Annotated in this window: 50 protein-coding genes and 9 pseudogenes (1 of these 59 only partly in view); 24 read left to right on the top strand and 35 right to left on the bottom strand. The window is 69.3% G+C overall.

Annotation, left to right across the window (positions count from 1 at the left end; all coding sequences use genetic code 11):
- Both ACFXAE_RS10750 and ACFXAE_RS10745 read right to left on the bottom strand, forming a co-directional pair.
- On the bottom strand, positions 1-658 hold the 5' portion of the coding sequence (locus tag ACFXAE_RS10750) for an MBL fold metallo-hydrolase (RefSeq protein WP_384711221.1). The gene continues 278 nt to the left of window position 1, outside the view; the window shows 658 of its 936 coding nt (coding positions 1-658); the start codon lies at positions 656-658; the stop codon falls past the left edge of the window.
- Positions 659-669: 11 nt separating this feature from the next.
- Positions 670-1,995, bottom strand: a complete 1,326-nt coding sequence (locus ACFXAE_RS10745) for an MFS transporter (RefSeq protein ID WP_384711218.1) — start codon at positions 1,993-1,995, stop codon at positions 670-672.
- A gap of 148 nt (positions 1,996-2,143) precedes the next feature.
- Here ACFXAE_RS10745 and ACFXAE_RS10740 point away from each other — a divergent pair, with 148 nt between their 5' ends.
- The 4 genes from ACFXAE_RS10740 to ACFXAE_RS10725 all read left to right on the top strand — a co-directional run bounded on the left by ACFXAE_RS10740 (position 2,144) and on the right by ACFXAE_RS10725 (position 5,320).
- Positions 2,144-2,350 carry a hypothetical protein gene (locus ACFXAE_RS10740; protein ID WP_149546842.1) on the top strand — a complete coding sequence of 69 codons (207 nt, stop codon included), beginning with the start codon at positions 2,144-2,146 and terminating at the stop codon, positions 2,348-2,350.
- Positions 2,337-3,728: an amidase gene (locus ACFXAE_RS10735; protein WP_384711215.1), complete on the top strand. Its 1,392-nt coding sequence runs from the start codon at positions 2,337-2,339 to the stop codon at positions 3,726-3,728. The genes ACFXAE_RS10740 and ACFXAE_RS10735 overlap by 14 nt, the downstream gene beginning before the upstream one ends.
- A gap of 157 nt (positions 3,729-3,885) precedes the next feature.
- Positions 3,886-4,500: a TetR/AcrR family transcriptional regulator gene (locus tag ACFXAE_RS10730; RefSeq protein WP_384711212.1), complete on the top strand. Its 615-nt coding sequence runs from the start codon at positions 3,886-3,888 to the stop codon at positions 4,498-4,500.
- A 49-nt stretch (positions 4,501-4,549) separates the two neighbouring features.
- A complete protein-coding gene (locus tag ACFXAE_RS10725) occupies positions 4,550-5,320 on the top strand; it encodes an NAD(P)/FAD-dependent oxidoreductase (protein ID WP_384711208.1) in 771 nt (256 codons plus the stop codon).
- A gap of 30 nt (positions 5,321-5,350) precedes the next feature.
- Here ACFXAE_RS10725 and ACFXAE_RS10720 read toward each other — a convergent pair whose 3' ends face one another.
- Complete coding sequence (locus ACFXAE_RS10720) at positions 5,351-5,923, bottom strand: helix-turn-helix domain-containing protein (protein WP_384711205.1); 573 nt, start codon at positions 5,921-5,923, stop codon at positions 5,351-5,353.
- Positions 5,924-6,057: 134 nt separating this feature from the next.
- Between ACFXAE_RS10720 and ACFXAE_RS10715 the strand changes: the two are divergent.
- The 3 genes and pseudogenes from ACFXAE_RS10715 to ACFXAE_RS10705 form a co-directional block, all read left to right on the top strand.
- Positions 6,058-6,369 (top strand): annotated as a pseudogene (locus ACFXAE_RS10715) (MFS transporter); the annotation flags it as partial.
- A gap of 71 nt (positions 6,370-6,440) precedes the next feature.
- Positions 6,441-7,091, top strand: a complete 651-nt coding sequence (locus ACFXAE_RS10710) for a class I SAM-dependent methyltransferase (RefSeq protein WP_384711202.1) — start codon at positions 6,441-6,443, stop codon at positions 7,089-7,091.
- A gap of 72 nt (positions 7,092-7,163) precedes the next feature.
- A complete protein-coding gene (locus tag ACFXAE_RS10705; RefSeq protein WP_384711199.1) occupies positions 7,164-8,231 on the top strand; it encodes an alkene reductase in 1,068 nt (355 codons plus the stop codon).
- Positions 8,232-8,392: 161 nt separating this feature from the next.
- Here the strand turns inward: ACFXAE_RS10705 and ACFXAE_RS10700 are convergent, their stop codons facing one another.
- The 3 genes and pseudogenes from ACFXAE_RS10700 to ACFXAE_RS10690 all read right to left on the bottom strand — a co-directional run.
- On the bottom strand, positions 8,393-9,283 hold the full coding sequence (locus tag ACFXAE_RS10700) for an NmrA/HSCARG family protein (RefSeq protein WP_384711196.1): 891 nt from the start codon (positions 9,281-9,283) through the stop codon (positions 8,393-8,395).
- A gap of 121 nt (positions 9,284-9,404) precedes the next feature.
- Entirely contained in the window at positions 9,405-9,857 is a 453-nt protein-coding gene (locus ACFXAE_RS10695) for a MarR family winged helix-turn-helix transcriptional regulator (RefSeq protein ID WP_384711192.1), read from the bottom strand.
- Between the two features lie 387 nt (positions 9,858-10,244).
- Positions 10,245-10,655, bottom strand: a pseudogene (locus ACFXAE_RS10690) (transposase); the annotation flags it as partial.
- 625 nt (positions 10,656-11,280) lie between these two features.
- Between ACFXAE_RS10690 and ACFXAE_RS10685 the strand changes: the two are divergent.
- Positions 11,281-11,991 carry a glycoside hydrolase family 11 protein gene (locus ACFXAE_RS10685; protein WP_384711189.1) on the top strand — a complete coding sequence of 237 codons (711 nt, stop codon included), beginning with the start codon at positions 11,281-11,283 and terminating at the stop codon, positions 11,989-11,991.
- A 1,481-nt stretch (positions 11,992-13,472) separates the two neighbouring features.
- Here the strand turns inward: ACFXAE_RS10685 and ACFXAE_RS10680 are convergent.
- The 15 genes from ACFXAE_RS10680 to ACFXAE_RS10610 all read right to left on the bottom strand — a co-directional run bounded on the left by ACFXAE_RS10680 (position 13,473) and on the right by ACFXAE_RS10610 (position 29,271).
- Positions 13,473-14,390, bottom strand: a complete 918-nt coding sequence (locus ACFXAE_RS10680; RefSeq protein WP_384711186.1) for an IS3 family transposase — start codon at positions 14,388-14,390, stop codon at positions 13,473-13,475.
- The gene (locus tag ACFXAE_RS10675; RefSeq protein WP_310771210.1) at positions 14,387-14,695 is read right to left on the bottom strand and encodes a transposase; all 309 of its coding nucleotides are present in this window, start codon (positions 14,693-14,695) and stop codon (positions 14,387-14,389) included. The genes ACFXAE_RS10680 and ACFXAE_RS10675 overlap by 4 nt, the downstream gene beginning before the upstream one ends.
- The gene (locus ACFXAE_RS10670; protein WP_384711465.1) at positions 14,658-15,332 is read right to left on the bottom strand and encodes a hypothetical protein; all 675 of its coding nucleotides are present in this window, start codon (positions 15,330-15,332) and stop codon (positions 14,658-14,660) included. The genes ACFXAE_RS10675 and ACFXAE_RS10670 overlap by 38 nt, the downstream gene beginning before the upstream one ends.
- A 69-nt stretch (positions 15,333-15,401) precedes the next feature.
- Positions 15,402-16,052, bottom strand: a complete 651-nt coding sequence (locus tag ACFXAE_RS10665) for a D-glycero-alpha-D-manno-heptose-1,7-bisphosphate 7-phosphatase (protein WP_384711183.1) — start codon at positions 16,050-16,052, stop codon at positions 15,402-15,404.
- A 194-nt stretch (positions 16,053-16,246) separates the two neighbouring features.
- Entirely contained in the window at positions 16,247-17,518 is a 1,272-nt protein-coding gene (locus ACFXAE_RS10660) for an MFS transporter (protein ID WP_384711180.1), read from the bottom strand.
- A 408-nt stretch (positions 17,519-17,926) separates the two neighbouring features.
- Positions 17,927-18,793 carry a sugar phosphate isomerase/epimerase family protein gene (locus ACFXAE_RS10655; protein WP_384711177.1) on the bottom strand — a complete coding sequence of 289 codons (867 nt, stop codon included), beginning with the start codon at positions 18,791-18,793 and terminating at the stop codon, positions 17,927-17,929.
- 44 nt (positions 18,794-18,837) lie between these two features.
- Positions 18,838-20,247: an FAD-binding protein gene (locus tag ACFXAE_RS10650; protein ID WP_384711174.1), complete on the bottom strand. Its 1,410-nt coding sequence runs from the start codon at positions 20,245-20,247 to the stop codon at positions 18,838-18,840.
- A gap of 119 nt (positions 20,248-20,366) precedes the next feature.
- Positions 20,367-21,362 carry a GNAT family N-acetyltransferase gene (locus ACFXAE_RS10645; RefSeq protein WP_384711171.1) on the bottom strand — a complete coding sequence of 332 codons (996 nt, stop codon included), beginning with the start codon at positions 21,360-21,362 and terminating at the stop codon, positions 20,367-20,369.
- A gap of 70 nt (positions 21,363-21,432) precedes the next feature.
- Positions 21,433-22,680 carry a DegT/DnrJ/EryC1/StrS family aminotransferase gene (locus tag ACFXAE_RS10640; protein WP_384711168.1) on the bottom strand — a complete coding sequence of 416 codons (1,248 nt, stop codon included), beginning with the start codon at positions 22,678-22,680 and terminating at the stop codon, positions 21,433-21,435.
- Positions 22,681-22,712: 32 nt separating this feature from the next.
- Positions 22,713-23,795: a GNAT family N-acetyltransferase gene (locus ACFXAE_RS10635; RefSeq protein ID WP_384711165.1), complete on the bottom strand. Its 1,083-nt coding sequence runs from the start codon at positions 23,793-23,795 to the stop codon at positions 22,713-22,715.
- Positions 23,792-24,805, bottom strand: coding sequence for a glycosyltransferase family 9 protein (locus tag ACFXAE_RS10630; protein ID WP_384711162.1), 1,014 nt, complete (start codon positions 24,803-24,805; stop codon positions 23,792-23,794). The genes ACFXAE_RS10635 and ACFXAE_RS10630 overlap by 4 nt, the downstream gene beginning before the upstream one ends.
- 147 nt (positions 24,806-24,952) lie before the next feature.
- Positions 24,953-25,519: a GNAT family N-acetyltransferase gene (locus ACFXAE_RS10625; protein WP_384711159.1), complete on the bottom strand. Its 567-nt coding sequence runs from the start codon at positions 25,517-25,519 to the stop codon at positions 24,953-24,955.
- A gap of 62 nt (positions 25,520-25,581) precedes the next feature.
- Entirely contained in the window at positions 25,582-26,547 is a 966-nt protein-coding gene (locus ACFXAE_RS10620; RefSeq protein ID WP_384711156.1) for an NAD-dependent epimerase/dehydratase family protein, read from the bottom strand.
- Positions 26,548-26,626: 79 nt separating this feature from the next.
- Positions 26,627-28,750 carry a D-glycero-beta-D-manno-heptose 1-phosphate adenylyltransferase gene (gene rfaE2 / locus ACFXAE_RS10615; RefSeq protein ID WP_384711153.1) on the bottom strand — a complete coding sequence of 708 codons (2,124 nt, stop codon included), beginning with the start codon at positions 28,748-28,750 and terminating at the stop codon, positions 26,627-26,629.
- The gene (locus ACFXAE_RS10610) at positions 28,747-29,271 is read right to left on the bottom strand and encodes a VOC family protein (protein ID WP_384711151.1); all 525 of its coding nucleotides are present in this window, start codon (positions 29,269-29,271) and stop codon (positions 28,747-28,749) included. Before ACFXAE_RS10610 ends, rfaE2 begins: the two co-directional genes overlap by 4 nt.
- A 716-nt stretch (positions 29,272-29,987) precedes the next feature.
- Between ACFXAE_RS10610 and ACFXAE_RS10605 the strand changes: the two are divergent.
- From ACFXAE_RS10605 to ACFXAE_RS10580, 6 genes and pseudogenes are all read left to right on the top strand, one after another.
- Positions 29,988-30,161: pseudogene (locus ACFXAE_RS10605) on the top strand (transposase family protein); the annotation flags it as partial.
- Between the two features lie 49 nt (positions 30,162-30,210).
- The gene (locus ACFXAE_RS10600; protein WP_384711148.1) at positions 30,211-30,951 is read left to right on the top strand and encodes an ISAs1 family transposase; all 741 of its coding nucleotides are present in this window, start codon (positions 30,211-30,213) and stop codon (positions 30,949-30,951) included.
- A gap of 401 nt (positions 30,952-31,352) precedes the next feature.
- Positions 31,353-31,886, top strand: coding sequence for a hypothetical protein (locus tag ACFXAE_RS10595; protein WP_384711145.1), 534 nt, complete (start codon positions 31,353-31,355; stop codon positions 31,884-31,886).
- Positions 31,864-32,235, top strand: a complete 372-nt coding sequence (locus ACFXAE_RS10590) for a transposase family protein (RefSeq protein ID WP_384711143.1) — start codon at positions 31,864-31,866, stop codon at positions 32,233-32,235. Before ACFXAE_RS10595 ends, ACFXAE_RS10590 begins: the two co-directional genes overlap by 23 nt.
- Positions 32,236-32,454: 219 nt before the next feature.
- Positions 32,455-33,202, top strand: a pseudogene (locus ACFXAE_RS10585) (transposase family protein).
- Positions 33,203-33,339: 137 nt separating this feature from the next.
- The gene (locus ACFXAE_RS10580; RefSeq protein ID WP_384711140.1) at positions 33,340-34,170 is read left to right on the top strand and encodes a helix-turn-helix domain-containing protein; all 831 of its coding nucleotides are present in this window, start codon (positions 33,340-33,342) and stop codon (positions 34,168-34,170) included.
- Between the two features lie 6 nt (positions 34,171-34,176).
- Here the strand turns inward: ACFXAE_RS10580 and ACFXAE_RS10575 are convergent.
- Positions 34,177-34,551 (bottom strand): annotated as a pseudogene (locus ACFXAE_RS10575) (chloramphenicol phosphotransferase); the annotation flags it as partial.
- Positions 34,547-34,732, bottom strand: a pseudogene (locus tag ACFXAE_RS10570) (transposase); the annotation flags it as partial. The pseudogenes ACFXAE_RS10570 and ACFXAE_RS10575, both read right to left, overlap by 5 nt.
- Before the next feature lie 718 nt (positions 34,733-35,450).
- Here ACFXAE_RS10570 and ACFXAE_RS10565 point away from each other — a divergent pair.
- Both ACFXAE_RS10565 and ACFXAE_RS10560 read left to right on the top strand, forming a co-directional pair.
- Entirely contained in the window at positions 35,451-35,603 is a 153-nt protein-coding gene (locus tag ACFXAE_RS10565) for a hypothetical protein (protein WP_384711137.1), read from the top strand.
- A 57-nt stretch (positions 35,604-35,660) separates the two neighbouring features.
- Positions 35,661-36,056 (top strand): transposase, encoded by a 396-nt coding sequence (locus tag ACFXAE_RS10560; RefSeq protein WP_384711135.1) that lies wholly within the window; start codon positions 35,661-35,663, stop codon positions 36,054-36,056.
- 378 nt (positions 36,057-36,434) lie between these two features.
- On the opposite strand, the gene ACFXAE_RS10555 is transcribed toward ACFXAE_RS10560, so the two are convergent.
- The 5 genes and pseudogenes from ACFXAE_RS10555 to ACFXAE_RS10535 all read right to left on the bottom strand — a co-directional run.
- Complete coding sequence (locus ACFXAE_RS10555; RefSeq protein ID WP_384711132.1) at positions 36,435-37,025, bottom strand: ATP/GTP-binding protein; 591 nt, start codon at positions 37,023-37,025, stop codon at positions 36,435-36,437.
- Positions 37,012-37,383 carry a DUF742 domain-containing protein gene (locus ACFXAE_RS10550; protein WP_384711129.1) on the bottom strand — a complete coding sequence of 124 codons (372 nt, stop codon included), beginning with the start codon at positions 37,381-37,383 and terminating at the stop codon, positions 37,012-37,014. Before ACFXAE_RS10550 ends, ACFXAE_RS10555 begins: the two co-directional genes overlap by 14 nt.
- Positions 37,383-37,784: a roadblock/LC7 domain-containing protein gene (locus ACFXAE_RS10545; RefSeq protein ID WP_030826382.1), complete on the bottom strand. Its 402-nt coding sequence runs from the start codon at positions 37,782-37,784 to the stop codon at positions 37,383-37,385. The genes ACFXAE_RS10550 and ACFXAE_RS10545 overlap by 1 nt, the downstream gene beginning before the upstream one ends.
- The gene (locus ACFXAE_RS10540; protein WP_384711126.1) at positions 37,781-39,892 is read right to left on the bottom strand and encodes a nitrate- and nitrite sensing domain-containing protein; all 2,112 of its coding nucleotides are present in this window, start codon (positions 39,890-39,892) and stop codon (positions 37,781-37,783) included. Before ACFXAE_RS10540 ends, ACFXAE_RS10545 begins: the two co-directional genes overlap by 4 nt.
- Positions 39,893-40,406: 514 nt before the next feature.
- A pseudogene (locus tag ACFXAE_RS10535) lies at positions 40,407-40,703 on the bottom strand (transposase); the annotation flags it as partial.
- A gap of 168 nt (positions 40,704-40,871) precedes the next feature.
- On the opposite strand from ACFXAE_RS10535, the pseudogene ACFXAE_RS10530 reads away from it, so the two are divergent.
- Both ACFXAE_RS10530 and ACFXAE_RS10525 read left to right on the top strand, forming a co-directional pair.
- A pseudogene (locus tag ACFXAE_RS10530) lies at positions 40,872-41,414 on the top strand (ATP-binding protein); the annotation flags it as partial.
- A gap of 1,082 nt (positions 41,415-42,496) precedes the next feature.
- Entirely contained in the window at positions 42,497-44,578 is a 2,082-nt protein-coding gene (locus ACFXAE_RS10525) for an MMPL family transporter (protein ID WP_384711123.1), read from the top strand.
- Positions 44,579-44,810: 232 nt separating this feature from the next.
- Here the strand turns inward: ACFXAE_RS10525 and ACFXAE_RS10520 are convergent, their stop codons facing one another.
- The 4 genes from ACFXAE_RS10520 to ACFXAE_RS10505 all read right to left on the bottom strand — a co-directional run bounded on the left by ACFXAE_RS10520 (position 44,811) and on the right by ACFXAE_RS10505 (position 48,601).
- Complete coding sequence (locus ACFXAE_RS10520; RefSeq protein WP_384711120.1) at positions 44,811-45,734, bottom strand: NADP-dependent oxidoreductase; 924 nt, start codon at positions 45,732-45,734, stop codon at positions 44,811-44,813.
- Between the two features lie 106 nt (positions 45,735-45,840).
- Positions 45,841-46,236 carry a MerR family transcriptional regulator gene (locus ACFXAE_RS10515; protein WP_384711118.1) on the bottom strand — a complete coding sequence of 132 codons (396 nt, stop codon included), beginning with the start codon at positions 46,234-46,236 and terminating at the stop codon, positions 45,841-45,843.
- Between the two features lie 227 nt (positions 46,237-46,463).
- Positions 46,464-47,912, bottom strand: a complete 1,449-nt coding sequence (locus tag ACFXAE_RS10510; protein WP_384711115.1) for an ATP-binding protein — start codon at positions 47,910-47,912, stop codon at positions 46,464-46,466.
- Positions 47,909-48,601 (bottom strand): response regulator transcription factor, encoded by a 693-nt coding sequence (locus ACFXAE_RS10505; protein WP_384711112.1) that lies wholly within the window; start codon positions 48,599-48,601, stop codon positions 47,909-47,911. The genes ACFXAE_RS10510 and ACFXAE_RS10505 overlap by 4 nt, the downstream gene beginning before the upstream one ends.
- Positions 48,602-49,204: 603 nt before the next feature.
- On the opposite strand from ACFXAE_RS10505, the gene ACFXAE_RS10500 reads away from it, so the two are divergent.
- Complete coding sequence (locus tag ACFXAE_RS10500) at positions 49,205-50,890, top strand: ribonuclease J (protein ID WP_384711109.1); 1,686 nt, start codon at positions 49,205-49,207, stop codon at positions 50,888-50,890.
- Between the two features lie 85 nt (positions 50,891-50,975).
- Here the strand turns inward: ACFXAE_RS10500 and ACFXAE_RS10495 are convergent, their stop codons facing one another.
- On the bottom strand, positions 50,976-51,203 hold the full coding sequence (locus ACFXAE_RS10495) for a hypothetical protein (protein ID WP_384711106.1): 228 nt from the start codon (positions 51,201-51,203) through the stop codon (positions 50,976-50,978).
- Between the two features lie 122 nt (positions 51,204-51,325).
- Between ACFXAE_RS10495 and ACFXAE_RS10490 the strand changes: the two are divergent.
- Both ACFXAE_RS10490 and ACFXAE_RS10485 read left to right on the top strand, forming a co-directional pair.
- Positions 51,326-51,574 (top strand): annotated as a pseudogene (locus ACFXAE_RS10490) (transposase); the annotation flags it as partial.
- A 374-nt stretch (positions 51,575-51,948) separates the two neighbouring features.
- Positions 51,949-52,710: a BTAD domain-containing putative transcriptional regulator gene (locus tag ACFXAE_RS10485; protein WP_384711103.1), complete on the top strand. Its 762-nt coding sequence runs from the start codon at positions 51,949-51,951 to the stop codon at positions 52,708-52,710.
- Here ACFXAE_RS10485 and ACFXAE_RS10480 read toward each other — a convergent pair.
- Both ACFXAE_RS10480 and ACFXAE_RS10475 read right to left on the bottom strand, forming a co-directional pair.
- Positions 52,665-53,033, bottom strand: a complete 369-nt coding sequence (locus ACFXAE_RS10480) for a hypothetical protein (protein WP_384711100.1) — start codon at positions 53,031-53,033, stop codon at positions 52,665-52,667. The two genes, ACFXAE_RS10485 and ACFXAE_RS10480, sit on opposite strands and share 46 nt — an antisense overlap.
- Positions 53,034-53,069: 36 nt before the next feature.
- Complete coding sequence (locus ACFXAE_RS10475) at positions 53,070-54,137, bottom strand: glucose-1-phosphate thymidylyltransferase (RefSeq protein ID WP_384711098.1); 1,068 nt, start codon at positions 54,135-54,137, stop codon at positions 53,070-53,072.
- 219 nt (positions 54,138-54,356) lie between these two features.
- Between ACFXAE_RS10475 and ACFXAE_RS10470 the strand changes: the two genes are divergently transcribed.
- From ACFXAE_RS10470 to ACFXAE_RS10460, 3 genes are all read left to right on the top strand, one after another.
- Positions 54,357-55,493: a nucleotide disphospho-sugar-binding domain-containing protein gene (locus ACFXAE_RS10470; RefSeq protein ID WP_384711095.1), complete on the top strand. Its 1,137-nt coding sequence runs from the start codon at positions 54,357-54,359 to the stop codon at positions 55,491-55,493.
- Between the two features lie 179 nt (positions 55,494-55,672).
- Complete coding sequence (gene rfbB / locus ACFXAE_RS10465; RefSeq protein WP_384711093.1) at positions 55,673-56,653, top strand: dTDP-glucose 4,6-dehydratase; 981 nt, start codon at positions 55,673-55,675, stop codon at positions 56,651-56,653.
- On the top strand, positions 56,650-56,838 hold a 189-nt coding region (locus ACFXAE_RS10460), incomplete at its 3' end, for a hypothetical protein (RefSeq protein ID WP_384711090.1). The genes rfbB and ACFXAE_RS10460, both read left to right, overlap by 4 nt.

Below are 56,838 nucleotides of genomic sequence, written 5' to 3'. Positions count from 1 at the left end.
CCACCTGCCCCGGTGTGTGGCCGGGGGTGGGCAGCAGACGGATGCCCGGCGCGACGTCCGTGCCCTCGTCCGCGACCTCGATGAGGTCGAACAGACCTGCTTCCCGGACGGGATGGACCGAGTCCCGGAACATCTGCCGACGCGCCTCCTCCATGTCGACACCCGCCCAGTAGTCCCACTCGGTGCGTGAGGTGAGATAGCGCGCGTTCGGGAAGGTGGGCACCCAGGCGTCGCCCTCGGCACGCGTGTTCCACCCCACGTGGTCGGCGTGGAGGTGGGTCAGGACCACGAGGTCGACGCTCTCCGGCGCGAAGCCCGCCGCCCGCAGCCGTGCTTCGTAGTCGCTGTTCAGGTTGTGCCAGGCGGGGTTGGCGCGCCGCTTCCCGTTTCCGATGCCGGTGTCCACCAGCACCCGCATGCCGTCCACCTCGACGGCGAAGCTGTGACTCGTCAGGCGCAGGACGCCTTGTTCGTCGGCGAATTCGGGGCTCAGCCAGGGAGTCCGGCTCACGAGGTCGGTGGTTGCCCCGGGCAGCAGCCACGGACCGGTTTGGGCGGGCAGGACCACTTCGTCGATGCGTCGTACGGTGTGGTTGCCCACCGTCCAGGAAGAGGCGGGGGGAGTGATGGACTTGGTCGTTTGCGATGAGGTGAACACGGCGACTTTCCTTACCTGTCATGGGCCGCGAGGACGGAGATGTCTGGAGCGGGTGTGCCGGGCGAGGCGGATGTGTAGTTGCTCGTTGCCGGGCGGGAGCGGGTGTCCGGGGACGGTGCCCGGCGCCGACTGCGCAGCGACGCGGTCAGCGTCGTGACTGCGACGGTCGCCAGTACGGCCACGCAGCCGGCATGGGCCAGTGCCGCCGCACGCAGCCCGAAGCCGGCGGTGAGGGCGCCGGCGCCGATGGCGGGCAGACTCATCGCCAGGTAGCTGAGTACGTGATAGGAGGCGAGCGTGCCGCCCTTCTCCCGGGCCGGGACCGAGTCGACGACCGCGCGCAGCGCACCCTGGGAGACGGCTCCGAAGCCGAACCCGGCCAGCGCCGCCCCGGCGAAGAGAAGTACGGGGTCGGCGAGGTGGAGGGCAGCCAGGGTCAGGACGGCCGCCGGAATCACCGCGCAGCTCCCGAGAAGAGCGGAGACGTCGGCACGCATCCTGCGCGTGAAGTACACCGTCGGGGCGGCGACGGCCGTCAGCGTGAAGAAGACCATGCCGCCGGCGTATTCGGGTCCGCCGGGGGAGACGAGCCGTGTGAGGCCCGGTTCCAGGGACGAGTAGAAGCCGCCGAGTGCCCAGACGGCGACGACGCCGGCGCCGTTGAGCAGGAGAGCGTGGGCGGCCGCCGGCGGCAGCGCCAGGCGGGGCCGCGTCGAGCGCAGTGCTCCGGGACGGCGGCGGACGGTCTCGGGCGTCGAGACGAGGGCGATGGCCTGCGCGGCGAACACGGCGATCAGGGCCGCGTACACCGTGATCGTCGGAACGGGGGCGAAGCGCACCATGAGGGTGGCCGCCAGGACGCCGGCCGCCATGCCCGCCACCGGCGCGATGCTGTTGGCCAGAGCGGGGCGACCCGGCCGGGCGGGATCCTCCAGGTCGAGGAGAGCCGCACCTGCTGCGCTGGTCGCCGCGCCGGTCGCGATGCCCTGCAGCACGCGGGCGCCGATCAGGGTGGTCAGGCCGCCGGCCGTCGCGAACAGTGCCATGGAGGCGACCTGGACCGCGAGCGCGCCCAGGAGCACGGGGCGACGTCCGACATGGTCGGAAAGGGTTCCGGTCGTCAGCAGCGCGATCAGGAGCGCCAGGGCGTAGGCGCTGAAGACCACGGTGATGTCGAGGGACGACAACTGCCACTGAGCCTGGTAGTGGGGGTACAGCGGGGTCGGCGCGCTGGATGCGGCGAGCAGCGCGATCAGGATCGAGGCGTGCAGTGCGAACGGCAGGCGTCCGGATGGGGAGGTGCGGGGAGGCGCGAGGCCTGCGGGGGCGCTCTGCATGAGGATCCTTCCCGTGTTAAAAGCGATTGGTTTGCTTTAAGCCACCGTAGGCCCTACGATCGACTAAAGCAAACGATTCGCTTTTACGGTGGTCGGAGGTCCTGCACCAGACCCGGCCCGTCGCGCCGCACAGATCCGGAAGGAAGCCATGACCAGCGAACTCACCCCCCAAGAGGCAGCCCGAGGGGCGTTGCGGGCGGGGCTCCCCCTCGGGGACGGCCGACACGAAGGAGTGGCCATGACGGCCAACCACATCCACTCCGTGATCAGCACGTTGCGCGAGCTCGATTTCGGCGAGACCCCTCCCGCGTCCTCCTACCGAGCCGGACAGGGGAACGCCGATGCAACCGTTTGAGCTGTCGCTGACCGAAGCCTCCCGTGCGGTGCGCGCACGGGAGCTGTCCCCCGTCGAACTCACCGAATCGGTGCTCGCCCGTATCGCCGCCGTCGAAGGACGGCTGGGCGCCTACGTCACCGTCGCCGCCGACGCGGCCCTGGCCGCAGCGGTCCGCGCCGAACGGGAGATCTCCGGAAGCGGACCGCGCGGGCCGCTGCACGGGATCCCCATGGCGCTCAAGGATCTGATCGACGCAGAGGGGATACCCACCACGGCGAGCTCGCACGTCCGGGCAGGGCACGTGGCGGAACGCGACAGCCGGGTGGCCGAACGGCTCGGCGCCGCCGGGGCCGTCCTCCTGGGCAAGACGCACACACACGAGTTCGCCTACGGCCTGACCACTCCGCAGACGAACAACGCCTGGGACCACAGCCGGGTCGCGGGCGGGTCGAGCGGCGGCTCGGCGGTAGCTGTCGCCGCCGGCGGGGCGACGTTCGCCATGGGCACGGACACGGGCGGTTCCATCCGGGTCCCCGCGGCCCTGAACGGCGTGGTGGGCCTCAAGCCGACCTACGGCCTGGTCCCCCGCACCGGCGTGACCTCGCTGTCCTGGTCCCTGGACCACGTGGGCCCTCTCACCCGCACCGTCCAGGACGTCGCGCTGGTGCTGTCGGCGATCGCCGGCCACGACCCGCGCGACCCGGCGAGCGTGTCCGGCCCGATGCCGGACCGCTTCCCGGGAGGCGACCTGCGAGGACTGAAGGTCGGCGTACCGCGGAACCACTACTTCGACCGGGTCGCGCCCGAGGTCGAGGAGTCCGTACGCGGCGCGATCGAGCGGCTGGCGGAGCTGGGGGCGGAGCTCGTCGACGTCGAGATCCCGATGGCGCGTTACGTCCAGGCCGTTCAGTGGGGGCTGATGGTTCCCGAGGCCACCGCCTACCACGAGCGGTCGCTGCGGGCCACCCCCGACCTGTACGCGGCGGACGTTCGCATCCTGCTGGAGGCCGGCGAACTCACCTCTGCGGGCGACTACCTCCGCGCCCAGCGGGCCCGCACCATGATGCGAGACGCCTGGGCTCGCATGTTCGACGGAATCGACGTCCTCGCCGCGCCGACGGTGCCGATGACCGCCGCCGAGGCGGGGCAGGAAGCCGTCGAGTGGGCCGATGGCACGACCGAGGCCGTGTCGGACAGCTACGTCCGCCTCTGTGCCCCGGCCAACATCACCGGCGTCCCGGCCCTCACCCTGCCGGTCGGTCACGACCGCGCCGGACTGCCGATCGGAATGCAGCTGATGGCGCGCCCCTTCCACGACGCGACGGTGCTCCGTGTGGGCCGGGTCTACGAGGAGTCGGTGGCCGGCGCGGGGCGGCTTGCTCCCCTCGCTGCCTGAGGGAAGGCGGACGTTCCAGCCGGCATGCGGTCGCGTCGCTGCAGGGGCGTCCGCCGTGCTCGGCCGCCCGGACACGTGGCCCCGCGGGTCGCCGACGCCGGCCACCGCCTAGAAGCAACAAAATCGCATTAAGGTGGATCGCATGAGTCCCAAGCCCATGGTCCGCCCCGGCGGGCGCAGCGCACGCGTACAGGAGTCCGTCCATGCGGCGGTACGTGAACTCGTGGGGGAGGTGGGCCGCGACGCGCTCACGGTCCCGATGGTGGCCACTCGGGCGGGCGTGACCCCCTCCACGATCTACCGTCGTTGGGGCGACCTGCAGGAACTCCTGTCAGACGTGGCCGTCGAACGACTGCGCCCGGAAACGGACCCGGCCGATCTCGGAAGCCTGCGGGCCGATCTCGACGCGTGGGCGGAACAGTTCGTCGACGAGATGGCCTCGCCGCCCGGGCGTGCCTACATCCGGGACGCCCTGCTCGGCGACCCCGACGGAACCAATGCCGGTCGGTGTTCGGCGTATGCCGCAGAGCAGATCGACGTCGTATTGGCCCGTGCGGTGCAGCGGGGGGAGCCGGTGCCCGAGACGGAACTGCTGATCGACCGTGTCGTGGCGCCGATCATGTACCGCATCCTCTTCCGCCCTGGCCGACTGGACGCCGCATACGCGCGCGAGCTCGTGACGAACGCCGTGTACGCCCAGCAGATCGAGGCCGGCGCTCGCCCCACCCAGGCCGCCGCCCCTCGGCACTCGAAGAAGAAACCCGACAACTGACCACTTCGCTCACGCGGCGTCGGCACGCCGGACGGACGGGGGGTTCGTCGTGGGCACGCAGAGCGGCCGTACCTTTCGTGCCCGCCGTCTATTGGTGACGACGGGCCTGGTGGACGAGCTGCCGGAGGTGCCGGGTCTCTGGGCGCGGTGGGGGCGCGACGTGCTGCACTGCCCGTACTGCCACGGCTGGGAAGTGCGCGACAGGACGATCGGGGTGCTGGGCACCAGCGCCGCATCGGTGCACCAGGCGCTGTTGTTCCGCCAGTGGTCATCGCGTGTCACGCTGTTTCTTCACTCTGGTCCCGAGCCGAGCGAGGAGCAGTGGGAGCGCCTCGCGGCACGCGGCATCGGGGTCGTGCAGGGTGAGGTGTCCGGCCTGGATGTCACGGACGACGCCCTGAGCGGTGTCCGGTTGGCCTCGGGCCGGCGTGTCCCTGTGGACGCGCTGGTGGTGGCGCCACGGGTCGTGGCGCGCGGCGAGATCCTGTCCGGCCTGGGGGTCGACCCGGTGGAGCACCCCATGGGTGTGGGCACCTATGTGCCCTCCGAGCCGGGCGGTGCGACCGAGGCTCCCGGGGTGTATGTGGCGGGCAACGTCACCGATTTGATGGGCGGTCTGCCTGCGGCGCAGGCGTCCGGTGTGGCGGCGGCTGCGGCGATCAACGCCGATCTGGTGAACGCCGACGCCGACGAGGCAGTGGCCCGCCGCCGATCCGCCCAGGTTTTCGGCGCGGCCCATGAGGCGCTGGTGTGCGAGCGGGTTCTGGGCGATCGCCGGCATGGCCTGGATTCGATGACGCCCCCGGAATCCGGCCGGTAACGGGAGGGCATGCGCCCGGGCTCGAGGGCGTCAGGAGGTGGGGCGGGCGCGCAGGTGGGCGCGTTCGCCCTGTTTGCCGAAGATGACCAGCAGTTCCACCGGCTGGTCGTTGTCGGGGCCCAGCCAGTGCGGGACGTGGGTGTCGAATTCCGCGACTTCTCCCGGTGCCATGACCAGGATGCGGTCGCCGAGGTGAAGGCGGAACCTGCCGTTGAGGACGTAGATCCATTCATAGCCCTCGTGCGTCCGGAGCTCGGGCTCGCCGGTGGTGGGGCTGATGACGAGTTTGTGCGCGTGCAGGCCGCCCGGCCTGCGGGTCAGCGGCACGTACGTCATGCCGTCGCGCGTGACGGGGCGCAGATGAAGGCGGGGATCGCCCGTCTCCGGAGCGCCGACGAGCTCGTCGAGCGGGACGTTGTAGGCCCGGGCCAGGGGCAGCAGGAGTTCCAGGTTGGGTTTGCGGCCTCCGCCCTCCAGGCGGGAGAGCGTGCTTTCCGAGATCCCGGTGAGTTCGGCCAGCGCGGCCAGTGTGAGGGCGTGCCGGCGGCGCAGGTCCCGCAGCCGGGGTCCGACGCCGGCCAGCACGTTCTCGAATTCCTCCATGCGCCGCATCTTGCTGAACCGGCATGAAGGATTGCAACTTTTCGGGGCCTGGGCGCACTCTCCTGGCGACGTGAGCCACGCACCTCGTGGCTCACCGAGGTAATCCCGCCCCTTATCGCTCAGGAGAGCTGCCGATGTCCACTCCCGCTCGCACCGCCGGGAAGGTCCCGGATGCGGAGGCGCCGGATCCGCGCCGGTGGATGGCGCTGATCGTCGCGTCGGTCGCCACCCTCATGGTCGTGCTGGATGTGTCCATCGTGAACATCGCGCTGCCGCAGGCGCAGAGCGACCTCGCGATGGGCGACGCGAACCGTCAGTGGATGATCACCGCCCACGCACTCGCCTTCGGAGGGCTGCTGCTCCTCGGCGGGCGCATCGCCGACTTCGCCGGACGCAAGCGCATCCTCGTCATCGGCCTGCTGGGCTTCACGGCGGCCTCCATGATCGTCCAGGACCCCCGCAAACACACAGCCCACCGCCCCCGTCCCCACCCACTGACCGGAAAGGCGCCACACCGATGAACGACTCCACCCGAGGAGCTCAGGCCCCTGCCGAGGCGGCACGGTTCTGGGAGAACCTCTACCGCGGCAAGGACGCCGTGTGGAAGGGCGATCCCAACCCGGTGCTCGCCGAGACCGCCGCACAGTTCACCCCGCCCGGACGGGCCCTGGACCTGGGCTGCGGCGAAGGCGGCGACACCGTCTGGCTCGCGACCCACGGCTGGCACGTCACCGCCGTCGACATCGCCCCCACCGCACTGCGACGCGTCACCCAGCACTCAGCCCGCGCAGGCGTCGCCCACCGCGTGAGCACCCAGCAGCACGACCTCGCCGACACCTTCCCCGCCGGGACGTTCGACCTCGTCTGCGCCCAGTACCTCCAGACCCCCTACCACCTGCCCCGCGCCGACGTCCTGCGCCAGGCCGCCCACGCCCTCACCCCCGGCGGACTCCTCCTCATCGTCGACCACGGCTCGGTGCGCCCCTGGGCCTGGAACACCGACCCCGACACCCACTTTCCCCGCCCACAGGAAATCTTCGACGAACTCGCCCTCGACCCCGATCGGTTCACTGCCGCCCGCCTGGCATCCCCCGAGCGCGAGGCGACCGGCCCGGACGGCCAGAAAGCAACCGTGACCGACACGGTCGTCGCCGTCCGGCGCATCTAAGGACCCACTCCACCGCACCCCAGCCGGCCCTCGTCACAACGCGCGCAGCCTCATTCTCTTCAGGAGACCCCCGTGGCAGACCTCTTCGAGCCGGTGACCGTCGGCAAGTGGACACTGGACAACCGCATCGTCATGGCCCCCATGACCCGCAACCGCGCCACCTCCGACGGCGTACCGACCGACCTCATGGCCACCTACTACGGCCAGCGGGCCACCGCCGGGCTGATCATCACCGAAGGCGCGCAGCCCAGCACCGTGGGCCAGGGGTACATGAACTCACCCGGCCTGCACACCCCCGCCCAGACCGCCGCCTGGCGCACTGTCGCCGACGCCGTCCACCAGCACGGCGGGCACATCGTCGCGCAGATCATGCACGCCGGACGCATCTCACACCCCGACAACAAGCACCACGCCGAAACCGTCGCCCCCAGCGCCATCGCCGCACCCGGCGAGATGTTCACCGCCACCGGCCCCCAGCCCCACCCCGTCCCCCGCGCACTGGGCACCGACGAAATCCCCACCGTCATCGACGAATACACCCAAGCCGCACGGGCCGCCGTCGACGCCGGACTCGACGGCATCGAGCTCCACGCCGCCAACGGCTACCTGCTCCACCAGTTCCTCGCCCCCAACACCAACCAGCGCACCGACTCCTACGGCGGCACCCCGAAGGCACGCGCCCGCTTCGTCATCGAGGTCGCCCAGGCCGTCTCCGACGCCATCGGCAGCGAACGCGTCGGCATCCGCATCTCACCCGCCATCAACCTCCACGGCGCCATCGAGGACAACGCGGACGACACCGCCGCCACCTACCGCACGCTCGTGGACGCCCTCCGCGCCATGGGCCTGGCCTACCTGCACACCATCGGAGACCCCACCACGCCCCTCATCAAGGACCTCTCCCACCGCTTCGCCGGCCCCCGCATCGTCAGCAACGGCTGGGACCCGGTCACTGACGCTGCCATCGCCCAAGCCCTCCTCGACAACGACCAGGCCGACCTCGTCGCTGTCGGCCGCGCCTTCATCGCGAACCCCGACCTCGTGCAGCGCTGGCAGACCCAGGCACCCCTGAACCAGCCCGACGTGAACACGTTCTACGGCGGCGACCACCGCGGCTACACCGACTACCCGACCATGTGACGAGGGCCCGGGGCCAACGAAGTCGCCCTCGCCTCCTCGTTCTTTCCACACCACCTGAGGTCCCGCACGGGAGCGTCTTAGCACTCCAGCCGGACTTCTGTATTTACACTCCCCACCGCCAGGCCGCTGACCAGCGTAAATACAGAAGTCCGGCTGGAGTATCAGGAACGGACCCGGTCCGCGGGCGCGGTCCAGCCGGTGGAGCGGATCCACTCGGCCAGGTCCCAGATGGTCGGCTCGATCGCCCGCACCGCTGCGAGGTCCGACGGGTGGTCTGACGCCTTGGCGAACTGGCGGAACATCGCCTTGTCGAGGTCGTTGCCGAGGACGCTCAGTGGCAGGGCCTCGTAGCGTGACGGCAGCCCGGCGCGCGCGCCGAACGCGGCGGCGATCTGGGGGCCCGTCGGCTCGTCGCCGATGACCTCGATGGCTCCGCCGGGCACGTCCGCGGCGTCGAGCAGGATCGCGGCGGCGACCCGGCCGATGTCCTTGATCGAGATCATCTTCAGGCCGATGTCGTCCGGCAGCGGCAGCCTCAGCACGATTGTTCCGTCCTCCAGGCTCGGCTCCATCACGGTCGCGAAGTTCTCCATGAAGGCGGCCGGGCGAACCATCGTGGCCCTCAGGCCGGAAAGCTTCAGGTATTCCTCGATCCGGTGCTTCGAGTCGTGGTGCGGCACGCCCGTTTCGCGATCCGCTCCGAAGACCGAGTTGAACACGACGTGGGGCACGCGCGCTGCGGCCGCCGCATCGACGAGGGCGGTGCCCACTCGGACCTCCTCCTCGATCTCCTCGAGGCTGTTCGCCTCCGGGGTCATGAAGTAGAACGCGTCGACCGCCTCCAGCGCGGCGACCGTTGACGCCGGGTCGTCGATCCGGACGGTCGCCAGCTCGACGCCTCGGGCGGCCAGCGCCTGCGCTCGATCGGACTTGGGGGTGCGGACGAGGGCCCGCACCCGCGCTCCTCGGGCCAGGAGCGCGTCGACGACCGCCCCGCCCTGCTGTCCCGTCGCACCGAAGACCGCGATGGCACCGTTTTCCCGCGTGACCATGTCGTCACCTCTCGTTAGGGGGCATGCCATGAACCTCAACTAGTTCACGCCGTGAACCAGATTAGTTCATGCCGTGAACTTACGCTAGGCATGGGGGTGTCGAGGAGGACTGCGCGGTAGGTCAGGACGAGGTGGACGTCGAGACGCCTGACGCGTCCACGATGGCGGTGGCGAGGCGTTCGAAGTCGCGCTGGTCGTCGGCGTCGAGGTTCTCCGCGACGTCGGGCAGGCGCTTGGTGGTCTCGGCGAACACCGCCTCGGCGAGCACCTTCCCCGTGGGCGTCACGCTGAGCATGATGACCCGCCGGTCCTGCTCTGAACTCGCCCGGCTGACCAGGTGGCGCCGCTCGGTGCGGTCGACGAGCTGGCTCAGCGCGTTCTTGGTCATGCCGAGTGAGGCGGCGAGGTACGCCATCTGCCGCGGCTTGTCCTTGACCGCGCACAGCAGCGTGGCCTGTGAGGAAGTCAGGTCGTACGCGGCGCAGATCTGCGCGTACCTCCGTTGGATCAGGACCGAGAGCCAGAAGAGCTTGTCGCCGTAGTCCACGCCCGCCGCCCCTCGTCTGGTGCCCAACACCCAGTCTACCGACGCCGGCCGGCTTGCCCGACCGTCCAGCCGCCAGTGAAATCCGCCTTGCCTTGCCCGCCCCGGTTGGTCACCACGGCGACGTGGATGATGTCGGCGTGCGAGTCCACCCCGCCGACTACGGCTTGGTCCCTCGTGCCCGCCGCCTCTGTGCCTGTCATGCTGGAGATGCCTTCCTTGCCGAAGGTAGCTCCGGCCGGAAGGGGCGGACAGGACAGTCAGGGGGCCTCTGGCCAGGCTCCTATGAGCTCATGCTCCACCCGGCCGGAGCCCTGGGAACCGGGCCCCGGCGGTCGGACAGATCAAAGCAAGGACAGTCCAGCAGGACGTCAGTCAGTGATTGGGTCACGACCACCGGGGACCCAATCACTGACTGTCGGTGATCGTGGAGGTGGTCGCCTTGGACGCGCTCGCGCCGTAGACCTCGGCCAGGTGCGCGGAGATCTCGCCGTGCGTCAGCCCTTTCGCCGGCAGCGACAGCACCATCTCGTCCACCCCGGACAGGCGCCGCTGCCGCTTCTCGACGATGGCCGGCTCGAACGTTCCGGCCACGTCCCGGGGAACTTTGACCTCGACCGGGCCGACATCGGTCAGCACTGCCTTCGCGCGCGTCCCGTTGCGGCTGTTGCCGCTGCCCCGACCGTCGGCGTCGTGCTTCTCGTATCCGAGGTGATCGGTGATCTCGCCCTCCAGGGCGGACTCCAGGACCCGCTTGGTCAACTGCTGAAGCAGCCCGCCCTCCCCGGTCGGCTGCAGGCCCTCCGACCGGGCCCGATCCACGAGCATCGCAACCAGTCGTTCGTCGCTCGCCGCCACAGCCCCGCCGCCGGCTCGCTGCCCGGTATCTGCTCGATGGCGGTGTCGCTCATCCGGCGTCTCCTTGATCATCGGATCCGCCGATCATTGAACACTCCCGTTCAGCGGATCGATGCGTATGCCTTCGCGGGGCGGGGCGCGAGTCCGCTCGGCGCGGAAATGACGTCCCGAGAGTGAGGTGGCCGATGCCTACCGCGCCCTGTCAACCCAGTGGGGCTTCCGCAGTCGCATCCACACCCACTCGAAAGTTTCGGATGTCGCGCGCATACTTGCGGTGCGTTCCTTCCTTGTCCCATTCCATCCCTCACAACGGTCCGCGTGATAAGTGGCTTGACCGGCGAAGATGCACTCGCCAAGACCTCCTCTGGTGAGAGAAGTGTTTCCGAAAGGCTGTCGAAAGTATTGACAGGGTCATGGCGTTCTACGAAAACTGTGGCCACCGAACGACGGGAGACCGTCGTTCCCCTCGCGTCATGCGACCGGGGATGGCGGTCGGTCGTTGCGGCACGACGACGGGCGACCCCCGCCGTGTTCCACGCAAGGCCGCGGGCGGCAGAAGCCGCTCGCCCCCCACCAGCCTTCACCGGGAGGACGTATGCAGCAGGACCGGATCCAGCAGAACCCCGCTCCCTTCAGCGGCTTGAGCCGACGAGGCTTCCTCGGCGGCGCAGGCACGGTCGCGCTCGCCACCGCGTCCGGCCTGCTGCTGCCCGGCGCCGCCCACGCCGCCACCACCATCACCACCAACCAGACCGGCTACGACGGCATGTACTACTCGTTCTGGACCGACGGCGGCGGCTCCGTCTCCATGACGCTCAACGGCGGCGGCAGTTACAGCACCCGGTGGACCAACTGCGGCAACTTCGTCGCCGGCAAGGGCTGGAACACCGGCGGGCGCAGGACGGTCCGCTACACCGGCTACTTCAACCCGTCGGGCAACGGCTACGGCTGCCTCTACGGCTGGACGTCGAACCCGCTGGTGGAGTACTACATCGTCGACAACTGGGGCAGCTACCGGCCCACCGGCGAGTACAGGGGCACCGTCTACAGCGACGGCGGCACGTACGACATCTACAAGACGACGCGGTACAACGCCCCCTCCGTCGAGGGCACCCGCACCTTCGACCAGTACTGGAGCGTCCGGCAGTCGAAGGTGACCAGTGGCTCCGGCACCATCACCACCGGCAACCACTTCGACGCCTGGGCGCGCGCGGGCATGAACATGGGTCAGTTCAGGTACTACATGATCATGGCCACCGAGGGTTACCAGAGCAGTGGGAGCTCTAACATCACGGTCAGCGGCTGACCTCTGTCCGGCGAACAACCGGTTGCGGGCTCCGCCCTCGTGGCGGGTCCCGCAACCGTGGCGAACCCGCCACCGCGGGGCGGGCCGACCGGTTCGACAACCAGCGCCTCCACACAGTGATCGGCTCGTCCACGCACTCCTCCCGCGTCAGCGTGGTGACCGCCGGCAGCGGGTGGCCCTCGGCCCGCACGGTCGTACGGTCGGCGAGAAAGGCGACGGCCAGGTTGTCGTCGCCGCAGACCGCAGTCAGCACTGAGGTCGATCCCCGGGAGTGGACACCGTTTTTCATGCGATGAGTGACATCGTACGTGTCGTGATCAGTTGGGGCACTCCACCTTGATCGTGGACACCTCGACACTGGATCTTGAGTCCAGGAAGAGGAGGGAGATCCCTCCCAGGGTGCGCGCATTTCCTGCACCGACGCAATCGACGACACCCCGCAGGTCGACACCCTGGAACGCTGGGACGTGGCAACCCCCATTTGAGGTGGCCCAATTCGGGACGATCACTGTCCACAGGTTGCACTCGACGGGAGGGAGTGAACGCGGATCCGGGCTGTGGAAGAGGAGCCGACCGCTGCGAGGGCTCTCTCCGTAAGTGATCCAATGGGGCCGGCGTTGTTGCGTTCAGTGGGCAGACCATCCGCCTCGGCGGTCAGCTCGGGAGGACGTCGATCGTGGAGGGCAGCTGAAGTGGCCGGGACGGGGGCGAATGACGGCGTCAGAGAGGCGCGGCCGTGACGCTCATATGACGCTCCGGCCCGGGGTGGGCCGTTCCGGTGCCAGGGGAAGTTCCTCTCACCTGCGACTTTCTCCAGTCGGGAATCCGGGCATGTTTCCGATGACGTCGCACGTGGAGTGCGTCGCGATCCTTGAGCCTGCCGCGAAGTCGCTCTGACCTGCGGTTTTCCTGGGCTTTTCAGGTGGGGCAGGGTGTGCTGGATCTGTTTCCCGAAGCGCACGACGTTGAGCGCCTCTTTGGCTTACGGAGGCTGTCCGACCTGGGGTTCTTCGGGCCGTTGTCAAATCGACGGGGTTGTCTTCGCTCTCTCGGCCCGGACGGCGCCAGCCGTCTCGACGCTCAGATGACGCTCGTCCTGATGAGGTGTCACCGCAGAGACAGCGGTCGTGCGGGCTGCTCTGCCCGATGTAGTCGCGAGGAGTCCCGCAATGGTGAGGACTACTGGGTACGACGCAGTGACGGCTGCTTCGGCGCGGCCGGGAGATCTCACCGGAGAGGCAAGGTACCGCCCACGTTGGCTGTGCGCAGGGGGTTGCCGTGGTCGGCGTCGGCTTGCCGTCCATTGGCGCTCTCCCTGCTCACGATGCACTGTGTGCCCGTAGGACTTTCTGGACCGGGACATGGTGAAGACATTTCAGGAGTGCTTGCACGCCCGCGCACGCGGCGATTGCGCTGTCGCCGCCGCACCGCTCCGGGTGTCACGGGGGAGTGAGGTTCCCCCGCTGTGCGAGAGGTGCTGATCAGCTGGTCAGAGCGGGTTGACGGGTGTTCAGGTTCGTCGGTTCGGCCGTCGCCTGCTTGGTGTAGTGCTTCTCCTCGAACTCGATCGGACTGAGCCAGCCGAGCCGTTCCTGAATGCGCCGGCTGTTATGGAAACCGTCGATGTACTCGAAGAGCGCGAGGTTCGCCTCGGCCCTGGTCGCGAAGACCCGACCGCGCACGCACTCCGTTTTGATCAGCATCCACAAGTTCTCCGCGAGAGCGTTGTCATACGAGTCCCCGACGGAACCCATCGACGCTTGAACTCCCGCTCTCACCAGGCGTGTTGTGAGCTCGATAGACGTGTGCTGACAGCCGTGGTCGGCGTGATGGATGAGCTTGCCGGGCTCGACCTCACGGGACGCGAGCGCGTACTCCAGCGTGGTCAGGACCAGGTCGGCGTCCGCGCGGGCCGAGGTCTCCCAGGCCACCACCCGGCGGGAGAACGCGTCCCGGATCGCCGAGAGCCACAACGGGCCCTCCCCGGTGGAGATCATGGTGAGGTCGGTGACCCACAGCCGGTTCGGCGCGGACGCGGTGAAGTCCCGGTTGACCAGGTCCGGGGCGGGCGTGGCCTTGGGATCGCGGCGGGTGAAGCCCTTGCGGCGTGGGCTGATGCCCGCGATGTCGGCCTCGCGCATCAGACGTTCGACCCGCTTGCGGCCGACGCGCGTGCCCTCGCGTCTGAGGACGGCGTGCACGCGCGGTGATCCGTAGACGCCACCGGATTCCGCGTGGATCTCCTTGATCTGCTCGGTGAGCTCGGCGTCGCGGCGTTGCCGTTCGCACGGCTCGCGCTCGGCGCGGCGCCAGCGGTAGTAGGTGGAGGAGGGGATGTGCAGTTCCCGAAGTACGCACTCGACTCCCAGGCGGGGATGCTCGTCGAGGAGCGCCGTCACCTGGGCCGGGTCGGGTCGAGTTGCGCCGCGAAAAACGCAGACGCCGTCCGCAGCACGTCGTTCGCCCGCTTGAGCTGGGCGTTCTCCTTACGCAGCGCCACCAGCTCGGCCCGCTCGTCGGTGGTGAGCCGGTCGTCGCGCTCGCCGGCGTCCGCCTCGGCCTGCCGGATCCAGCCGCGCAGAGCCTCGGGATGCACACCGAGGTCGACAGCCAGCTTCTTGATCTGCGGCCTCGGCTCCGTGGTGCGATACATCCGTACCGCACGCTCACGCAACTCCAGCGAGTACTTTCTGGGTGCAGCCATGGTCGATGCTCCTCTCATGAGAACCATCTGACCCTCTGTCACCACCCTCCGCATCTCGGGGGAACCTCGGTTGGGCATCGGCTTGTCGAAGACCTTCTTCCCGGCCGGGGTGAGCCCGTGACCGTGGTGAGCGGTCTTTCCAACGTCCATCCCGAGGCCGGTGGCGGCCCGCCCGCACCCGAACGACGGCTTCGCCTCCTGGCTTACCCGGACGCTCCTGGATCCGGGTCGGCCGGGACGAACTCGTACACGCAGCCCGGCAGGTACGGACGCCCAGGAGTTCCAGTTCGCTCCGCCGGCGGTCCAGCATGCGCCGGGCGGCGGGATGAATCCAGCCGTCGTCGGCCCGGGCCAGATAGCCCTCCAGCACCCGTCGGTCGGTCTCGCGGGGCTCGGAGTGGAACGCCACGTACCGCTGGCCGATCCGGGCCTCCGGTTCGCGGCTCCAGTCGGTGTCCGGTTCGGTGAGGTCCAGATACCTCCAGAATGCCGTCGACCGGGTGGTGACGGTGGCCATGCGGTTGTTCCAGACCAGCCGCACTCCTGTGACGAAGGCACTTGTCCTCACCAGCACGTCGGTCCACAGGAAGCCCTTGACGTGGGTCGGGGTGAGCGGTTTCGTCGGAGTGATCGTCACGGGTGCCACCACGAGTCTGTCATGGCCCCCGGGCCGGGCGGCGCGATTCCTCGTGTGATGGATGACGCGTCAGGATTCACGGGACGGACCTTCTGCACGTGGGTTCGAACGACGCGACGACGCCGACGGGACGGACGGGTGCGGTGGCCGTCCCGTTCCTTCCTCATGCGGGTCCTGCCCTGGTGCCCGAAGGATCTCGGAGGCACCGATGGCTTCGAGCGCCCGGGCCGTCGTGGTCCGGTACAGGGTCGGTACGGCACCGGCAAGGGGCTGTGGGCCGACGAGGGCGGTACGGGTTCCGGCCCGGCGGCCTGCGTCGACGTCGCAGACGGAGTCGCCGACCATCCATGAGGCGGACAGGTCGCATCCGAGGTCGTCGGCGGCCTGGTGGAGCATTCCCGGGGCGGGCTTGCGGCACGAACAGGTGATGGAGAACCGCGGCACGGCACCGTCCGGATGGTGCGGGCACAGGTATATCCCGTCCAGCTGAACCCGGTGGCGGGCCAGGAGTTCCCGCAGCCGCCGGTGCATGGGCGCGACGGCGGCCTCGCTGATCAGGCCGCGGGCCAGTCCGCTCTGGTTGGTGACCACGATGAGGGCGAAGCCGGCGTGCTGGAGGGCGTGCAGCGGTGGCCCGATCCCCGGCTGGAGCGCCAGGTCCTCGGGGCGGGACGGGTAGTGCCGGGGTTCGGTGAGGGTGCCGTCGCGGTCCAGGAACACCGCAGGCCGACGACGGGCACCGGTGGGCGCCGGCCCGGTCGGGCCGTCTGTGCGGGTGACGAAGTCCCGGGACGGTTCGGGCTCTTGTGATGCCTTTCCCTGGAAGGAGGTTGCGGACCGGGCGGTGCCCGGTGTCCGGACGTACTCGCGCTTCGGCATCGTCGCGGTCGTTTCACTGTCGAGCGGGCCGCCGCTCATGACCGCGGTGGGCTCGGAGAGGGCGCGTTCTCCGACCGTTTCCCGGGGGCGGTCATCGGCGGGGCGCGGCGAACGGCAGGGCTGATGGTCGCGCCGACCGCCACGACGAACATGACGGCGGTGAGAACGACGACGGCACCTGCGGGGCCCACGGCGGTCAGCAGCAGTCCGGCGCCGAGCGAACCGATGGGCATCACCCCCCAGGCAAAGGTCATCGCCGCGCTGGTGACCCGGCCCAGGAGTTCGTTGGGGACCAGGAGTGCGGTGTAGCTCATGATCACGACGTTCCATACGGGTCCGACGAACGAAGTGGCCGCACCGACCAGTCCGATGTGCAGGGGGTCGGTGGTGAGCAGGAAGAACGGCAGGAGCACGACCCAGATCCAATTGACCCCGATGATGACCGCCTTGGGGGTGAAGCAACGGTGAGCCCGGCCGGCGACCAGCGCGCCGACGAGCCCGCCGCCGGCGTGGATCCCGAGCATCGTTCCGATGGCACCGGAGTTCGCACCGTGGTCTCGGGCGAGGACGACGAGAGTCAGGATGAGTGCCTGGAAGATCAAGTTGGTTGCGGCGATCAGCAGGACCGCCGTACGGATGAGCGGGTGGCGCCGGATCCAGCGCAGTCCTGTCAGGGTGGCCCGCCACAGCGGCTCGGCAGGCGCGGTCACCGTGCTCTGCAGGTCCTTGCGGAGGAACAACAGCGCGGCGGAGGCGGCGACATAGGAGATCGTGTTGGCCAGGAAGGGCAGGGCGCGGTCGATTCCGAAGAGCAGGCCGCCGAGCGGCCCACCGGCCAGGGCGGCACCCCGTTTACGGGCCTCGTTCTGTGCCAGGGCCGTGGGAAGCAGGGCGGTCGGCACGATTCTGGGAAGGGCCGCGGTCTCGGCCAGGCTGAAGAACACGTAGCACAGTCCCTGGACGAAGGCGACCGCGATGAGCTGAGCGACCGTCAGCAGGCCCAGCCACAGTGTGAGGGGGACGGTGGCCAGAGCGAGTCCGGCAAGGATCTCGCTGGTCAGCAGGATCCGGTGTCGGTTGTACCGGTCCACCAACGGTCCGGCCGGCAAGTAGGCGACGAGGAAGGGCAGAGTGCCGGCGGCTCCTACGAGGCCCGCGTCGGCAGGCGAGCCGGTCATGCCCAGCACGAGCAGCGGCATCGCTGTCGCGCTGGTTTGGGCGCCGAGGGTGGAGACGACCTGACCGCTCCAGAGCGTGACGAAATCGCGGTTGCGCCACAGCGACCGCTCGGCGGCCGTGGACTTCACGACGCCTCCGTCGGGGCGGCTACGAGAACAGACGCAGCAGGGGGCAGCACAAAGTGGTGTCGGAGGCGGGGGGGCGGGTTCGCGGTGCCAGCGGTCGGGCAAGGCGATGTACTCCTCATCGAAGGTTGTCCTCGGGCCGCTTCAACCGCTGCGGCCGGTCTCGGAGGAGACCGTCACGGCCCCGGTGTCCTGCCCGGAGCATGCGCCCCGGTCGGCTCCCGCAGGGATGACCGGTGGGGCCTCGATCGACGTCGAACGGATGACCGGAGAGGTGGTGGGAAACGGCCTCACCTCGTGGCGGCGGTCGGGTGAGCGGCGTTGGCCGGAGGCGGGCCCGAGCCCCGAACGCCTCGACGGCTGGGGCACCGGGCGCGGCTGTCGGTCAGCCGTGGCGCCAGGGTCTTCGGGTCACCGGCGGGACGGCGCGTGCACTTCGAGCACGTCGCGCAGGTGGCCGGCCGCTCCGGCTGTCTCGGACAGGAGAATCGACGGCGCGCAGTGCGGTTCGAGTGTGAGGTACCCGTCGTAACCGGCCTTCGCCAGGCTGCCGATCATCGCCGGCCAGTCCAGTTCCCCGGCGCCGAGAGGCACCGTGTCATAGGGTCTGCCGTGATCGGTGTACCTCGTCCAGCCGTCGGGCGGGGCCTTCGCCGACGCGCGACGTACATCCTTCACATGGGCATAACGTAGCCACGGCAGGAGCAGGGGCAACGCGTCGCGGACCGGGGACACCGCTGCGCAGTGGAAATTCGCGGCATCGAAGTTCAAGCCGAACCAGGGTGAGTCCACCCGGGCGAACAGCGCCGCCAACGCCGCCGGCCGCCTGGTGATGTCGGACCCGGCCGGGTCCCATCCGAACGCGTCGAACTCGTTCTCCAGCACGACCACCACGTTCTCCGTCGCGGCGTGGTCGAGAACTGGTGCCAGCGCGTCGGCGTATGCCGCGATCGCATGCTCGTCGTCGACCACCGGCGCGTGCCCGAAGTAGGTGTTGACCCGGTTGCTGCCCACCCGTGCCGCCAGCGTGATCGCCTCGTGGAGGAGCCGGACGCCTTCCGCTCCGCCGGGTCCGTAGAGGTGGCTGGGGGTCGACACACAGGCTGTGCGCAGTCCGGCGCGGTCCAGTTTGCGGAGGGCTTCGTCAACACCGTCCTTCATGGCGTTCTTCGGGTACCAGAATTCCACCGCATCGCACTGAGCGGACCTGGCCATTTCGATCAGACCGTCCACGCCGTCGGCGTCCGTGAACTCGGTACCGGAAACCGCGATCGACATTTCTTGCATGGGACTCCCTCTTCTCTCGCTGCCTCTGCTGCGTGTCACCCGGCGAGGACGGCCCCCAACCTCTTGCTGAGTGCGAGCGTCGTCATGGCCGGGTTCGCCGCTCCGGTGCGTGGCATCACCGACGGCCCACACGCGTACAGACCCGGGAGGGCCGTGAACTGGTGGCTCTCGTCGAGGACTTCACCGAAGGCCAGCGTGCCGGCCTCGTGCTGCTCGGAGCCGAGCGGGAAGCTGTAGGTGAGGGGCGTCGTCGTGCGGGCCGCCGTCAGCCTGTCGGCCAGGTCGGGCGAACCGTACCGGGGCGAGAACTGCAGCGGATCGGCGGGAACGCCGAGAAGCAGCGACACTTCGGCCCACAGTTCGCCGAGCAGGTGCTGCTGGGAGGCGAGCACCTCTTCGTCGGCCGCTTCGAGCCCGGAGTGCACAGTCGTCGGCCAAGGCCATGCGGCGGAGTCGTCGCACCCCACTTTGCTGTGCGGGCCACGGCGTTGCTCGCCCATGGTCCAGCTGTCCAGGTTGACCGTGCCGTTCGCCCCTTCGGTGAAGCGCACGAACTGGTTCGACCGGGTACCGGCAGTACCGGTCCGGTGGTGGATATGGCCTTCGCGGGCGGCCGCGCGGATGGCGTCGGGAAGCCGTTCGGCATCGGGAAGGGAGACCGTGAACCCGTGTGAGATCTTGTCCACGAGTCCTGGCAGGGCACGCGGTGCGGCGGCGTCCGAGGTAGTCAGGGCCTGGACGGCCAGCCGGCTGTTCACCACAGTGCCCGCGGCCAGGACGACCCGTTCCGCACGGAGGTCGAGCAACTCACCGTCCGCGGTGCGTACCAGTACGCCAGTTGCCCTGCCCTGTTCGACACGGACGCCCAGAACGTCATGGCCGGCGAGAATCGGCACTCGGCGCACCCTCGGGTCGCCGTCGTCGTCCCACCATGCCAGCGGACTGAACGCGCTCCACCGGCCCCTGGCCTCCGAGCGCGTCGCATGCGGCGTGCGGTCGAGTTCCAGTGCTCCGATGGTCAGACCAGGTGCTCCGGGGGGCTCGGCACCCCAAGCGACCACGTCGTCCACGACCCGCTGGTACAGCGACGGCCCCCCGTCCCAGGACTCGGTCAGTTCGGTAACGACCGTTTTCGGCCAGTGCTCGGAAAGCGCCCAGCGTTCGATGGGCAGCAGCACGCCACCCCAGTACAGCGAGCGGCCGCCGACCCGGCGACGCAGGCCCGCCAAGTCGCGGTAGACCCCGTTGGCCGTTCGATAAGGCCGGTGGAAGTCGGGGTCGGTCTCCGGGCGCAGCCACAGCCGTAACGCCTCGGTCGAGGGATACGCGTTCTGGATATGTGTACGGCCCCGGTCGGGCCCGGCTTCCAGTACGACCACCGATTCCCGTCCCCGCCGGGCGAGTTCCGCCGCCATCGCGAGGCCGGCCATTCCGGCGCCGACCACGAGTGTCTCCACGTCACCCAACGATTTCACTGATACTCCATGGTTGTTCGTGGTCCGGGGGTTGTTGTCCGGCAGTGGGACGACCGACTGTGCGGTGCGCACAGAGGCCGGTGACGGGTTCACACCGGGCTCGGCTGCTCCCGGCTCGCCGTCACGGTGGGCGCGCGGCTGCTGGGCAGTTCGAGCTTGTACGCGTAGGCGCCGCGCATCAGATCGAAGGTGTCCGTCCCTTGGGCTGCCAGTTCGGTGACCATCGCGGCGGTCAGCAGATGACCTGGGGAATCGCGGCCGTGAGCCAAGTCGTAGGCTGTACGGTAGGCGTAATAGGTACGGTCGTGACAGAAGCCGAACCATCCGGCGAGCAGGGTTTCGTCCAGCCACAACTCGTGCAGCCGCGCGCCGCTGGACGGCTCGGACGCGACAGCCGCGAACGTTCGGTCGACCACGCCGCCGTCGAACGGAGCGACTGCGTCGGGCCGGTCACGCCACTGCCGGGTGTGCAGGTCGATGAAGGCCGGGAGGCGGGCGGCAACCCGCTCCGGGGTGTCCGCGCAGGTGAGCCTCAACGTGCCGAGTCGCTCGATCCGGCGGAGCTTTCGCCGCATGTCCCGTCGTTCGCTGACACGCCGGACGATGTCGGGGTCGGTCAGGTCGAGCCAGAAGACCACGTTCGACGGCTGGGGCGCCACGCCCAGCTCGGACACTGCGCGCAGCAGCGGTCCGTCGGTGATCAGGTCGCTCAGTTCCAGCTTCGCGCCGAACTCCTGTTGGCACCGGTCGATCGCCTCCGCCAGCCCGCCGATGTCGGAACCGGGCCCGGTGGACGACACGTCACCCACGTACGCGACCTCGTGGTAGTCGGCCCACGGCCAGGACAACGGGCGCAGCAACGCCGTGCCGTCGTCCTGGTGCAGTTGCAGGCCGACCACCGGGGTGGGCCTGCCGGGCCGCGTCACGTGGACCAGCACCGGGGTGGCACCCTCGGCGCCGGCGGCCTCACGTACCCATGCCCGCCACCAACCGTTCGTCTGGAACGGCGTCCGCGCCGAGAGTTGGTGCGTGTCCAGGAAATCCGTTGCCGCCCGCGCACCGTACTCGAACGCGATGACGTTCATCCGGTGCGCCTCTTTCGCCGCGGCGCCTGCTGGGCCGCCGCTGTCGCGGTGCGGGGACCCCGTCCCGCGTTCATGACGCGTCCTTGACCACGTCCTGCACCGTGGACCTGAACAGCAGCGCCGCTGCTTCGATCGCGTCATCCTCGGCAGTCACGTCGATGCCCACCCCGCTGCCGAGGTAGGAGTCGACCACCCCGACGCTCAACGCGATGCTGCGGCTGAGCAGGTCGTCCGTGTGCGGCAGGCTGCCCGGCGGGTACGACCGTCGCAGGACGGCCTGATCTGGCCTGCGCTTCCTGAACTCCGTGGGGGCCAGGAGATCCGGGCGCAGCTGGGGCATGTTGGCGTAGTTGTGTTTGCCGGACCGGCTCAGGGTGATCGTGCCGAGTCGGGCTGCCACCTCCTCGGCCATGGCCGCGGACGCGAACGTGTACGCGAGCACGGTGGCGCAGTCGCCGTCCGGGTCGTTCAGCCGGCGCGGCGTCGCTCCGGGCAGGTTGCCGATCGCGTCCGCGAGCTTGTCCCGGTTGGCTCGCAACGTCCGCAGGATGTCCGGCAGCTTTCGCACCTGGGCGAGTGCGAACGCTCCGGTGAGTTCGTGCATCCGCAGATTCAAACCGAACAGGGGCGGCCCGTCGGTGACGCCCATCCGTAACGGTGCCGCGCCGTGATCGTGGAGGGCGAACGCCGTCTCGTACAGATCGTCATCGTCGGTGAGCAGCACGCCGCCGTCGCCCGCCGTGAAGGTCTTGAAGACATTGAGGCTGAACGCGCCGAAACCACCGACCGTTCCCAGATGCCGGCCGCGGTACGTGCCGCCGCCGGCCTGCGCGCAGTCCTCGACGAGCAGCAGCCCGTGCTCCCGCGTGAGGGCCTCCAGGGCGTCGAGGTCACAAGGAGCCCCGAGCATGTGCACGGCCATCACCGCTTTTGTGCGCGGGGTGATCTTCGCGGCCACGTCCGCGGGATCGAGCAACAGGCTCTCGTCGATCTCGGCGAGCACCGGCTCGGCCCCCGTGTGCGCGATTGCGGCGATCGAGGCGATGAAGGTGTAGCCCGGCACGATCACCTCGTCGCCCGGACCGATGCCCGCGGCGAGCAGCCCGGCGTACAGAGCACTGGTGCAGCTGTTCATGCCCAGGCAGTGGTGCGCACCGGTCAGGGTGCGGAACTCCTTCTCGAACTGCGAGACCTTCGACGGGAGCGCGGACCCCTCGTGGTCGTCGAAGCGGTACCGGCTCAGCTCGCGCTCACGCACGACGCTCAGCACCTCGGCCTCCTCCTCGGGGCCGATACGGGAAACTCCTGGTCCTGCCATGACGGTCACTCCTTTCGTCTGACTCTGTCCTGTTATCCGCGCCCGGCTGCGGTGCGCGGTGGCCCGGACACCGCGTCGGCCAGATCGCTCGGCACGAGATCCATCAGCAGCGCGTCCCGCCAGGAACCGCCGTGGCGTTCATACGCCCTCATCACGCCGACCTTCCGGAAGCCCGCCTTCTCCAGGCACCGCAGGGCGGCCCTGTTGTCGGCGTTGGGCGCCGCGGTGATGCGGTGCCGGCCGGCGGCGAGGACCGAACCGGCGAACAGCCTCAACGCCCGTGTTCCGATCTTCCGGCCCCGGTCGGCCGCGTCGGACACCGCCAGTGCCTCGACCTGGATGTGGTTGGAGCCCGGATCGGCCTCCGTGCGGTACTCCAGGAAGCCGACGGGACGATTCCGCTCGAGCATCACCAGGCAGCGTTCGTGCTGGAAGCGGCTGAGGGCCCCGTCGCCCGGTTCCAGTTCTCGCCACGCCCGCACTGTGGGGTCGGCGAACGTCCGGCGGAACAGCTCGATGTCCTCGGGTATCGCACGGCGCAACCCGATACCGCTCTCGTCGGCAAGGTCGTCCTCGACCACGGCGGCACCGGGCCGCACCGATGCCTGCTCGCCGGCCTCGATCAACTTCTCCAGCAGGTCGACCAGCTCGGCGGCATCCTCCGGCCTCGGGTCCGGTACGACACGGCACGTGGGCGCCTCGAACGCCTCGGCGGTCAGGAAGGGCTGGTTGCCCAGGACCAGCAGCGGGCGTCCCGTGTCCAGGGCGAGACCGATCTCGGTGAGTGTGCCGTAGCGGCCCTCGAAGGCGATCATGCCGTCGCCGCACCAGTTGAGGATGTTGCTCCTGGCCAGGTCCATCGATGTGGGCAGAGCCCAGGTGGTGCCTTCCTCGGCATCGGCCAGACGGTTCCACTTCAGCAGCGCGAGTGTGTCGCCACCGGCCGACTGGCAGCCCTTGTTGGCCGCGGCCGCCACTCCGCCCTCGCCGCCGCTCACCAGCCCGTAGCCGCGCAGGGCGAGCTCCTTGCCGATCATCTCGGCCAGCCGGAGTGTGTCCGCACCCGCGTTGCCCGGCCGGCCACCGAGTACCGCGATCGCGCGCCGACGGGTCATTCGGCCACGCCCTGGTGATTGATCTTCCGCATACTCCACTCCAGTTGGTCCAATTCGATGAGAACGTCAGGTGGGCGCACGCCGGCCGCGCAGGGAGCCGGGCAGCCCGTGTAGTAGAGCCGACAGGTGCCGTTCGGCTTCATGAAGGAACAGGACAGCGCGACGGCGCTCTGCACTGTCCGCGAGACCTCGGGGGCCGCCACCGGTGACCAGATGGCACCGTCGGTCGCCAGGTGCAGCGTGACCACCGGGCACCCCAGGGCGGCCGCCAGATGGACGGCGAGGGTGTCGTTGCTGACCAGCACGTCCAGCCCGGCGATCCAGTCACGGAGGGCCTCCAGCGACTGCAGGGACACCGTGTCGGTGACGCCCGGCGCCGAGGACAGCCGCCGTACCAGTACCTGCTCCTCCGCGTCCCGGCCGACCGCGACCTCGACGCTCAGCCCTCGGTCGGCCAGTTGCGCGATCAGAGTCGACCAGTCATCCGTCGGCCAGCGTTTGACCGCTGCGCTGGCACCGACGTAACAGCCGACCACGTCCGGACGTGGTTGCCGTCGATCGGCCAGCCAGGCCGGGCGGTCCAGGCCGACGGGGACATCGTGTGCGCGCAGGAGACTCGAGGCCTGCTCAGCGAAGGGCAACCGCTGCGGCCGCTCGCCCAGTTCGTGCAGATCCCAGCACTCGATTCCCCTTTTCGTCGCCTCCGCCCGGAACCCGAAGTAGTTACCGTCCTCTTCGGCGAACTCCATTCTGAGGTTGACGACCAGGTCCACACCGCTGCGGTCGATGAAGTTCCACAGCTCCTCCCGATCGGCCGGTAGGAACCGTCGCCACAGTGCCGGGAACGACCCCGATGGACCCTGCATTCCGACCGCCGAACGCACCCATTCGGTGTCGAGTGCGATATTCGGCGCCATGAAGTAGCGCCAATCCGGATGACACCGCTCCAACGCCGCCAGAAGTGGCGCCGCAATGATTCCGTTGCCCACGCCTTCATTGATGACGACCATTGCCGTACGCATACTTGCCCTTCTGGGTAGGCGTCCGTGGGCTGGCGGATGGCAGGCCCGCCCGGCCCGTGCGCGCGGATTTCGATGACTCGGCCCGCGTCGCGGCCGACATCGGCCGAGCCCCGCCGGCACGCTGAGAAAGACGCGTCAGCCATCGGCTCCCGGTCGCTCACCCAGGCGGCTGATGAGCCGCGGTGTGGCGAGTTGGTCCAGGTAGCCGGGCTCGGTGCGCGCTCGCTGGATACCGGGACGGAGATCCACGAGGAGACGCACCGAGTCCACCTCCTTGCAGCCGATCCCCAATTTCTTCGACATACGGCCGTAGAGGTTCCGCGCGGCACGGTTGTCCGGCGAGGTCTCCCCCTCGGCGAACTCGTAGCCGCGCCGCATGGACTCCACGAACGCCGCCGCCACCAGCATCGCTCCGATGCCCCGGACGCCGCGGAGAGACTCGGTCACATAAACGTCGTGCACATAGGCCACGTTGTCGGCGAACTGAAGATTGGGAATGGGATCGATCATCACCAGACCCACAGCCGCACCTTTTTCGACCGCCATGACCTGAAAGCTCGTCTCCTGGCCGACGATTCCCTCGAAGAAGGTACGGGTGCTGGCCAGGTCGACCTCCTTTCCCGCGTCGTACTGCTGCTCGAGGATCAGAGGCATGAGCATGTCCAGTTGATCCTTGCCCACCACGACCATGTCAAGACTCACGTGATGTCCATCCCTGTAGTAATCGCATCGATCCGCTTTCTGGTGTCCCGGCGGACGCGCTTTCAGATGCAGCCGTTCGTCTTCTTGAAATTCAGATACAGCTCATGGGCAGCGCTCCGCAGATCGTCCGGGCCCGGACGGGGCAGCGTGGGAAGTGCCGTCTCCAGGGCGGACATGTCAGCGCAGGTCCAGTACTGGTACCGGCCGACGTGAGGATTCGCGATCAGTTGCACGTTCAGCGGTGTCTCCGCGAATTCCGAACACCAGCGGAGCAGTTCGGCGAAGCTGACCGCGTGGCCCGATCCGAGGTTGTAGACGCCGGAGGGCGCGTCGTGCCCAGCCATGAGCACGCAGGTCCGGGCGACCGCGGCGACGGGAATGTAGTCGCGGCTCGCCTCCAGGGTGTCGGCGAAGACCTTGAGCGTTTCCTGCCGCGCGGTTGCGAGGAGCAGCTGGCCGATGATGGAGGCCATCGACTTCTTGTGCTGTTCGCCGGTGCCGAAGACATTGGTGAACCGCAGTCCCGCCCATCCCGGTTCGCCATCGGCCGGGTACCGCGTGGCCATGTGTGCGTCGAACGTGGCCTTCGACCGGGCGTAGGCATTCAGCGGGCCGGAGCAGGCGGAGGACCCCAGGGCGTTCTCCGGCAGCGGCCGCCGCTCGGCGATCTCACCGTAGACACTCGACGAGGACGCGTACACGAAACGCGTGCCGCCGCGCGCACAGCGCTCCGCCAGCTCCGCCGGCCCGGTGACATTCGTCCGTTCCAGCGCCTGCCAGTCGTCCTCGACGGTGCTGCTGATCGCGGCGAGGTGTACCACCGCCGTGAACTGGCCGGCCTCCACCGCGCCGAGGATCGCCGGGTCGTCGAACGACCCGACGTTGACGGTCGTTTCCCTGCACAGATCAGGTGGCGGCTCGGAGAGGTCCACCGTGGTCACCCGGTACCCGGAGCCCAGGAAGACCCGTGCCACGTGCCGTCCGACGAATCCGGCCGCACCGGTCACGAGCACGCTCTGCCGACTCATGCCTGCCACCTCTGCGGTCCGGGCCGTGCGGCCGGTCGCTGAGAAGCCGTGGGGAAGCGAAGGGGAGGGGGTGTCGTCATCACAGCATCCGTGCCGATTCGATCAGCGACGATGTCGACCAGCCGTCGACGAAGGGGACGAGCACGGTTCGTCCGCCCAGGGAACTGACCAGCTTGTCCTCGGGGAGTTCCATCCCCGAGTAATCGCCACCCTTGACCCAGATCTCGGGTTGCAGCGCGCGTATGACCTCTTCCGGGGTGTCCTCGTCGAACACCTGGACAGCGTCCACGGAAGCGAGTGCTTCGAGTACGAGAGCGCGTTGTTCCGCCGGCACGATGGGGCGGGACGGGCCTTTCAACCGGGACAGCGAGTCATCGCTGTTCAGGCAGACGATCAGGCAGTCACCCAGCCGGCGCGCCTGTTCGAGGAGCTGGACGTGCCCTGCGTGCAGCAGGTCGAAGCAACCGCCCGCCGCGACCACGGTTCCGCCCCTGGCACGAACCGCGTTGGCGAGCTCGATCGCTCCTCGCTTGGTCGCTATCGGCCCGGCGCCGGGGCGCCCCGTTGTCGGTGAGCCGTCGCCGTGCAGCCGGTCCAGTGACCTGGGACCACCCGCCGCGACGTACGCCGAGGCCGCTTCCACCGCCGATGCCACCGCCGCGCTGGGAAGTCGGCCGCGGGCCAGCATGGTGGTGAGGTGACCGGCGAAGAAGTCGCCGGCACCACAGGGGTCGGCCTCCCCTCCCGGGGCGGCCGTCGTGGGTATGACCAGCGGCGGAAGGTCCGCGTCGGCGAGCAGGACAGCGCCGTGTTCGTGCCGGGTGAGCGCCACCTGGACCGGCCCCCACTCGCGACCGACCAGACGCGCCGCCTCGATGTCGTCGGACAACGTGTCGCCCGCACGTGAGGCGATCAGCCGGGCCTCCCGGCTGTTCGGCGTCACGACCGCGGTATGGGCGACCGGCACCGCACCGCGGGGATGCGGGTCCCAGACCAAGGGGGCTCGCCGGGCGGCCTCGGTCAGGACGGCACGCATGCCGGCGTGTGCGGCGACGCCTCGACCGTAGTCGGACACCAGGACGCCGTCGGCCGCCATCAGCACGCGCCGCGCCTCGGCGAGTGCCGTGTCGCCCTCCCTCCCGACCGGCGGGCAGACGTTGTGCTCGTCCAGCATCATCAGGGTGCGCCCGACGGCACGGATCCGTGTCTTCACCGCGGTCGAGCCGTCCAGTCCGAGGTCGATCACCTCGACTCGTGCTTCGTCCAGCAGCGCGCGCAGCTGGTCGCCGACCGTGTCCTGGCCCAGCGCGGTCACGAGGGTGACCGGGTAACCCTGCCGGGCGCTCAGGACGGCGGCGAGAGCGGCACCGCCGGGGCGCAAGTGCGTGATGCCTCCGGTCACGACCAGGGCGGGCTCGTCGGACGCGACCCGCTCCACGCGGCCGACGTGGTCGCGGTCGAGGAACGCGTCGCCGACCACCACGAGGTGTGTGCGGTCTTCGTGTGCCGTGGTCGGTTCGCCTTCTCCCACCGGCTCCGGTGACGGATCGGACGAAGGCTGCACGGCCGGAGCCGAACCGGCGGTGTCCTCGGCGGCATCGGTCCTGGAGGCCCCGGCCTTGGTGGTATCGACCCCGGCGGCGACAACGGCGTCCATCGCGGCACACATCAAATGGATCGCCACGAGATGGCACTCCTGCACCGTGGACAGGGCTTCCGCCGTCACGGTCACCGCTTCGTCCACCAGCGTGGCCAGCGGGTTGGGTGCCGGTCCCGTCAGCGCCCAGGTCACCGCGCCAACCTCACGCGCGGCCTCCACGGCCCGTAACAGGTTCGGACTGCGGCCGGAGCCGGACATGAGCAGGACGATGTCGCCCGGACCGGCGTGTGCCCGGACCTGCCGGGCAAAGACCTCCTCATAGCCGTAGTCGTTGCTGATCGCGGTGACCGAAGAGGTCTCGGCATGCAGCGACAACGCCGATATGGGTGGGCGTTCCATCTGGAACCGGCCTACAAGCTCAGCCGTCAGGTGCTGGGCCTGCGCTGCGGACCCGCCGTTGCCGACCACCAGCAGACGTCGGCCGTCGCTGCCCAGCTCGGCCAGCTGTGCGCCCCAGCCCTCCACCCTTCGGAGGTCGAGCTCGGGCAGTGCCCTGGCGAGCTGCTTCACATAATCCGTAGCGATCAAGGTGTCGGCCGTCATACCGGTGCTCCTACTGTTGCTGTCGGGCGCCCCAGGAAATCGTTGAGCTCGATAGTGTGGCGATCGGGGTCGGCGACGAGCGCCACCGTCTCCTTCTCTATCCGGTATGGCTCGGTGACCACTTGGTAGCCGAGCGCGCGAATGTGCTCCACCAGCGCCGGAACATCAGCGACACGAAACGCGACATGGTGGGTGGGGTGGGGGCGCGGAACCAGGTCTCGCTCCTGCCACAGTTCTACGCCTGCCGGTCTGCCGCCCGGCGCCATCTGCAGGATGACGCGATCGGACAGCTCGTAGCGCACGACGCTGGACAGGCCGAGCGCTTCGGCATAGAAACGTTCGGCGACGTCGATGTCGGCGACGTCCAGTCTGACGTGATCGAAGGCCGTGACCGAGGCGGCCGGGTACACACGCTCCAGCGATTCACTGCCCATGATGCGGTCCTCCTTCAGGAATGACGGGGTTCCTTCACGCGATAAGGGAACATCCGATTTCAGGGATGCCAGTTCCTCGGACTCCAAGACACCCTCACCATCTGGTTACGAGCTGACTGTGGCGGACGGACAAAAGTCTGCAAAGTGCCGCTTGCCGTGCGGCGTCAAAAGAATGTAATAGTGCTGCGACAACCTCCCCGGAGGGGTCAAAATTCGCAGGCCGGGGCCGACCGCGCTCGCACCCGGCGGAAGAGACGGAATTAGATACTGAGCCCTTTTCGACCTGGCATCTACGCTGGTCAGAGGGCTGGAACTCGACCTGGGCCGTAGCTGTGCCAGGCCGTTGACCAGCGATCCCACCATGCGACAGGCCGGCCGTCAGTCACTCCGCATGGTGCCCGACGGTCGACGTCAGTCAGGTTGGAAAAGGCTCGCTGCCCGCATGCGGCTTGTCGGCGCGCTCGGGACGAGCCGTCCCAGTACGGCCGACGGACGACTCAGGATTCTCTGCGAAACGCGGCGGCCATGACCGTCGAATCCCCCTCTCCTCGTTATGCGAGGGTCAACCCATTGTCCGTGCTCAAGAGCAACTCTATGGAATCAACTGGCGAGCGCTTGACCGGACTTGCGCAGTCCATGGCCAATATTGCGAATGATCATGTGAGGTGGTCCGGCAGGGATTCGGCGTAGTCGGCTGACGTCCGGTTGCTGACGTCTCGTCGTGTGGGACAGGGTCCGATACAGAGCAGGCACGGACGTCCGCGATCACGGAGTTCTCTACGCTCTGTGACCTTGGACCGCCCGTGCCTGCCGACGTGTCATCTCTGGTCTCTCCTGTCTTTGAACAGCCAAGACCGTATCTGGAAGGGTCCGGGAGCGAGCTTCCGGATCTGCTGGAACGCCTCGCGCAGGTCCCGGACCCGCGGGATCCACGGGGAGTACGGCATCCGCTCGTGACGCTCCTGGCGCTGACGGCCTGCGCGGTCCTCGCCGGAGCGCGATCCCTGCTCGCGGTGGGTGAAGTGGGTGGCCGACGCACCGCCGGCCCTGCTCGAACGGCTCGGTACGGCCGTCGACCCGCTGGTACCGAAACGGTCATGGCTCGCGGAACCCACGATCCGGCGACTGCTCGCCAGAACCGACGCGGACGCCCTGGACCGCGCGGTCGGAGCCTGGCTCGCGGACCGGCAGGGCAGAGATCAAGGGCTGCGAGGGCTCGCGGCCGACGGGAAGCCGCTGCGGGGTGCGGCCCGCGCGAAGGGACGGAAGATCCACCTCCTGGCCGCTTGCGACCACGTGAACGCACTGGTCCTGGCCCAGACGGACGTCGGTGAGAAGACCAACGAGATCACCCGCTTCCAGCCTCTGCCCGACACCCTCGAGGACCTGGCCGACACAGTCGTCGCCAGCGACGCGATGCACACCCAGTACGACCACGCCGCCTGTCTCCTCGACCGGCAGGCCCACTACATCGTGATCGCCAAGCGCAGCACGAAGAAGCTCCGCGAGCAGCTCAAGTCCCTTCCCCGGACGCAGATCCCCCTGCAGGACAGGACCCGTGCGACCGGTCACGACCGGTCACGACCGCCAGGAGTTCCGCCGACTGAAGGTCTGCCCGGTCAACAACCTGCTCTTGCCCGGCGCCCGCCAGGCCGTCCAGATCGTCCGCCACCGCGTCCACCGCAAGACCAGGAAGATCAGCCTCAAGACCGTCTACGCGGTCACCAGCCTCACCACCGGGCAGGCCGGCCCTGCTCGCCCGACTGATCCGAGGACACCGGATCGTCGAGGCCCTGCACCACGTCAGGGACGTCGCCTTCGCCGAGGACGCCTCCCAACTACGGACCGGAAACGCACCCCGAGCGATGGCCACCTGCAGAAACTTCGCGATCGGAGCCTTCCGCCTCGCCGGCATCCGCAACATCGCCGCCGGCCTCCGACGGGCAGCCCGGGACCAAACCCGCGCCCTCACTCTTCTCGGCCTCACATGATCAAAACGGACGAGGCCGACTACACCGAAGCCTTGGGCCCGTCCCCCGTACGAGCTACCGAAAAGTGTCCACTGCCGGGTGACGATTCCGGGCCGCCGGATCCGTAGCTTCGGAGTGCGAAGGCACCGTCACGATCGTGAGGTTTTGATGAGGTATCAGCGCAACCGTGTTCGGCGCGTGACCACTCTGATCGCCGCAGGAGCACTGTCCGCCGGTCTCCTGGGCATCTGTTCGACCGCGACCGCATCAGCGAGCACATCACCGCGCACCTCGGCTCACCAGGCGATCACCGAAGACTTGAAGCCACCGATCGTCACCCGCAACTTCCTTCTCGGTGTGGCGGGCGCCCCCACTGAATATCTGGAGGAGGTCGGCGGCCTCACTGAGCACGAAGTCACGTTCCCCCGGCGCACCGGCGCCCAAACCATCGTCGACACATGGCTGAAGGACCCCAGCCGGTTCCGGCCGGCCTACCTCACCGTCGACGTGCGCGACTTTCAGGGAGCCAGCGTTAAGCGTTTCCAGTTCAATCACCCGCAGATCACGAAGGTGGTGAACAGCGGAAACGGGAACAGCCAAACGCTCACGGTCACCTTCGACCGGCTGATCATTCCTTGGCACACCAGTTCCATGGACCGGCCCGGCACCGGCCCATGGAACTGTGTCCGCTGTGAAGAAGCACCACGGGATGAACGTGCAGGTCCTCGCTGATCCCGCCGGACGCCTGGTCTGGGTCTCGGACGCACTGCCGGGAGCCACACACGACCTGACCGCGGCGCGGGCCCACTGCATTCCCGCCGCCCTCGCCACGGAGGACATCAAGTGCTGGGCCGACAAGGCGTATCAGGGCGCCGGCCCTGCGATCCGTGTCCCAATCCGTGGCAAGCACCTGCGCGGCTGGCGCCGGCGTCACAACCGGGACCACGCGAAGCTCCGCAGCCTCGGTGAACGCGCCATGGCGATCCTCAAGTCTTGGCGGCCCCTACGGAAGCTCCGCTGCAGCACCCCCCGGATCACAGCCGCCGTCCGAGCCGTCGTCACCCTCGAACTCGCCGCCTGATCAAGATGGAAAAGGCTCACTGTCATCCCTTGCCACTCCATCGAGGCCGCTGCCGCTGAGGCATCTGCCTTGCTCATCCGGTCGTCATGTCCGGCCGGAGACTGAGATCTTTCAGCGTGGCCACCGATCGGGTGATGGGATCGGCCCCCGCAACGCACGAGGCGCCCGTGCCGTCGAGGGAGATGGTCTACGTCTCAACCCACCGGCGCGGGAGCCTTGTTGGTTGTCTATCCTGCCGCACTCGACCTGCCTCACGCCCTGGTCGAGTGGGTCACCATGCTCATCGTCACCCGCGAGGGTGGCCGCCGCTGCAAGCTCCCGCCGCACCAGCGCGCCCCGGTCGGCCTGGTGTACCTGCGTCGGCACGACATCCAGCCTCAGATCGCGGCCGGCTTCGGGATCTCTTGGCACCGCCCACACCTACGTCACCGCCGTCATCAATCACCTGTCCGAACGGGCGCCCGGACTGCTGCGGGTGCTGCGGGAGACCGGCCCCGAGCACGTCCTGCTCGACGGCACGCTCGCCGAGTGCGACCGGGGCGGCGACAGCCGCACCGACTACTCCTACGAACACCGCCGCCACGGCGTGAACGTGCGGGTTCTGACCGATCCCGCGGGCAGACTGCTGTGGATCTCGCCCGCGCTGCCCGGCCGCACCCACGACCTCACCGCGGCCCGTACCCACCGGATCATCCGGATCTGCGAACGCCAGGGCGTCCCCATCCTCGCCGACCGCGCCTGCATCGGAGCCGGCCCCTGGGCAACCACACCCCTCAGACGCCCGCCCCGCCGAGAACTCACACCCACCCAGCGCACGACGAACCGGGCACTGTCAGCGGCCCGAGCACCGGTCGAACGGGGAGTCGCAAGGCTGAAGTCCTGGCGGATCTTCCGCAGAGCCCGATGCAGCCCGAACCGCCTGTCGTCAATCACCGCAGCGGTCCTCAGCCTGGAGCGTCAGCGCTGAAAACGCTCACGGAAGGAAAACAGATTATGGCCGGACCTTACGGTGCCCCGACCTGGAGGTATCTGACAATCAAGAGGCGATTCATCCCAGATCAGGGACGCGTGACATATCAGCCACCCCAAAATTGGTTCACTATCGTGACGCCACTGTTAGGGTTATGTCATGTTGAATATCCGGACGGTTCGGGCTGGCGTCGGACCGCACTCGCCGTCGGAGACACCTCTCGCCTCGTCAACCGGAGCGCGATGCGACTGTGGCGGCCGCCGTCAGGGGAGCAGAAATTCGAAGTGGCGTTCATCGCCCTGCCCCCACAGCACTTCCGGGATTATGCAGACGAACATCCAGAAGTCGCCGTCGACGACCTGTCGTCCTTGGAGAATCCGCGGGTCTCCGATCCTGTGGTCGCACCCATGGCCTACGACTTATTACGCGCCCAGGAAGCGAAGATAGGCGAGGGTTACGCACTGAGAGCAGCACATTACCTGACCGCCCACCTGCTCCACTCACACCACGGATCACAGTCGAACACTTCAGGCCTCAAGCCGGAACAACTAATCCTGGTGACCGATTACATGCGTAAGAACCTGTCGGAGCGCATCACGCTCGAAGACATGGCCAAGGAAGCCTTACTCAGCCGCTACTACTTCATACGTCAGTTCACCGCGGCCACGGGAAAAACGCCCATGCAATACTTGACCGGGTTGCGGATCGAGGCCGCATGCCATCTCCTCATTACAAGCGACGAACTCATATCTCAGATAGGAATCCGCTGCGGCTTCCTCAACCCGGAGAGTTTCGCACGCGTCTTCAGGAAGCACCTGGGCTGCTCACCACTCCAGTATCGGCGGCGGAACTTCGAACTTGGTACTCCAGCCGTAGATGTGGATCCTCAGGCGCAGGCTCTTGCCCTTACGGATCGGGCTCGGCGCCCAGGTGCCAGCCACGAGAAGACCAGCACGGCCGAGTAGGCGCGTTCACACTGTGAGGGATTCCCGGCCGCCCGTCAGGTAGCGTCTGCGGAGGCGGGTAAAGGCGGTGGGGCCGGGGTGACGCGGGAGGAAAACCTTGACCTGATGTGTGCATTTGAGTGGACTTGCCGCGCTGGTGTCGCACTCCAGGTCGTAGTTGTCGTGGCCGTGGACCAGGTCGTACTGGCGCGCCGCGAGGCCCTGCGGGCGGTCGCCCCGGGCCGGCTCGCGGCGGGCCAACTCGTCCAGCGGGCAGTGGACGCCGACGAACAGCACGTCCTCGGGCCGCAGCACCGTCAGGCAGTCGAGCAGCCGCCACGGCTCGCTCAGCACATGGTCGACCACGATGTCGTTGCCCGCCTCGGCCATGGCCGCGGACGAGTACCGTTCCGTGCTTGGCCTTCAGCTTGGCGAACAGCTCGCGGAGTTTGGGTTCGGTGTTGGGCAGGCGCTTGGCGAAGGCCGTCTTGCCGGCCGGGGTGACGGCGGTGGCGTGGTGCTCGCTCTTGCCGACGTCCAGGCCGAGGAAGACGTCGATGTCGCCGGTGTCGCCGGCGACGATCACGTGCAGGCCCCTCCATCACGCTTTCGTCCGGCCTTGCCAGGGTACCGAGCTGCCACATCAACGTTACGGAGAGCTCTTCCGGCTCGGGTGAAGCCGGTGCTCAAGCCCCTCATCAGCGGTCCGTCGATGCCTCCGGACCCGGTGACACCATCCCCCGGATCATCGACAACAAGGGGGAAGTCATGCCGGACCCGAAGGCCGGAGGCCCCATTGCGGAGCCACGAAGAAGGTAACTGTGATAGTCGAGCTGCGGCCAGGGTTGGGCTGCTGCCAGGCTCGGCGTCGACGTTCCGGCATGACCCACAAGGTAATTGGCGGCTCGTTGCAGCTTGCCGTGCCCCCCGAGATGTCTGCCGGACATCGGCGTCGGCCTGGCCCACCCCGTTGGCTTGATCAGCAGCTTGTCCGCCATCTCGACGTGACTCATCACAGTTCTGCCACGCGGTGACTCCACCCAGGCCGACGCCGACCACGGCCGTCCAGAGCCCGAAGGAGAACAACCGCGTGACCATGCTCGCAGAACAAGTCGACGGCGTCATCGGCGTCGACACCCACCGCGACACCCTCGCTGGGCGCCGCCGTCAGCCCCATCGGTGCGGTCCTGGCCAGCACCGATGCCCCGGACAGCGCCCGCGGCTATCGCCGCCTGCTCGCCACCCGCCACGGCGCGGTCCTCGCCTCCACCGCCGCGATCAACCAGCTCAAGGCCCTGATCGTGTCCGCACCTGACGACCTCCGCGCCGAGCTGCGGAAACTTGAGCGCTTGGTCCAGGTCACGCGTTGCGCCCAACTGCGCGACCGCACGGCCCACGACATCGAACACCGCATGACCGCACGAGCGCTGCGGTGCACCGCCCAGCGCATCTAGGCCCTGCAGGCCGAGGCCAAGGCACTGGAGAACGAGATCCTGGGCCTCGTACGGCAGTTGGCGCCCGAACTCCTCGACCTGCTCGGTGTCGGTCCCATCACCGCGGCTCAAGTTCTGGTCAGCTGGTCCCACACGGGCCGATTCCGATCTGAAGCGGCCTTCACCTCCTTCGCCGGCGTCTCGCCGACCCCGGCCTCCTCCGGCCTGACCAACCGGCACCGGATCAACCGCAGCGGTGACCGCCAGCTCAATCGGGCCCTGCACACCATCACGTTGATCCGGATGCGCCTGGATCCTGCCACGAAGGCCTACGTCGCCCGTCGAGTGGCCGAAGGCAAGACCTCTCGCGACGCACAACGCTGTCTCAAACGCGCTATCTGTCGACAGCTCTTCAAGATCCTCGAACGCTCCGACCGGAACGACAAGAGCCCTTTGAAGATCTCCCCCAAGTAGCTTGACGCGCGATATAGCAGCCTCGGGGGATGGATTGTCGGTCGTGACGCTCGTTTGACGTTCTGGGCCTCCGCACGCGGGACAGCGAGCGGATACATCGCCTCTGACCTGGTCTTTTTCGTGACTTGTCCAGGTCGACACCTTTTCGATGACGCACCACGTGGAGTGCGTGGCGATTCTGGAGCCTACTGCAAAGGGGCTCTGACCTGCGGCTTTCTGACGCCTAGGACCTCGGCGCCACGGACGTGCGCATCGGTGCTGTACCAGCCGACCCACCGGACGACGGCACGTTCTCCTCGACGGCCGACGCGGCGGCGGCCTGGACCGGGTCCACGGTCGCGGTCGTGAACCTCCACGCCACCACGTGGCAGGCCGAAGTCAGCCGGTCGCCGCGCCCCCGGCTTTGGCGATGAGCATGTCCAGAAGCGAGAGCAGCGCACCGCGCGCGTCGTCACGGAGGCGGGCATCGAGCAAGTGGATGGGTGTGTTCGGGTCACGCAGATGCAGCGCCGCCCTGATCTCCTCGGCGGTGTAGAGCTGTTCGCCGTGGAAACAGTTCGCGGCGACCAGGAACGGAACCCCTCGGTTCTCGAAGAAGTCGACGGCCGGGAAACTGCGGTCGAGGCGTCGTGTGTCGACAAGGACAATCGCCCCGAGTGCCCCGTTCAGCAGGTCGTCCCACATGAACCAGAAGCGCTCCTGGCCAGGTGTGCCGAACAGGTAGAGCACGACCTGTGCGTCGGTGAGGGTGATGCGGCCGAAGTCCATCGCGACGGTGGTCACCGCCTTGGACTCGATGCCGTCGAGGTCGTCGACGCCGACGCCCGCGCTCGTCAGCCGCTCCTCGGTGCGCAACGGCTCGATCTCGGAGACCGTCTCGATCAGGGTCGTCTTGCCGACGCCGAATCCCCCAGCGATGAGGATTTTGACGGGGTCCGCTTCATGGGCAGGGGCGTCATATAGAGGCAAGGTTGTCCCTAATTCTCATGAGCAGGTGGACGTTGGTGGTCTCGGCCCCTTCCAGGGGTGGCCGATGCTCGATCAGCCCCCGGTCCGCGAGTTCGCCGAGAAGAAGCGTCATGGGAGTGAGGCGGATGTGCATGCGCGCAGCGATCTCGGCGACCGCCAGGCCGCCCGGAGGCGAGCACATCGCGAGGATGGCCTGCCACTCGCTGGGCAGGCCGCCGTGGCCGTCCGCGACGGCCACCGCCGTGATCGTGGTGTCCATGGTGAGGGCGGTGTGTGCAGCCGCCGTACGTCCATCGGTCAGCGCGTACAGCCGCGTCCGGCGGTGGCCTCCCTCTCCCGGCCTGGGCTCGTCCGCCATTACGACGGCTGCGCCTGGCCGCGATCAGGCGTGCTCAGCCACTCACCGAGCGCCTGGGCGGTGCGCACGGCTTCACCGCCCAGCTCCCCCAGCCGCGCCTTGCGGGAGGTCACCACGATGAGCGTGCTGCCCTCCCCGCACCCGACGATGCAGAGATAGCAGTCGTCCATCTCGACCAGCTGGCGGATCACCCGGCCGCCGTCGACCTCCCTGGATATCGCCTTCATCGTGGAAGCGATGCCGGAGGACGCGGCGGCTATGCGCTCCGCCTGGTCCCGTTCCAGCTCGTACGAGCTGAGCTTGATCCCGTCGTTGGACAGGAGCACGGCTCCCTGGATGCCGGCGATCCTGCTCAGGTTGTTGTCCAGGACGCTGTAGATCATGTCGTTCGTTGTCGTCATGGCTGATCCTGTCGGAGTTCTTCTTCCACTGTCTGAGTCCCGTGTTCGTAGTCCGCCCAGGCGTCGGCCACTTCTTCGGGTGTCGCCGCATCCTGGTGGACGCCGGTATCCGGTGCGTGCGGCGCGCGGAGCTGCTCGGCGATGTGAGCCTGTGGGATCCGCTCGGGGAGGGCCGGCTTCGCGTCACCGTTCCGTGTCGGGGAAGGAACCGACGGCTTGCTCTTCACCGGCCGCTCGGGCAAGCGCTCCGGCGTCCTGCGGCCGGCCGGCCTGGTCCTCGCGTGCAGGACCAGCTCGGGCTTGCGTTCGTCGAACGGGCCCGGTGCCGGGGCGGGCATCGCCGCCGCGCGCGGCGCTTCCTTTCCCGCCCGGACCGGTTCGGTCGGCACAAGGAGTTCCTTGGGGAGGATCACCACGGCCGACGTCCCCCCGTACACCGAGCGGCGCAGCGTCACTGTGGCCCCGAGCTGTTCGGCGATGTGGCCGACCACGAAGAGTCCGAGCCGGTGCGCGTTCTCCGCCAGGACGGAATACGGCGGGGCCGAGTGCAGACGCCCGTTCATCTCCTCGTAGGTTGCGGCCGTCACCCGAGGCCCGCGGTCCTCGATGTCGACCAACAGTCCGTCCGTCACCAGTTCGGCACGGATGATCACCTTCGATTGCGGCGGGGAGAACCGGGTGGCGTTGTCCAGGAGTTCTGCCAGGAGGTGGCTGATCTCGCTGATCACCCGCGGTGCCACGCTGATCTCGTCCAGGGCCTGGCGCTCGATCCGCCGGAAGTCCTCGACTTCCGCCGCGGCTTCGCGCAGCAGGTCGGCGACGCGCATGGGCTCGGTGTGCGGATCGGGGATCTCCCCACCTGCCAGGATGAGCAGGTTCTCGATCTGCCGCCGCATACCCACCGTCAACTGGTCGGATCGCATCAACCGGGCGAGAAGCTCCTCGTCGTGCCCGAAGGCGTCCTGCAGTTCGTCGGTGAGGGCCAACTGGCGGCTGACCAGGTTTCCGGTGCGCGAGGCGATGCCCGCGGCGAACATACCGAAACCCTGACGCTCGGCCGCGAGCCGCGCATGCCCGTCGACGGATACGGAGACGACCCGGGCGAACGCGTCGCTGATACGTCCGACCTCGTCCCGGTCTCCGCTCACCGCGGGCAGCGCGTCGTCGTCGACGGGCTGCCCGCGCTGGAGCCGGGCAACGACATCCGGCAGCGTGTCCTCGGCAATGGCCACCGTACGTTCGTGCAGACCGCGCAGGCGGCGGAGCACGGAGCGCGTGGTGAGCACGATGACGGCCGCGACGGCGATGACGGCTGCGCCGTTTCCGACGATCAGCCAGACGACCTCGTTCTCCAACTGCGTGGCCTTGGCGTCGGCGTGCACGAGCAGGGCTCGCCCCTGTTTCGCGTTGAGCGCGGCAAGGCGCGGCGCGAACTCGTCATACGCGGCCTGCCAGGCGTCAGCTTCCTCGGGCAGCTCGATGCCGGACGCGGTGTTCCGGTGGTCGGAGATGACCACGTCCTCGAGACGGACCTTCGTCTTCCAGCCGTCCGAGGCGAAGACCTGGTCGTAGGCCGCTTTGTCCTCGGCCGTCAGATACGGCGCGACCCACTCGTCGTACTGGTACCGCTGGGATCCGACGGAGTTGACGAATTCGGCGAACCCGGAAGGGCTCAGACGCCTGGACGGCCCGGCCATGGCGAGGATGGTGGTCTCGCGTGCCACCATCTCGGACACCGTGAACACCGTGACGACCAGGCCGCTCTCCTGGATGAGCTCGGCGTCCTCCGCATGGCTGAACTCGTTCTGGTACACCCGGATGATGCGGTCGACGAGGTCGGAGTAGTAGCCGATCGTCCGATCCGCGTCCCCGCTGCGGGCGTCCGCGCGCTCGCGGAACGCGGCCAGATCCGCGAGGCTGTGCTTCAGCTCCGCGACGTAATGATCGTCCTCGCGCCCGGTCGCCGCCAGAGCTCCGTCCGACGCCCGGCGGAACTCGTCCGCGGCCCGGTCCGTGGCCGCGCGCTGCTCGCGCAGCTCCTTCCCGGACACGGAGCCGCTCGCCCACCGTGTGGCGGTCATCGCCCGCTCGGCCTGCAGTTCGACCATCAGCCTGGTCAGGGGTGCATCGGTCTGCTCAGCGACTGCCACATCAGCGCGTAGTTGCTTTGACTGGTGTACCAGCGGCTGTGCGGTCATGGCCACTTGGGCGCTCATCGCCAGAATAGGGACGATGGCCAGCCAAATGAGCAGCGTACGCAGGCGCAGAGTACGCCGCCGACGAGTCGCCGGCTGCCCTCGTGTGCCTTCGGGTTCTATGGGAGACATCAGTCCTCGGAGAGCGGGGAACCAGGGGGGACGGCCCGACCGCCGAGACCAGACGCAGTCCTGGTTTCAGGACTGGGGGAAGTCCGGTTCGGCTTTGACGCGACGTGATGTACCGATCATAACCAGCCACACCGGAGAAACGGAGAGATGGCTTCCGTTGGTTACGTGTGGTAAAGGCGACAAAGCATCGGGCATCGGGCATTGGCGTTCACCTGACGCCTGGGCGCAGGCGTGCTCGTGCAGACAGGGCGCCCCGCTCTCCCGGCCGCACGTCTTGGGCCGACCGGCGAATGGGTCACTTGAGGTGTCGGGTGGTGGGCCGACCATCCGAGCGGTAGCGGCTCGTCGATCGTCGGATGAACATGCGGAGCGTGACGAGAGCGGCGGCGAGGCGGAGGTGGAAGTCCGCGGCCTCGCCGCTCCTCTCGGTGCAGCGCCGGAGCTTGCGGTAGTCGTTCATCCACGAGTGGGTGCGCTCGGTCACCCAGCGCTTGCCGGCCTGGATCGGGGCCGACACGCCCTTGCGGGCGATCTCGGCCGTGAACCCCGGCTGGGCTATCCATACACGGAACTTGGTGCTGTCGTAGCCGCGCGGTCGGCCCGGGCGGTCGTGCCGGTGGCGGCCCGGCCGGCGCGGCCGTGGAAGGTCGGGGCTACGTGGTCCGCGGCGACCCGGACCCCTGGTCCGGGAGTGCTGGGTTCACGGAAGCAGTGGGCCGCGTCGTACGCGTACTCGCTGACGTGTACCAGGTCGGGCAGTCATCCCGTCATCACGCTGGCCGACCCCGTCATCCGCTTCAACCAGCTGATCACCCTGCCGCAGGCATCCACCGTCGAACAGGGCTTCGCCGAAGAAGCGTGGCAGGCCGCCGCGCCGACCTTCAACTTCAAGATCCCCGGCCCCCACTTCGAGGACCTCGCCCGCACCTTCACTCGCCGCTATGCCCACACCCTGCTTCCCGGCGGCCTGCCCGGCCCGGTCGGCACCACCGAAGTGGCCGACCCGGCAACCCGCACCAAGCACGAGGTCGACGTCATCGCCCTGGCCCTGGACGAGCGTCCGCAGGCCCCCCGCGCCCGGATCGCCCTCCTCGGCGAGGCCAAGGCCACCGCCGCCCGCCGCGGCACTGGAGACCTGCTGGAACGCATCCGTACCCTGCTCACCGACCAGGGTCACGACACCACGTGCACCACCCTGGCCCTGTTCTCCCTGCACGGCTTCTCCCCGGACCTGATCGAGTCCGCGGCCGGCCGCGACGATCTGCTCCTGGCCGACCTGGCGACTCTCCACGGAGTCGGGTAGCTCCCAGTCCTGTGGTGATGTCACCGGCGGGCCCAGCGGCGCAGTGGGAGTGCCCGTGCACAGCAGTGGCGCGTCGCTGCGTGTCAGCCGCAGCCGGTTCACGACGGCCACGGCGAGCCGGTACCGATGGACAGTCGGCCGGGGCGTCGGCGCTCGTTGAGGTCGCCGGCGACCGCGCGGTCGAGGTCGTGCTGTGCCCCGTCCACCGGAGGCTTGCAGAAGAGGCCAACGACAGAGCCCCGTGGGAGTCCGGCGTGGATGCGCTGAGGAGGGAGACGGCCTGGTCGTAGGCGCTGGTCTTCTTGGCGGCGATGTGCGCCTCGATCCTCTGCCGGGCTGATTCGGCCTCGCCCGCGAGGGCGGTCAGGCGCTGGGCGCGGGCGGTGGTCCGTTCGTGTTCGGCGCGCTGCCGGCGGTGCGCCGTGTGTGGGCGGCGTCCAGGAGTTGGGCGGCGGAGCGGCGCCCGGGGACCGTGGTGGGTGCGTCGGTGCCGTGCAGGCGGTGCAGGAGTCCGGTGCGCAGCCCGCGCTGGGCGAGATCCTCACCGGCGGTGACTTCTACGGAGGCGAGGCGGTCGGGGCCTTCGCCCGGCCGCTGGTGCTTACCGGGCCGGGTCCGGCACCCGATGCCAGGGCGCAGGCCCGGTCAGGGTCCTGCCGAACTTCGACGTCGTGGCACTCGACGGCCTGGCCCGGCCGAGGCGCTGCTGCTCGACGCGTTCGCGACCCGGTCCGCCGACCATGCCCGGACGCTGTCCACCGCCTCCCCGCTGACGGCCCTCCACGCAGGCCGCGGACCGGAGGAACTGCGCCGCTTCCCGACCGGGAGCAGCCCAGGAGACGAACCACGCCCATCTCTCCCGCCCCTGACCGGAGTTCATGCCCACCCACCCACAGGACACCGATGATCGACATCACCGTCCACAACGGACGCCGACTGCTTCACAGGCTCTAACGGTCGTCTCAGGTTCGCTCATTAGGAAGTAGGCCATCGGACAAGCGATGCAACCCGTATGCAGGAGGCCAGTGATGGTAGTCGACGAAGCGCCGGCCGGTCGGTTGGCAGGCCGGTGGGTGCCGTGGATGGTGATTGGCTTGTGGTTGGTGCTGGCGGCGTTCATGGTGCCGCTGAGCGGAAAGTTGAGTTCGGTCACCACCGACAGTGCCGCGGACACCCTGCCGGCCGGCGCCGAGTCCACCAAGGTCGCGGTACTGGAGGACAGTCTCCCCGACGGTGACGACAACACGTTCGTCTTCGTGTACCACCGCGCCGGCGGCATGACCGACGCCGACCGCGCGACGGTCGAGCGCCACTACGACACCCTTGCCAAGCGGTACCCGCCGAAGGTGGCGGCCCCGGCCGGCGGCGACGACGAGGGCCCACCGACGAGCCCCTCCACCGACGGCAAGGCGATGATGTTCAACCTCGAGGTGAGCACGGCCTACGGCGCACCGGAGGACATCGTCGGCCCGCTGCGGGACGCCGCGAAGGACCGCCCCGCCGGCCTGGAACTCGACGTGACCGGCCCGGGCGCGATCGACGGCGACATGGATGCCGTCTTCGACGGCATCGACGTGCAGGTCCTTCTCACCACCATCGTCGTCGTCACGCTCCTGCTCATCCTCACCTACCGCAGCCCGGTGTTGTGGATCATCCCGCTGGTGGCCGTGGGCGCGGCCGCACTGACCTCGATGGGGACCGTCTACCTGCTCGTCAAGGGCTTCGGCATCGTGGTCAACGACCAGAACTCGGCGCTGCTGACGATCCTGGTGTTCGGCGTCGGCACGGACTACGCGCTGTTGCTCATCGCCCGATATCGGGAGGCACTGCACCACCACGAGAATGTCCGGGTCGCGATGGTCCACGCGCTGCGCTCCGCGGCGCCGGCCATCGTCGCGTCCGCGGCCACCGTGATCGCCGGCCTGCTCTGCCTGCTCGTCGCGGACCTGAACAGCACCAGCGGGTTGGGCCCGATCGGCGCGGCCGGCATCCTGTGCGCGCTGGTGGCCATGCTGACGCTGTTCCCGGCGGTGCTCGTGGTGCTCGGCAGGCGGATCTTCTGGCCGGCCATCCCGCGATTCAGCACGGCCGTGGAGGAGAAGCCGGGGCTGTGGGGACGGCTCGGCACCGCCATCAGCCGCCGCCGGTGGGTGGCGACGCTCGGCTCGCTCGGAGTCCTCGGCGTGCTCGCCCTCGGGCTGGCGGGCAACACCGGCAACCTGCGGGAGCAGGACCAGTTCCTGTCAGCGCCGGAGTCGGTCACCGGCTTCACCGTTCTCCGCCGGCACTTCCCGGAGCTCGGCGGCCAGCCGATGACGATCTTCACGCGGCCGGCGCACCAGGAGCGGGTGCTCGACATCGTCAAGGACACGCGCGGTGTGGCCCTGGCCGTCCCGGAGCAGACCAGCGGTGACTGGGTCAACATCTCCGTGTTCCCGAAGGACGCGCCGGACACCGCCGCGGAGTACGACACGATCAAGCGGGTGCGCACCGCCGTGCACGCGGTGAGCGGGGCGGAGGCGATCGTCGGCGGGCCGAGTGCGGAGAACCTCGACACCGAGGTGACCACCAAGCGCGACGAGAAGCTGGTGATCCCGCTGGTGCTCGCCGTCGTCCTGATCGTCCTCGGACTGCTGCTGCGCGCGATCCTGGCCCCGCTGGTCCTGATGGCCACCGTGATCGTCTCATTCACCGCGGCCTTCGGCGGCAGCGTGTTCGTCTTCGACACGATCCTCGGGTTCAAGGGCGTCGACTATTCGGTGCCGCTGCTGGCATTCCTGTTCCTGGTGGCGCTCGGCGTCGACTACAACATCTTCCTGGCCAGCCGGGCCCGGGAGGAGACCGTGCGCCTCGGCACCGGGGAGGGCATGCTCAAAGCCCTCTCCGCCACCGGTGGCGTCATCACCTCGGCAGGCCTGGTCCTGGCGGCAACGTTCGCGGTCCTCGCCACACTTCCGCTGGTGATGCTGATCGAGGTCGGGTTCCTGGTCGCCTTCGGCGTGCTCCTCGACGCTCTGCTGGTGCGGTCGGTCCTGGTGCCCGCCCTCACCCTGCTGATCGGCCGGCGGATGTGGTGGCCGAGCCGGCTGTCCCGTCCAGCGGCGGAGCTGCCGGACGGTCAGCAGTCGCTCGCCGACGAAGAGGAGTCCGCGCTTCAACGGTGAGGGCGGCGGCACGGACGAGATCCGGGACGGGGACCCAGGCCCGTCCCGGATCTTTTCACGGCCCGACGGCCGCCGCCCTTCGGTCCCGTGCCACGCGCCGGGGCCGGTGTCGGCGTACGCCTGAGCGTGCTCAACCCCGTACAGGTGAACGTGCTCAGTTGATGATGCGCTGACCACGGGTTCCCGTCGGTCCGCAGTGGACGGTCGACGGCGTCAGACGGCCGGGCACTCCTCATGCCACCTTGATGACAACCTTGCCCGAGGCGTGACCGTTCTCGACGGCGGCGAGGGCGGCCGGGGCGTCGGAGAGCGGATGGACCGCGGTGACGACGGGTGCGAGGAGTCCGTCGAGGGCCAGCCGGGCCGACCGCTCCAGGTTCTCGCGGTCGACGCGACGCTCGACGAAACGCCCACCGAGACCGGGCACGGACACATCACCCACCGCGATGACGTTGCGGGGATCCTGGGCCAGCGGAGCGACCGTCCGCAGCGAGGTGCCTCCGACCAGGTCGACGATCCCGTCGAAGCCGTCCGGAACCAGCTCGCGTGCCGCGGCGGCGACGTCCTCGGCCGTGTAGTCGATGAACCGCACCCCGATGGCCTCGGCGTGCTCGCGTTTGGCGGTACTCCCGGTGCCGATCACACGCAGCTCGCGCCCGATGGCCAGCCGGGCGACGGCGAGGCCGACCCCGCCCCCGACCCCGTTGACCAGGACCGTGGCACCGGCCGGGAGACCGAGCTGGTCGAGCACGTCCACCGCGGTCGTCCCGGCCACTGGCAGCGTTGCCGCCACGGTCGCGGACAGACCCTCCGGGATGCGCGCGGTGTTCGGCGCGGACAGCACCGTCGTCTCGGCGTAGGTGCCGCCACCGGTGAGCGCGAAGCCGAAGACCGCGTCACCCACCTCGAGCCCGTCGACGTCCTCGCCCCGGGCGAGAACCGTTCCGGCTGCCTCCATCCCCAGCACGCGGGGAAACGGACGCCCGCCGTCGAGCCCGTCGGCCAGACCCGAGCGCAGCACGTGGTCGAGGGGATTCACGCCGGCCACGTCGACCCGGATCAGCACCTCACCGCGACCGGGGACGGGATCGGGACGATCGAAGAACTCCTGCACCTCGGGCCCGCCATACCTGCCGAAACCCCACGCCTGCCCCATCTTCCGCCGCCTCTCGTACGACCGACCCGGTGATTCCGGGCGGTGTCGCCATCCTCACCTCTGACATTGACGTGAGGGGCAACCGGCTGAGACGCAGATCACAGCATCAGGCCGACCGTGCCACCGGTTCCGGGGCCGTGGACAGCTCCGCCCGGTGCCGACTGTTGGCCCTGATCAGCACGTCGAGTGCATTCCGGGTCTCGGTCAGGTGCGCGATGTCGGCGTCGATCCGGTCGCGCTCGCGCATCATCGCCGTGAACGTCTCCTCGGCGACGTCCAGGTCACCCGGGACGTCCACACACGGCAGCACAGTCGCGATCACCCGGCTGGACATACCCGCGTCGAACAGCTGTCGGATGAGCGACACGCGCTGGACCGCGGCATCGGAATAGTGACGCTGCCCGGCGCCGGAGCGTGAGCTGGTCAGCAGGCCCTGCTCTTCGTAGTACCGCAGTGAGCGCGGACTCACGCCCGTGCGCTTGGACAACTCGCCTATCCGCATCCCCGAGAGCCTACGCCCGCGTCTCCAAGTTCGGACCGCCGGCAAGTCATCGACGCCCGCGGACACCTCCACGGCCGCAAGGCCGTCGTCCCGGTCTCACGACCGAGCACCTCAGTACGCCGACAGCCGGGGCCGGCGCATCGCGGTGTCCCGCCCCGAGGGTGAGCCGCGCGGGGCCATGCCCGAGGGCCACCGTTTTTTGTCCTGCGCCGCACCGCCGGGGCGGGTCAGCGCACCGCGGTGTCCTCCCCGGCGGTGAGCCGTGCGATCGGGTCGGGCGGGGCCGAGGCCGGAAGGCCGACCCGGAGCAGCGCGCCACCGCGTGCGGAGCGGGTGACGGTGGCCCGGCCGCCGTGGGCGTCGACGACCCGCTGCACGATCGACAGCCCCAGGCCGGATCCCGGCAACGCCCGGGCGCTGTCGGCACGGTAGAACCGGTCGAACACCCGCGGTACGTCGGCGGCGTCGATGCCCGGCCCGGCGTCGTCGACCTCGAGCACCGCCGACGCGCCCTCGGCACGGAGCCGGACCTGGACCGGCTGGTCCGCGGGGGACCACTTGCCGGCGTTGTCGATCAGGTTGAGCACCGCCCGCTGGAGCGCAGCGGGACGCCCGCTCACCCACACGGAGGTCACTTCGAGCGCGACCTCGATGTCGGGCACGCGGGAACGCGCCCGGGTCGCGGCGGCCACCACCACGTCGGCGAGGTCGAGCAGCTCGGTGTTCTCGTCGCTGACGTCGCCGCGCGCCAGGTCGGTCAGCTCGGCGGAAAGGGTGCTCAACTCGGCCACCTGGGCGCCGAGATCGTTGAGCAGCCGGGTCCGGCTCTCCGCCGGCAGTGCGCTGTCCAGGGTGCCGCGCCGATCGAGCCGGATCAGCAGCTCGACGTTGAGGCGCAGGCTGGTGAGCGGGGTCTTGAGCTCGTGGGCGGCGTCCTCGGCGAGCAGCTGCTGGGCCCGCCGGGAGTCCCGGAGCGCGGCGAGCATGTCGTTGATCGACTGGATCAGCCGCCGGATCTCCCCACCGCCCTCGTCCGGGATGCCGGCGTCGAGATCCCGGGTGTGCGCGACACGTACCGCGGCGGCGGTCAGCCGGTCGATCGGCGCCAGCCCGGTCCGCGCCACGGTCCGCCCGACAAGGGCGCCGCCGGCCACGCAGAACAGCCCGATCAGCAGCATGCCGAACCCGAACCGGTTGATCGGGCTGTCGTCGGCGACGCGGGCCACCTGAACCGCGCCGTCGCCCGCCCGCAGCGTGTAGATGAGGTAGCCCTCTTCGCTGTCGTTCGACTCCATCAGGTCGGCCGACGCGCCCTGCGCCACGCGCCCGGCGTGCTCGCTGACGGGGGGCAGCGCGGGTTGGCCGGCCGGCGTCCGGGTCGAGCCGTCGGGCAGGATGACCCGCACCAGCCGACCGGATCCGGGATACGGCGGTAGCTGGACCTGCGCCGGACCGGCGCGCTGCGCGTTCGTCGCCAGGACGCGGGAGTCGGCGCGCAGCTGATTCTCGGCGGTGTCCCGCAGCTCCCGGTCCAGTAGCTCGCTGGCCACCTGGAAGGCCACGAAAACGCTGACCGCGATGGCCGTCGCCGCGATCACCGTCAGCCTGGTCCGCAGGGACCTCCGGCGCCACCATCGGGTCAGCCGGCGCGCTTCCCGGTCGGCGGGCCTGCTCACGGAGGAGTCTCCCGCAACGCGTATCCCAGGCCGCGCAGCGTGTAGATCAATCGCGGCTCACCCTCGGCCTCCATCTTGCGGCGCAGGTAGCTCACGTACACCTGGAGGTTGTTGGCGGTGGCGCTCATGTCGAAACCCCAGATCGCCTCGAACAGCACGTCGCGGGTCAAGACCCGGGTCGCGTTGCGCAGGAGGACCTGCAGGAGGGAGAACTCGGTCCGGGTCAGGCGCAGCGGCCGCCCGCCCCGCCACGCCTCGAACCTGTCGGGATCGAGCCGGACGTCGGCGAACGACAGGATCTGCGACTCCCCGTCGGCCGGCGTGCGCCGGCGCAGCAGGGCCCGCACCCGGGCCAGCAACTCCTCGGTGGCGAACGGCTTGGGCAGGTAGTCGTCGGCGCCCGCGTCCAGCCCCGTGACCCGGTCGGAGACCTGGTCACGGGCGGTCAGCATCAGCACCGGCAGATCCCGACCCGCGGCCCGCAACCGCCGGCAGGTCTCCAACCCGCCGAGGCGGGGCATCATCACGTCGAGGATCAGCAGATCCAGCGTGTCACCGTCGGCCCCACCAACCCCGTCGAGCACGGCGAGACCGTTGGCGACGGTGCTGGTGTCGTAACCCTCGACCTGGAGCACCCGCTCCAGCGACTCACGGATGGCCGCTTCATCGTCCGCGATCATGATCCGCACGCCGGCCCGCCCCCTTCCGGTCGATGCCTTTGCCGCTCATCGTCCCTGATCAACCTGAGACCAGGATAAGAACCCGCACTCATCTGCCGGCGGCGACTGCGCGTCGTGTGGGAGTGTCATGAACCAGGTGGGACCTTCACCGGAAGGGACACCTGATGACGATCCAGAAGACTCACTCTCTCGAGACGGTGGGCGGCGTGTCGCTTGCCTCCGGCGGTGCGTCCGCGGACGGTGCGGACATGAGGAGAACGCAGGAGTCGGTGGACGGGCTGAGCCCGGTCCTGCTGGACGCACTGACGCTGCTTGCCCAGGACGGGGTCCGCGGCGGCGGGCCGAGGCCGGTCGGTGAGGACGGTTCGGGGCGCCGCAGGCCGAACAGGCCGCGGATCGGCCACCACGACAAGGGGCACGAAAGCTTCGCCGGCGCCACCGGGCCCACGGCTCATCCCCCGAAGGCGGTACCGCCTGTCACCATTCCCCGTTCCGGCCGCCGGCGTCATCCATCGTCCCGGCGCAGCAGGTGGGGGCGCTCCGGACCGCCGGGAGGAAGAGATCGCACGGGCGGTGGATCATGCCGTCCCACTCTCCGGGTACCGTGAAGGCATGAGTCATCCGCACCCCGAGCTGAAAGCCGCCCCGCCCCTTCCCGAGGGAGGGCTGCGAGTCATCGCCCTGGGCGGCTTGGGCGAGATCGGCCGCAACATGACCGTCTTCGAGCACGCCGGCAAGCTGCTCATCGTCGACTGCGGCGTGCTGTTCCCCGAGGAGACCCAGCCCGGTGTGGATGTGATCCTGCCGGACTTCACCTCGATCCGGGACCGGCTGGACGATGTCGTGGCCGTGGTACTCACCCATGGCCACGAGGACCACATCGGCGGCGTGCCGTACCTGTTGCGCGAGCGGTCCGACATTCCCGTCGTCGGCTCCAAGCTGACGCTGGCGTTCCTGGAGGCCAAGCTCAAGGAGCACGGCATCCGGCCGCGCACGGTCCGGGTGCGGGAGGGCGACCGGCGCGGTTTTGGGCCCTTCGACTGCGAGTTCGTGGCGGTCAACCACTCCATCCCCGACAGTCTCGCGGTCGCGATCCGCACCCGGGCCGGGATGGTGCTGCACACCGGCGACTTCAAGATGGACCAGTTCCCCCTCGACGACCGCATCACCGATCTGCGTGCCTTCGCCCGCCTCGGTGAGGAGGGCGTGGACCTGTTCCTCACCGACTCCACCAACGCCGAAGTGCCCGGCTTCACCACCTCCGAGCGTGAGCTGAACCCGGCGATCGAGCAGGTGATGCGCACCGCGCCGCGCCGGGTCATCGTCTCCAGCTTCGCCAGCCATGTGCACCGCATCCAGCAGGTCCTGGACGCCGCCCACCAGCACGGCCGCAAGGTCGCCTTCGTCGGCCGGTCGATGGTCCGCAACATGGGCATCGCCCGTGATCTGGGTTATCTGAAGGTCCCCTCCGGTCTGGTCGTGAGCACGAAGGAGCTGGAGAGGCTCCCGGACCACAAGGTCACTCTGGTGTGCACCGGCTCCCAGGGCGAACCGATGGCCGCACTGTCGCGGATGGCCAACCGCGACCACATGATCCGCATCGGCAAGGGCGACACCGTCCTGCTCGCCAGCTCCCTCATCCCCGGCAACGAGAACGCCATCTACCGGGTGATCAACGGACTCACCCGGTGGGGCGCCCACGTGGTCCACAAGGGCAACGCCAAGGTGCACGTCTCCGGGCACGCCAGCGCCGGCGAGCTCGTCTACTGCTACAACATCGTCAAACCCCGCAACGTCATGCCGGTGCACGGCGAATGGCGCCACCTGCGGGCCAACGGCGACCTCGCCATCCGTACCGGTGTCGACCCCGACCGGGTCGTCATCGCCGAGGACGGCGTCGTCGTCGACCTCGTCGACGGGCGCGCGTCCATCACCGGCAAGGTCCCCGCCGGCAACGTCTACGTGGACGGCATGGAAGTCGGTGGCGCCACCGAAGCGTCCCTCAAGGACCGCCTCACCCTCGCGGAGGAAGGCGTCGTCACGGTGGTGGCGATCGTCGACGCGGACACCGGCGCCCTCGCCGAGGCCCCCGACTTCCTGGCCCGCGGCTTCGTCCACGACGACGCCACCTTCGAGCCGGTCGTCCCCGTCATCGAGAAGACCCTGGCCACCGCGGCCGAGGAAGGCGTCGGGGACGCGCGCCAGCTCGAACAGCTCATCGCCCGTGCCGTGGCGAACTGGGCGTTCCGCACCCACCGCCGCAAGCCCCTCATCATCCCCGTCATCATCGACGCCTGAGCCACAGCCCGGCAGCCGTCCGGGGCCGGGTGCCGATGCGTACGAGGTGAAGAGGCCGGCCACGAGTTCCTCGTGGCCGGCCTCTTCACCGGCCCGCCGGGTCGGCCTGTACGAGCCGCCGTGCGCACGGTCGCACACCGGCCGCGTCGTATGCGTCGACCACGACCCGGTCCTGCGGGCGTACGACGTCCTCCGGCCTGGCACAGGCCGGCACGTCGGCCGGTACCTCACAGACGGCGGTGACCTTCCCCGCTGCCCACGACACCTCGTCCTGCGTGGCGAGGCTGTCGGACCGGTCCGCGCCGCCCGCCACCGCACCGCGAACGCTGGTCGCCCCCTGCCGGGCTCCGCCTGCGCGAACAGACCGAGAGCGAGCCGCCGGGCACCGTCGTCCGTGTCATCGCCACCGGCCCCGCGGCGCCGCTCGGCCAGCCGGCCTGCACCGCCCTCCCGCGTGAGATCCGGCGGCGGATCCGGCCGGACAATCCGCAGGAGCGGCTGGACAAGGAGATCCTCCCGCACGGCCGCGCCGCGGGAGGGGCTCCCAGCCGCACCGACGTGGTCGGCGTCTTCCCCGATCGCACCGCCGTCGTCCGGCTCGTCGGCGCGGTGCCGGCCGAGCAGAACGACGAATGGACCGAGGCCCGCCGCCGCACGGGCCGTGACCTCCTCGCCAAGAACCGACTCCACCCGGTCGGGCCAGGAGCCGACGACCCCACCCTGCCCACCGAACTCCCCGCACAGCCTCGAAACGAGATCACCGAGTGGCCGTCGACGCACCACCCCGGCGGACGTGACCCCACCGACACGACTGCCGGACGATCGGCTGCGCCCCGGTGCGTCCGGCGTGGGCGTACCCCCGGTCACCCCACGTGACGGACTAGGGACCGGGCCTTTGACCCTGTCGCCGCGGGGCCGATACGGTCTTGATCATTGCCGTTGATCACCACGCGGCCCATTGATGTGGACGGACGGTTTCGCGTTTTTCGAAGCAGGAGTTGACGGTGCCGACTTTCTATGTGCTGGGAAAACTTGAAGCTCGCTCTCCCGTCGGCCGGGTGAGCCTGTCCGGCGGAGTCCAGCGCGTGTTCTTCCAGGTGCTGTTGGCGAGCGAGGGCCGGATGGTGTCGACGGAGGCACTCGTCGACGAATTGTGGGGGGAATCGCCGCCCGGCGGAGTGGTCAACGCGCTGCACGCCCAGGTGAGCCGGCTCCGCAAGAGACTCGGCGTGCTGGAGCCCTGGCGGGAGACCTCACGGCTCACCAAGAACGCCAACGGATACCAGCTCGTCATGGCGGAGGAGGAACTCGACGCCGCGCTTTTCGTCCGTTCCGTGCGTACGGCGCAGACGATGGTGTATTCCGACCCGGCCGCCGCCTCGGAAACCCTGCGCGCGGCGCTGCTGATGTGGCAGGGACCCGTATTCGGCGGAGGGTCCGGAGGCATCCTCTGCCAGGCCGCGGCACGGCGGTACGAGGAGTACCGGATCGGTGCGCTGGAGGCCTACTTCGAGAGTCGGCTCGCGCTCGGCAACCATGTGGAGATCCTCGGCGAGTTGAGCGAGACGCACGCCGAGAACCCGCTGCGGGAACGCTTCTGCGAGCAGCTCATGATCGCCCTCTACCGGGCGGGGCGTCAGGCCGAGGCGCTGCAGACGTACCGGTGGATGCGCTCCCGGCTCACCCGGGAACTGGGCATCGAGCCGTCCCCGGTGCTGCGCCGCACCGAGCAGGCGATCCTCCGTCACGACGCCCAAGCGCTCGCCGGGCGTTGTCACGGCCCGCTCTCACCGGAGGTCCGGCACCGGCACGCCTCGTAGCCCGGCGGGATTCCCCCGGCGTACGCCCGGGCCGGACCCGGGGCGCAGGCGGCACGCGCGGACAGCAGCGGGCCGGGGACCGGCCGGGCGATGCCGGGCTCCAGGCCCAGGGGACGCACCGAGCGCTCCCGGTCCGGCGCGTACGTCTCGGGGCACGGATACGCCACGCACGCACCGTCCGTCGGCGTGCGGGCGGTCCTCGGCTCCCGGCCGCCGGCCGGCCGGTCGCCCCGGAACCACTCCGGGAAGGCCCCCCGGGAGCCGCCGTGCCGCACGGGCGTGATCTCCAGGGCGCCTTCGACGCCCGGTTCGCGTGTCCTCACGGGGCCGTCCTTCCTGCGAGCGTGACGGGTCCGCCGTCAGATCCGGATCTGCACGCTGCTGTGGTCGCCGAGGACCAGCCGGTGGCTCTTGGGCGCCTCCCGGGCCGCGGTGACCCGGGCCCGGCGGCCGATGAGCGAGGCCTGGATGCGGTGGACCCCCTCGATGGAGGCGTCGGCGAGGACGATCGAGTACTCGATCTCGCTGCCGCTGATCCGGCAGCCCTCGGCGACCGAGGTGAAGGGGCCGATGTAGGTGTCGGTGATACAGGCGTCCGCCCCGATCACCGCCGGCCCCACGATGTGTGAATTGCGCACCCGGGCCCCCGGGGCGATGCTGACGCGGCCCACGATCTCGCTGCTCTCGTCCACGTCCCCGCCCTCGCACCGCTCGATGCCCTCGAGCACGCGCCGGTTCACGTCCAGCATGTCGGCGACGTTGCCGGTGTCCTTCCAGTAGCCGGTGACCAGCGAGGAGTTGACCGCCCGGCCCTGGTCGATGAGCCACTGCAGCGCGTCGGTGATCTCCAGCTCTCCCCGCGCGGAGGGCCGGACGGCCCGCACCGCGTCGTGGACGGACGGAGTGAACAGGTAGACGCCGACCAGCGCCAGGTCGCTCTTGGGGAACTCCGGTTTCTCCACCAGGTTCACGACGCGGCCGTCTTCGTCGAGTTCGGCGACCCCGAAGGAGGACGGGTCGGAGACCTGGGTGAGCAGGATCCGGGCGTCCGGGCGCTCCCGGTGAAATTCCCGGACGAGCGGGTCGATGCCGTCCACGATGAAGTTGTCACCGAGATGCATGAGGAAGTCGGAATCACCCAGGAAGTCGCGGGATATCAGCACCGCGTGACCGAGCCCGAGGGGCTTTTCCTGGTGGATGTAGGTGATGTCCAGCCCGAACGAGGAGCCGTCGCCCACGGCCTGGCGTATCTCCTCGGCGGTGTCTCCGACGACGAGGCCCACATCGGTGATGCCGGCCTCGGCCATGGATTCCAGGACGTAGAAGAGAACGGGCTTGTTCGCGACGGGCACGAGCTGCTTGGGTGACGTGTGGGTGAAGGGGCGCATTCTGGTACCCGATCCACCCGACAGGACCAAACCCTTCACGGCGCCTCCTGATGTCCGGAACATGCCTGCTCGGTCTGTGGAGTTCTCACTGTGGGGGATTCTCCTCACACCCCTCTGACGCCTCCCTGACGGCTCCCTGACCACGAGCTGATGCGGGACTGACGGGGTGTGGTTTTTACCTGTCAGGTAATGGATGCGGGGACACGGAAATTGCTGGAATGGGCAGCGGAGAAGGAAAAATGGAAGGGGAAATGATCCATGCGAGTACTCATTGCCGCCACCCCCGGAATAGGTCACGTCTTCCCGACCGTCCCCCTCGCCTGGGCGCTGCGGCTGGCGGGGCACGAGGTGCTGGTCGCCACAGGGGGCGACGCCCTGGCGGTGAAGGACGCCGGCCTCGCGGTGTATGACGTGTGTCCGGGCACCGACGCGGTGAAGCTGGCCATGGAGACCTTCGGCGCGCACCCCGAACTGGCCGCCGAGTGGGGCACCACCGACCGCTCCGACTTCGAGGCCAACCAGCGCTTCTACGGGCGGCTGATGAGCCACCAGACGGACCTCGTCGACCGCTACGTCCGCGTCGCCGAGGACTGGCGCCCGGATCTCGTCGTGCACTCCGCCCTCAGCGCCCCCGGCCTCATCGCCGCCGCCCGGGTGGGTGTGCCCGCGGTGGAGCACGGGTACGGAGTCTTCCGCAGCCGGCAGTACACCGAGCGGGTCCGCCACTGGAACGCCGAGCTGTTCGACCGCTACGGCGTCGACCTGCCGGAGCGCAGGGAGGCCATCGACGTGGCCCCGCTCAGCCTGGTCGACGGTGTCGCCTCGGGCTGGTCCATGCGCTACCTGCCGTACAACGGCGGCTGCGTGCTGCCCGACTGGCTCGGCGACGACACCGGCCGTCCCCGGATCGCCGTGACCCTCGGCACCACGGCGCCCGCCTTCGACGGGCTCGGACAGCTCGACCGGGTCCTCGAGCTGGCGCCCGACGTCGACGCCGAGTTCGTGCTCGCCCTGGGCGACGTCGACACCGGCAAGCTCGGTCCGCTCGCCGACAACGTCCGGCTCGTCGACTGGGTCCCGATGAACCTGCTGCTCCGCAGCTCCGCGGGACTGATCCACCACGGCGGTTCCGGCACGACCCTGGCCGCGCTGGACGCCGGGGTGCCGCAGATCCTCATGCCCGACGAGGGCGACCGGCACGTCAACGCCGCCGCCGTCGCCGACCGCGGCGCGGGCCTGTCCGTCGACAGCAGCCGGCTGGCCAAGGAGAGCATCGACGCCCTGCTGCACGACGGGGCACTGCGCGCGGCGGCGGGCGAGGTGCAGGCGGAGATGCGGTCCATGCCCGCCCCGTCGACGCTGGTCCCGAGGCTTGAGGAACTGGCCGGCGAGTGAGGACGGCGCACTCCCGGGGCGGCTGACGCCCCGGGAGCTCCGCAGCGGGCGGTGCGCCGCGCTCCGGGGCCTTTGCCCGGCGCCGCACCGGAGCACGGCACCGGGCCGCACGGGAGGGTGCCAGGGGCGCCGGGTGCGGCATCGGCACGTCGACACGGTGACACAAGGAGCGGTACATCATGCGCATTCTCGTCACGGGCGGAGCCGGGTTCATCGGGTCGGCGTTCGTCCGGGGACTGCTGGAGCGGGACGCGGCACGGGTGACGGTGCTCGACGCCCTCACCTACTCGGGTGACCGGGCCAACCTGGAACCGGTCGCCGGACGGCCCGGCCACACCTTCGTGCACGGCGACATACGTGACGCCGGCACCGTCGACGAGGTGATGGCGGGCCACGACGCGGTGGTCCACTTCGCCGCGGAGTCCCACGTGGACCGGTCGATCACCGACGCCTCGCCCTTCGTCACCACCAATGTGCTCGGCACCCAGGTCCTGCTGGACGCCGCACGCAAGCACGGTGTGGGCAGGTTCGTGCACGTCTCCACGGACGAGGTGTACGGCTCGGTCGAGAAGGGGTCCTGGACGGAGGAGCAGCCCGTCGCCCCCTCGTCGGCCTACTCCGCCACCAAGGCCGCCTCCGACCTCCTGGCCCTGGCGTACCACCGCACCCACGGCATGGACGTGGTGGTGACCCGCTGCTCCAACAACTACGGCCCGTACCAGTTCCCGGAGAAACTGATCCCGCTCTTCGTCACCCGGCTGCTCGACGGCGGACGCGTGCCGTTGTACGGCGACGGCGGCCATGTACGCGAATGGCTGCACGTGGAGGACCACTGCCGGGGCGTGGAACTCGTCCTGCACAAGGGGCGGCCCGGCCGGGTCTACCACATCGGCGGCGGCACGGAGCTCAGCAACCGCGAGATCGCCGGGCGTCTGCTCGCCGCGTGCGGGGCGGACTGGAGCTCCGTCGACCTCGTCGCCGACCGCAAGGGCCACGACCGCCGCTACGCCCTGTGCGCCGACCGGATCCGGGAGGAGCTGGGGTTCGAGCCGCGGATCGGCTTCGAGGACGGGCTGGCGCGGACGGTCGCCTGGTACGCGGAGCACCGGGCGTGGTGGGACCGGGCCGGCCGGAACGCCCGTACGACGGTACGGACATGACGCGCCGGCTGGTGACGGGCGCGACGGCCTGGTACGACCTCGCCCGCGCGGTGCCGGAGACGACGGGCGGTGACCTGGGCGCGGCGGCCCGGGGGGTGCCCCCGCCCGCGCCGCGAACCCCCGAACCCCCGGCCCGCAGCACACCCCCCCGCGCACGCCGCGCAGCCCCCCCCCCCGCCCCCCCC

The organism is Streptomyces sp. NPDC059454 (assembly GCF_042749965.1).
Lineage (GTDB): Bacteria > Actinomycetota > Actinomycetes > Streptomycetales > Streptomycetaceae > Streptomyces.
This window is presented reverse-complemented; position numbering and strand designations above follow the sequence as displayed.

What these genes read in the sequence shown, in the direction of transcription:
- ACFXAE_RS10470 (WP_384711095.1), top strand. Translation starts at nt 54,357, where the DNA reads ATGCGAGTACTCATTGCCGCCACCCCCGGAATAGGTCACGTCTTCCCG.
- ACFXAE_RS10630 (WP_384711162.1), bottom strand. Translation starts at nt 24,805, where the DNA reads ATGGTCGTCATCAATGAAGGCGTGGGCAACGGAATCATTGCGGCGCCA.
- ACFXAE_RS10740 (WP_149546842.1), top strand. Translation starts at nt 2,144, where the DNA reads ATGACCAGCGAACTCACCCCCCAAGAGGCAGCCCGAGGGGCGTTGCGG.
- ACFXAE_RS10700 (WP_384711196.1), bottom strand. Translation starts at nt 9,283, where the DNA reads ATGGTCACGCGGGAAAACGGTGCCATCGCGGTCTTCGGTGCGACGGGA.
- ACFXAE_RS10640 (WP_384711168.1), bottom strand. Translation starts at nt 22,680, where the DNA reads ATGGCAGGACCAGGAGTTTCCCGTATCGGCCCCGAGGAGGAGGCCGAG.
- ACFXAE_RS10590 (WP_384711143.1), top strand. Translation starts at nt 31,864, where the DNA reads ATGAACGTGCAGGTCCTCGCTGATCCCGCCGGACGCCTGGTCTGGGTC.
- ACFXAE_RS10720 (WP_384711205.1), bottom strand. Translation starts at nt 5,923, where the DNA reads ATGGAGGAATTCGAGAACGTGCTGGCCGGCGTCGGACCCCGGCTGCGG.
- ACFXAE_RS10655 (WP_384711177.1), bottom strand. Translation starts at nt 18,793, where the DNA reads ATGTCGATCGCGGTTTCCGGTACCGAGTTCACGGACGCCGACGGCGTG.
- ACFXAE_RS10545 (WP_030826382.1), bottom strand. Translation starts at nt 37,784, where the DNA reads ATGACGACAACGAACGACATGATCTACAGCGTCCTGGACAACAACCTG.
- ACFXAE_RS10620 (WP_384711156.1), bottom strand. Translation starts at nt 26,547, where the DNA reads ATGAGTCGGCAGAGCGTGCTCGTGACCGGTGCGGCCGGATTCGTCGGA.
- ACFXAE_RS10500 (WP_384711109.1), top strand. Translation starts at nt 49,205, where the DNA reads ATGAGTCATCCGCACCCCGAGCTGAAAGCCGCCCCGCCCCTTCCCGAG.
- rfaE2 (WP_384711153.1), bottom strand. Translation starts at nt 28,750, where the DNA reads ATGACGGCCGACACCTTGATCGCTACGGATTATGTGAAGCAGCTCGCC.
- ACFXAE_RS10635 (WP_384711165.1), bottom strand. Translation starts at nt 23,795, where the DNA reads ATGACCCGTCGGCGCGCGATCGCGGTACTCGGTGGCCGGCCGGGCAAC.
- ACFXAE_RS10710 (WP_384711202.1), top strand. Translation starts at nt 6,441, where the DNA reads ATGAACGACTCCACCCGAGGAGCTCAGGCCCCTGCCGAGGCGGCACGG.
- rfbB (WP_384711093.1), top strand. Translation starts at nt 55,673, where the DNA reads ATGCGCATTCTCGTCACGGGCGGAGCCGGGTTCATCGGGTCGGCGTTC.
- ACFXAE_RS10645 (WP_384711171.1), bottom strand. Translation starts at nt 21,362, where the DNA reads ATGAACGTCATCGCGTTCGAGTACGGTGCGCGGGCGGCAACGGATTTC.
- ACFXAE_RS10550 (WP_384711129.1), bottom strand. Translation starts at nt 37,383, where the DNA reads ATGGCGGACGAGCCCAGGCCGGGAGAGGGAGGCCACCGCCGGACGCGG.
- ACFXAE_RS10745 (WP_384711218.1), bottom strand. Translation starts at nt 1,995, where the DNA reads ATGCAGAGCGCCCCCGCAGGCCTCGCGCCTCCCCGCACCTCCCCATCC.
- ACFXAE_RS10520 (WP_384711120.1), bottom strand. Translation starts at nt 45,734, where the DNA reads ATGGGGCAGGCGTGGGGTTTCGGCAGGTATGGCGGGCCCGAGGTGCAG.
- ACFXAE_RS10730 (WP_384711212.1), top strand. Translation starts at nt 3,886, where the DNA reads ATGGTCCGCCCCGGCGGGCGCAGCGCACGCGTACAGGAGTCCGTCCAT.
- ACFXAE_RS10515 (WP_384711118.1), bottom strand. Translation starts at nt 46,236, where the DNA reads ATGCGGATAGGCGAGTTGTCCAAGCGCACGGGCGTGAGTCCGCGCTCA.
- ACFXAE_RS10735 (WP_384711215.1), top strand. Translation starts at nt 2,337, where the DNA reads ATGCAACCGTTTGAGCTGTCGCTGACCGAAGCCTCCCGTGCGGTGCGC.
- ACFXAE_RS10540 (WP_384711126.1), bottom strand. Translation starts at nt 39,892, where the DNA reads ATGGTCGAACTGCAGGCCGAGCGGGCGATGACCGCCACACGGTGGGCG.
- ACFXAE_RS10675 (WP_310771210.1), bottom strand. Translation starts at nt 14,695, where the DNA reads ATGGCTGCACCCAGAAAGTACTCGCTGGAGTTGCGTGAGCGTGCGGTA.
- ACFXAE_RS10525 (WP_384711123.1), top strand. Translation starts at nt 42,497, where the DNA reads ATGGTGATTGGCTTGTGGTTGGTGCTGGCGGCGTTCATGGTGCCGCTG.
- ACFXAE_RS10685 (WP_384711189.1), top strand. Translation starts at nt 11,281, where the DNA reads ATGCAGCAGGACCGGATCCAGCAGAACCCCGCTCCCTTCAGCGGCTTG.